This window comes from Mesorhizobium sp. M0030 (genome assembly GCF_040323695.1).
GTDB lineage: Bacteria > Pseudomonadota > Alphaproteobacteria > Rhizobiales > Rhizobiaceae > Mesorhizobium.
In genome coordinates, this window is the sequence record NZ_JAMYVE010000010.1 from 163,524 (window position 1) to 219,389 (window position 55,866).

The 55,866-nt window shown below is 62.2% G+C and carries 58 protein-coding genes and 1 tRNA gene (2 of these 59 running past the window's edge); 39 read left to right on the forward strand and 20 right to left on the reverse strand.

From position 1 onward, the window contains the following. Positions 1-476: the 3' portion of a twin-arginine translocation pathway signal gene (locus NKJ80_RS20650; protein WP_023670927.1), read on the forward strand. The gene continues 49 nt to the left of window position 1, outside the view; only the last 476 of its 525 coding nucleotides appear in the window; its start codon lies off the left edge, out of view; its stop codon occupies positions 474-476. 51 nt (positions 477-527) lie between these two features. After that, a complete protein-coding gene (locus NKJ80_RS20655; protein ID WP_352498222.1) occupies positions 528-2,099 on the forward strand; it encodes a GMC family oxidoreductase in 1,572 nt (523 codons plus the stop codon). 62 nt (positions 2,100-2,161) lie between these two features. Here NKJ80_RS20655 and NKJ80_RS20660 read toward each other — a convergent pair whose 3' ends face one another. After that, positions 2,162-4,075: a PhoX family protein gene (locus tag NKJ80_RS20660; RefSeq protein WP_352498223.1), complete on the reverse strand. Its 1,914-nt coding sequence runs from the start codon at positions 4,073-4,075 to the stop codon at positions 2,162-2,164. Positions 4,076-4,192: 117 nt separating this feature from the next. Continuing rightward, positions 4,193-4,588, reverse strand: a complete 396-nt coding sequence (locus NKJ80_RS20665; protein ID WP_352498224.1) for a hypothetical protein — start codon at positions 4,586-4,588, stop codon at positions 4,193-4,195. A 313-nt stretch (positions 4,589-4,901) separates the two neighbouring features. Here NKJ80_RS20665 and urtA point away from each other — a divergent pair, with 313 nt between their 5' ends. The 6 genes from urtA (at position 4,902) to NKJ80_RS20695 (ending at position 11,394) form a co-directional block, all read left to right on the forward strand. Then, complete coding sequence (gene urtA / locus NKJ80_RS20670) at positions 4,902-6,212, forward strand: urea ABC transporter substrate-binding protein (protein WP_352498225.1); 1,311 nt, start codon at positions 4,902-4,904, stop codon at positions 6,210-6,212. A 112-nt stretch (positions 6,213-6,324) separates the two neighbouring features. Next, positions 6,325-7,941, forward strand: a complete 1,617-nt coding sequence (gene urtB / locus NKJ80_RS20675) for an urea ABC transporter permease subunit UrtB (protein ID WP_352498226.1) — start codon at positions 6,325-6,327, stop codon at positions 7,939-7,941. Further along, positions 7,938-9,170: an urea ABC transporter permease subunit UrtC gene (gene urtC / locus NKJ80_RS20680; protein ID WP_352498227.1), complete on the forward strand. Its 1,233-nt coding sequence runs from the start codon at positions 7,938-7,940 to the stop codon at positions 9,168-9,170. Before urtB ends, urtC begins: the two co-directional genes overlap by 4 nt. A 4-nt stretch (positions 9,171-9,174) precedes the next feature. After that, positions 9,175-9,921 (forward strand): urea ABC transporter ATP-binding protein UrtD, encoded by a 747-nt coding sequence (gene urtD, locus NKJ80_RS20685; protein WP_352498228.1) that lies wholly within the window; start codon positions 9,175-9,177, stop codon positions 9,919-9,921. A gap of 69 nt (positions 9,922-9,990) precedes the next feature. After that, positions 9,991-10,686, forward strand: a complete 696-nt coding sequence (gene urtE / locus NKJ80_RS20690) for an urea ABC transporter ATP-binding subunit UrtE (RefSeq protein ID WP_023688639.1) — start codon at positions 9,991-9,993, stop codon at positions 10,684-10,686. A gap of 531 nt (positions 10,687-11,217) precedes the next feature. Then, a complete protein-coding gene (locus NKJ80_RS20695) occupies positions 11,218-11,394 on the forward strand; it encodes a hypothetical protein (RefSeq protein WP_023670936.1) in 177 nt (58 codons plus the stop codon). Between the two features lie 92 nt (positions 11,395-11,486). Here the strand turns inward: NKJ80_RS20695 and NKJ80_RS20700 are convergent, their stop codons facing one another. The 8 genes from NKJ80_RS20700 to NKJ80_RS20735 form a co-directional block, all read right to left on the reverse strand. Then, entirely contained in the window at positions 11,487-12,632 is a 1,146-nt protein-coding gene (locus NKJ80_RS20700) for a GGDEF domain-containing protein (RefSeq protein WP_023670937.1), read from the reverse strand. Positions 12,633-12,942: 310 nt separating this feature from the next. Further along, positions 12,943-13,746 (reverse strand): DUF72 domain-containing protein, encoded by an 804-nt coding sequence (locus tag NKJ80_RS20705; RefSeq protein WP_023693383.1) that lies wholly within the window; start codon positions 13,744-13,746, stop codon positions 12,943-12,945. A 28-nt stretch (positions 13,747-13,774) separates the two neighbouring features. Further along, the gene (locus tag NKJ80_RS20710; RefSeq protein ID WP_352498229.1) at positions 13,775-14,239 is read right to left on the reverse strand and encodes a GNAT family N-acetyltransferase; all 465 of its coding nucleotides are present in this window, start codon (positions 14,237-14,239) and stop codon (positions 13,775-13,777) included. A 34-nt stretch (positions 14,240-14,273) separates the two neighbouring features. Next, positions 14,274-17,195, reverse strand: coding sequence for an excinuclease ABC subunit UvrA (gene uvrA / locus NKJ80_RS20715; protein WP_352498230.1), 2,922 nt, complete (start codon positions 17,193-17,195; stop codon positions 14,274-14,276). Positions 17,196-17,978: 783 nt separating this feature from the next. After that, positions 17,979-18,200, reverse strand: a complete 222-nt coding sequence (locus tag NKJ80_RS20720; RefSeq protein ID WP_156932470.1) for a hypothetical protein — start codon at positions 18,198-18,200, stop codon at positions 17,979-17,981. Between the two features lie 146 nt (positions 18,201-18,346). Continuing rightward, positions 18,347-18,955, reverse strand: a complete 609-nt coding sequence (locus NKJ80_RS20725) for an ATP-dependent Clp protease proteolytic subunit (RefSeq protein ID WP_352498231.1) — start codon at positions 18,953-18,955, stop codon at positions 18,347-18,349. A gap of 29 nt (positions 18,956-18,984) precedes the next feature. After that, on the reverse strand, positions 18,985-19,452 hold the full coding sequence (locus tag NKJ80_RS20730) for an SRPBCC family protein (protein WP_023688634.1): 468 nt from the start codon (positions 19,450-19,452) through the stop codon (positions 18,985-18,987). After that, on the reverse strand, positions 19,449-19,763 hold the full coding sequence (locus tag NKJ80_RS20735) for an ArsR/SmtB family transcription factor (protein WP_023670944.1): 315 nt from the start codon (positions 19,761-19,763) through the stop codon (positions 19,449-19,451). Before NKJ80_RS20735 ends, NKJ80_RS20730 begins: the two co-directional genes overlap by 4 nt. A gap of 133 nt (positions 19,764-19,896) precedes the next feature. On the opposite strand from NKJ80_RS20735, the gene NKJ80_RS20740 reads away from it, so the two are divergent. The 4 genes from NKJ80_RS20740 to NKJ80_RS20755 all read left to right on the forward strand — a co-directional run bounded on the left by NKJ80_RS20740 (position 19,897) and on the right by NKJ80_RS20755 (position 21,927). After that, a complete protein-coding gene (locus NKJ80_RS20740) occupies positions 19,897-20,298 on the forward strand; it encodes a hypothetical protein (protein WP_023834137.1) in 402 nt (133 codons plus the stop codon). Between the two features lie 210 nt (positions 20,299-20,508). Continuing rightward, the gene (gene ssb / locus NKJ80_RS20745; RefSeq protein ID WP_023670946.1) at positions 20,509-21,042 is read left to right on the forward strand and encodes a single-stranded DNA-binding protein; all 534 of its coding nucleotides are present in this window, start codon (positions 20,509-20,511) and stop codon (positions 21,040-21,042) included. A 37-nt stretch (positions 21,043-21,079) separates the two neighbouring features. Beyond that, positions 21,080-21,478 (forward strand): DUF2306 domain-containing protein, encoded by a 399-nt coding sequence (locus NKJ80_RS20750; RefSeq protein ID WP_023834136.1) that lies wholly within the window; start codon positions 21,080-21,082, stop codon positions 21,476-21,478. Between the two features lie 23 nt (positions 21,479-21,501). Beyond that, positions 21,502-21,927, forward strand: coding sequence for an OsmC family protein (locus tag NKJ80_RS20755; protein ID WP_023684635.1), 426 nt, complete (start codon positions 21,502-21,504; stop codon positions 21,925-21,927). Between the two features lie 45 nt (positions 21,928-21,972). On the opposite strand, the gene NKJ80_RS20760 is transcribed toward NKJ80_RS20755, so the two are convergent. The 3 genes from NKJ80_RS20760 to NKJ80_RS20770 all read right to left on the reverse strand — a co-directional run bounded on the left by NKJ80_RS20760 (position 21,973) and on the right by NKJ80_RS20770 (position 23,656). Further along, positions 21,973-22,602: a MarC family protein gene (locus tag NKJ80_RS20760; protein WP_023670949.1), complete on the reverse strand. Its 630-nt coding sequence runs from the start codon at positions 22,600-22,602 to the stop codon at positions 21,973-21,975. 106 nt (positions 22,603-22,708) lie between these two features. After that, positions 22,709-23,086, reverse strand: a complete 378-nt coding sequence (locus tag NKJ80_RS20765; protein WP_023700788.1) for a VOC family protein — start codon at positions 23,084-23,086, stop codon at positions 22,709-22,711. A gap of 33 nt (positions 23,087-23,119) precedes the next feature. Continuing rightward, entirely contained in the window at positions 23,120-23,656 is a 537-nt protein-coding gene (locus NKJ80_RS20770) for a hypothetical protein (protein WP_352498232.1), read from the reverse strand. A gap of 87 nt (positions 23,657-23,743) precedes the next feature. On the opposite strand from NKJ80_RS20770, the gene NKJ80_RS20775 reads away from it, so the two are divergent. Then, positions 23,744-24,595 carry a helix-turn-helix transcriptional regulator gene (locus tag NKJ80_RS20775; RefSeq protein WP_023706194.1) on the forward strand — a complete coding sequence of 284 codons (852 nt, stop codon included), beginning with the start codon at positions 23,744-23,746 and terminating at the stop codon, positions 24,593-24,595. Positions 24,596-24,818: 223 nt separating this feature from the next. Beyond that, positions 24,819-27,608: a DNA gyrase subunit A gene (gyrA, locus tag NKJ80_RS20780; RefSeq protein WP_023696506.1), complete on the forward strand. Its 2,790-nt coding sequence runs from the start codon at positions 24,819-24,821 to the stop codon at positions 27,606-27,608. Between the two features lie 56 nt (positions 27,609-27,664). Here gyrA and NKJ80_RS20785 read toward each other — a convergent pair whose 3' ends face one another. Then, positions 27,665-27,811 (reverse strand): hypothetical protein, encoded by a 147-nt coding sequence (locus NKJ80_RS20785; protein ID WP_352498233.1) that lies wholly within the window; start codon positions 27,809-27,811, stop codon positions 27,665-27,667. Between the two features lie 194 nt (positions 27,812-28,005). Between NKJ80_RS20785 and coaD the strand changes: the two genes are divergently transcribed. The 7 genes from coaD (at position 28,006) to tgt (ending at position 32,657) form a co-directional block, all read left to right on the forward strand. Beyond that, on the forward strand, positions 28,006-28,506 hold the full coding sequence (coaD, locus tag NKJ80_RS20790; RefSeq protein ID WP_023670954.1) for a pantetheine-phosphate adenylyltransferase: 501 nt from the start codon (positions 28,006-28,008) through the stop codon (positions 28,504-28,506). A gap of 168 nt (positions 28,507-28,674) precedes the next feature. After that, on the forward strand, positions 28,675-29,169 hold the full coding sequence (locus tag NKJ80_RS20795) for a peptidylprolyl isomerase (RefSeq protein ID WP_245267149.1): 495 nt from the start codon (positions 28,675-28,677) through the stop codon (positions 29,167-29,169). Positions 29,170-29,212: 43 nt separating this feature from the next. Then, positions 29,213-29,725: a peptidylprolyl isomerase gene (locus NKJ80_RS20800; RefSeq protein WP_023693397.1), complete on the forward strand. Its 513-nt coding sequence runs from the start codon at positions 29,213-29,215 to the stop codon at positions 29,723-29,725. Between the two features lie 12 nt (positions 29,726-29,737). Continuing rightward, positions 29,738-30,187 carry a DMT family transporter gene (locus NKJ80_RS20805; protein WP_023706196.1) on the forward strand — a complete coding sequence of 150 codons (450 nt, stop codon included), beginning with the start codon at positions 29,738-29,740 and terminating at the stop codon, positions 30,185-30,187. Beyond that, on the forward strand, positions 30,187-31,275 hold the full coding sequence (gene queA / locus NKJ80_RS20810) for a tRNA preQ1(34) S-adenosylmethionine ribosyltransferase-isomerase QueA (RefSeq protein ID WP_352498234.1): 1,089 nt from the start codon (positions 30,187-30,189) through the stop codon (positions 31,273-31,275). The genes NKJ80_RS20805 and queA overlap by 1 nt, the downstream gene beginning before the upstream one ends. Continuing rightward, the gene (locus tag NKJ80_RS20815; protein WP_023684641.1) at positions 31,265-31,534 is read left to right on the forward strand and encodes a hypothetical protein; all 270 of its coding nucleotides are present in this window, start codon (positions 31,265-31,267) and stop codon (positions 31,532-31,534) included. The genes queA and NKJ80_RS20815 overlap by 11 nt, the downstream gene beginning before the upstream one ends. Then, a complete protein-coding gene (tgt, locus tag NKJ80_RS20820; RefSeq protein ID WP_023706199.1) occupies positions 31,527-32,657 on the forward strand; it encodes a tRNA guanosine(34) transglycosylase Tgt in 1,131 nt (376 codons plus the stop codon). Before NKJ80_RS20815 ends, tgt begins: the two co-directional genes overlap by 8 nt. A gap of 6 nt (positions 32,658-32,663) precedes the next feature. On the opposite strand, the gene NKJ80_RS20825 is transcribed toward tgt, so the two are convergent. After that, positions 32,664-33,086 carry a DUF4864 domain-containing protein gene (locus NKJ80_RS20825; protein WP_023684643.1) on the reverse strand — a complete coding sequence of 141 codons (423 nt, stop codon included), beginning with the start codon at positions 33,084-33,086 and terminating at the stop codon, positions 32,664-32,666. Between the two features lie 193 nt (positions 33,087-33,279). On the opposite strand from NKJ80_RS20825, the gene NKJ80_RS20830 reads away from it, so the two are divergent. The 17 genes from NKJ80_RS20830 (at position 33,280) to glpK (ending at position 50,870) form a co-directional block, all read left to right on the forward strand. Further along, positions 33,280-33,891 (forward strand): DsbA family protein, encoded by a 612-nt coding sequence (locus NKJ80_RS20830; protein WP_023700783.1) that lies wholly within the window; start codon positions 33,280-33,282, stop codon positions 33,889-33,891. A gap of 68 nt (positions 33,892-33,959) precedes the next feature. Further along, positions 33,960-34,196, forward strand: coding sequence for an Lrp/AsnC family transcriptional regulator (locus NKJ80_RS20835; protein WP_023670963.1), 237 nt, complete (start codon positions 33,960-33,962; stop codon positions 34,194-34,196). A gap of 273 nt (positions 34,197-34,469) precedes the next feature. After that, the gene (locus NKJ80_RS20840; protein ID WP_023688618.1) at positions 34,470-35,882 is read left to right on the forward strand and encodes a circularly permuted type 2 ATP-grasp protein; all 1,413 of its coding nucleotides are present in this window, start codon (positions 34,470-34,472) and stop codon (positions 35,880-35,882) included. Between the two features lie 168 nt (positions 35,883-36,050). Continuing rightward, positions 36,051-36,992, forward strand: coding sequence for an alpha-E domain-containing protein (locus tag NKJ80_RS20845; RefSeq protein WP_352498235.1), 942 nt, complete (start codon positions 36,051-36,053; stop codon positions 36,990-36,992). An 85-nt stretch (positions 36,993-37,077) separates the two neighbouring features. Next, positions 37,078-37,872 carry a transglutaminase family protein gene (locus NKJ80_RS20850; protein ID WP_023739978.1) on the forward strand — a complete coding sequence of 265 codons (795 nt, stop codon included), beginning with the start codon at positions 37,078-37,080 and terminating at the stop codon, positions 37,870-37,872. 32 nt (positions 37,873-37,904) lie between these two features. Then, positions 37,905-38,636, forward strand: a complete 732-nt coding sequence (locus NKJ80_RS20855; protein WP_023684646.1) for a proteasome-type protease — start codon at positions 37,905-37,907, stop codon at positions 38,634-38,636. 90 nt (positions 38,637-38,726) lie between these two features. Continuing rightward, complete coding sequence (locus NKJ80_RS20860) at positions 38,727-40,142, forward strand: pyridoxal phosphate-dependent decarboxylase family protein (protein WP_023688617.1); 1,416 nt, start codon at positions 38,727-38,729, stop codon at positions 40,140-40,142. A gap of 14 nt (positions 40,143-40,156) precedes the next feature. Then, a complete protein-coding gene (locus tag NKJ80_RS20865) occupies positions 40,157-40,603 on the forward strand; it encodes a hypothetical protein (protein ID WP_155923318.1) in 447 nt (148 codons plus the stop codon). Positions 40,604-40,718: 115 nt separating this feature from the next. Continuing rightward, the gene (locus NKJ80_RS20870) at positions 40,719-41,486 is read left to right on the forward strand and encodes a DeoR/GlpR family DNA-binding transcription regulator (RefSeq protein WP_023734329.1); all 768 of its coding nucleotides are present in this window, start codon (positions 40,719-40,721) and stop codon (positions 41,484-41,486) included. 117 nt (positions 41,487-41,603) lie between these two features. Next, on the forward strand, positions 41,604-43,124 hold the full coding sequence (glpD, locus tag NKJ80_RS20875) for a glycerol-3-phosphate dehydrogenase (protein WP_352498236.1): 1,521 nt from the start codon (positions 41,604-41,606) through the stop codon (positions 43,122-43,124). 38 nt (positions 43,125-43,162) lie between these two features. After that, positions 43,163-44,242, forward strand: a complete 1,080-nt coding sequence (locus NKJ80_RS20880) for an ABC transporter ATP-binding protein (RefSeq protein WP_023696518.1) — start codon at positions 43,163-43,165, stop codon at positions 44,240-44,242. Positions 44,243-44,252: 10 nt separating this feature from the next. Beyond that, positions 44,253-45,344 (forward strand): ABC transporter ATP-binding protein, encoded by a 1,092-nt coding sequence (locus NKJ80_RS20885; RefSeq protein WP_023730147.1) that lies wholly within the window; start codon positions 44,253-44,255, stop codon positions 45,342-45,344. After that, on the forward strand, positions 45,345-46,211 hold the full coding sequence (locus NKJ80_RS20890; protein WP_023712374.1) for a carbohydrate ABC transporter permease: 867 nt from the start codon (positions 45,345-45,347) through the stop codon (positions 46,209-46,211). A gap of 1 nt (position 46,212) precedes the next feature. After that, on the forward strand, positions 46,213-47,127 hold the full coding sequence (locus tag NKJ80_RS20895; protein ID WP_023670976.1) for a carbohydrate ABC transporter permease: 915 nt from the start codon (positions 46,213-46,215) through the stop codon (positions 47,125-47,127). A 67-nt stretch (positions 47,128-47,194) separates the two neighbouring features. Further along, positions 47,195-47,482 carry a DUF2160 domain-containing protein gene (locus NKJ80_RS20900; protein WP_023670977.1) on the forward strand — a complete coding sequence of 96 codons (288 nt, stop codon included), beginning with the start codon at positions 47,195-47,197 and terminating at the stop codon, positions 47,480-47,482. Between the two features lie 77 nt (positions 47,483-47,559). Then, a complete protein-coding gene (locus NKJ80_RS20905) occupies positions 47,560-49,287 on the forward strand; it encodes an ABC transporter substrate-binding protein (protein ID WP_023670978.1) in 1,728 nt (575 codons plus the stop codon). 89 nt (positions 49,288-49,376) lie between these two features. Then, positions 49,377-50,870 carry a glycerol kinase GlpK gene (gene glpK / locus NKJ80_RS20910; protein ID WP_352498237.1) on the forward strand — a complete coding sequence of 498 codons (1,494 nt, stop codon included), beginning with the start codon at positions 49,377-49,379 and terminating at the stop codon, positions 50,868-50,870. A 91-nt stretch (positions 50,871-50,961) separates the two neighbouring features. Here glpK and NKJ80_RS20915 read toward each other — a convergent pair whose 3' ends face one another. After that, entirely contained in the window at positions 50,962-51,462 is a 501-nt protein-coding gene (locus tag NKJ80_RS20915; protein WP_023724353.1) for a BA14K family protein, read from the reverse strand. Positions 51,463-51,784: 322 nt separating this feature from the next. Between NKJ80_RS20915 and NKJ80_RS20920 the strand changes: the two genes are divergently transcribed. Further along, positions 51,785-51,860, forward strand: a tRNA-Lys gene (locus NKJ80_RS20920). Between the two features lie 47 nt (positions 51,861-51,907). Here NKJ80_RS20920 and NKJ80_RS20925 read toward each other — a convergent pair. The 4 genes in view from NKJ80_RS20925 to NKJ80_RS20940 are tightly spaced (at most 39 nt apart) and all read right to left on the reverse strand, a layout consistent with a single transcriptional unit that may run on beyond the window. After that, positions 51,908-52,969: an ABC transporter ATP-binding protein gene (locus tag NKJ80_RS20925; protein WP_023819932.1), complete on the reverse strand. Its 1,062-nt coding sequence runs from the start codon at positions 52,967-52,969 to the stop codon at positions 51,908-51,910. A 39-nt stretch (positions 52,970-53,008) separates the two neighbouring features. Continuing rightward, positions 53,009-53,830, reverse strand: a complete 822-nt coding sequence (locus tag NKJ80_RS20930) for a carbohydrate ABC transporter permease (protein WP_023700756.1) — start codon at positions 53,828-53,830, stop codon at positions 53,009-53,011. Further along, on the reverse strand, positions 53,831-54,769 hold the full coding sequence (locus NKJ80_RS20935) for a carbohydrate ABC transporter permease (RefSeq protein WP_023670984.1): 939 nt from the start codon (positions 54,767-54,769) through the stop codon (positions 53,831-53,833). Then, positions 54,769-55,866 carry the 3' portion of an ABC transporter substrate-binding protein gene (locus NKJ80_RS20940; protein ID WP_352498238.1) on the reverse strand. Its footprint extends 240 nt past the window's final position, so 1,098 of the gene's 1,338 nt are visible here — the last part of the coding sequence; its start codon lies beyond the right edge, outside the window; it ends in the stop codon at positions 54,769-54,771. The genes NKJ80_RS20935 and NKJ80_RS20940 overlap by 1 nt, the downstream gene beginning before the upstream one ends.

Here is a 55,866-nt window from a genome sequence, read left to right on the forward strand (position 1 = left end):
GCGGCGGCATCGGCGCGTTGCTCGTCATTTCCGGCAGCGCCGTCATCAGCCCTGAAAATGCCTGGGGGCTCGAGACATCGGCGCTCAAGCCCGAAACCATGGCAACGCTGATCCAGATGGCGCGCGACATCTATCCGCACGATCAGGTGCCCGACAAATACTACGCCATCGCCGTAAAAGGGCATGACGAGCAGGCCGGCAAGGACGCTGCCTACAAGACGATGATCGAAGACGGCATCGCCGACCTCGACAAGAAGTCGGGCGAGGGCGGCTATCGCGGCCTCGGCTGGGAGGAGCAGCGCGTTGCCGTGCTACAGCAGATCGAGGCGACGCCGTTCTTCCAGTCCATCCGCGGCGGCCTCGTCGTCAGCCTCTACAACCAGCAGGAGGTGTGGCCGATCTTCGGCTACGAGGGCGAATCCTACTCCAAGGGCGGCTACATCGCGCGCGGTTTCGACGACATAGAGTGGCTCTGAGCCCTTCCGTCGTTCTGAAACCCCGCAAACAGGAATTCATGGGAGGAAACCATGGCAGCTTCATTTGATCTCAACAACGACGGCGTGGTCGTGATCATCGGCTCCGGCGCCGGCGGCGGCACGCTCGGCAACGAACTCGCCCAGAAAGGCGTCGATGTCGTCATCCTCGAGGCCGGCGCGCGTCACGAATACGAGGATTTCATCAATGACGAGTGGGGTTCCTTCAGCCAACTCGCCTGGACGGACAAGCGCACGACGTCCGGCGACTGGCGGGTGTCGAAGGATTTTCCGAATTTGCCGGCCTGGATAGTCAAATCGGTCGGCGGCTCGACCACGCACTGGGCCGGCGCCTCGCTGCGCTTCCAGGAGCATGAGTTCAAGACGCTCTCGACCTACGGCAAGCTGGAAGGCGCCAACCTGCTGGACTGGCCGGTCACATTGGCCGAGATGGAGCCTTACTACGCCAAGGCGGAAGCCAAGATGGGCGTCACCGGCACCAATGGCTGGCCGCGGCTGCCCGGCAACAACAATTTCAAGGTGCTCAAGGCCGGCGCCGACAAGCTCGGCTACAAGGAATGTCGTACCGGCAACATGGCAATCAATTCGGTCGAGCGTGATGACCGGAACTCCTGCCAACAGACCGGCTTCTGCTTCCAGGGCTGCAAATGGGGCGCCAAATGGTCGACGCTCTATACCGAGATCCCCAAGGGCGAGGCCTCCGGCCATCTCGAAGTCCGGCCGAATGCCATGGCGATCAAGATCAACCATGACGCTAGCGGAAAAGTGACCGGCGTCGTCTATGCCGACAAGGACGGCAAGCTGCAGGAGCAGAAGGCCCGCATCGTTGCCGTCGCCGGCAACTCGATTGAAAGCCCGCGCCTGCTGCTGAACTCCGAGTCAGCGAAGTTTCCGCAAGGGCTTGCCAATTCGTCGGGGCAGGTCGGCAAGAACTACATGCGCCACACCACCGGTTCGGTCTACGCCATTTTCGACCAACCGGTGCGAATGTATCGCGGCACCACCATGGCCGGCATTATCCGCGACGAGGCGCGGCACGATCCCTCACGCGGCTTTGTCGGCGGCTATGAATTCGAGACGCTGTCGCTCGGCTTGCCCTTCATGGCCGCCTTCCTCAATCCCGGCGGCTGGGGCCGTTCCTTCACCACCGCGCTCGACCACTATGATCACATGGCTGGCCTGTGGATCGTCGGCGAGGACATGCCGCGCGCGGAAAACCGCGTCACGCTGCACAAGGACGAGAAGGACGCGCACGGCATGCCGATCGCCGACGTGCATTTCGATGATCATCCCAACGACACGGCGATGCGCAATCATGCCTACAAGCAGGCCACAGCGCTTTACGATGCGGTCGGCGCGACGCGCTCCTTCCCGACGCCGCCCTATCCCTCAACCCACAATCTCGGCACCAACCGGATGAGCGAAAAGGCGGAAGACGGCGTCGTCAACAAGCACGGCCAGGCGCACGACATCAAAAACCTGTTCGTGTCGGACGGCAGCCAGTTCACCACCGGCGCGGCTGAAAATCCGACGCTGACGATCGTGTCGCTGGCTATCCGCCAGGCCGAATACATCGCTTCGCAAATGTCGGCCAAGACGATCTGAGCCGTCCTCCCGGATCGCTACGCGGAACGCGCATGGCGCGTTCCGCCCTTTTCCCTAGGACACTATGCGCCGACCGGCTGTCCGTCCTTGCGGCGGATGGCGACGACGGACGGCCGCGGCAATTGGCCATCCCTGAAGTCGGGCCACAGCGTCTGCGCCTTGTCGAGCGTCTCTGCATCTTCCGCAGGGTGCTGCACCGACAGGAACAAAGTCGAGCCGTCCGGCGTGAAGCACGGGCCGGTCGCTTCGGCGCCGTGCGGGCAGGTGAACAGCAGCTTCGGCAGGCCGCGCGCCGCACCTTCGGTGTCGACGCCATAGACGCCGTCCGGCAGGTCGAAATCATTGGCGCCGTCCGTCGCCACCCACAGCCGCCCGGCCGGATCGAAGGTGATGTTGTCGGGGCAGACGAACCAGCCATTGTCCGACGTATCCGGATGGAAGGTGGCGCCGACCTTGGCATCCCTGGGATTGCCGCAGAGCACGAACAGGTCCCAGGCATAGTTTTCGGCCGTGTGGTCGGCGTCCGCGCCGCGGCCGCCGGGCGGGATCAGTTCGACAATATGGCCCCAGAGATTTTCCGGCCGCGTGTTGGCCGGATTGACCTTTGACTGGTCGCGCTTCTTGTTCTTGGTCATCACCGCATAGACGCGGCCGGTCACCGGATTGGTCTCGATGTCCTCGGGCCGGTCCATCGGCGTGGCGCCGAGCGCATCTGCCGCAAACCGCGTCTTCAACAGCACCTCGGCCTGGTCGGCAAAACCGTTCTCGACGGTAAGCTTGCCCTGGCCGTGCACCAACGGCAGCCACGTCATCGAGCCATCGGCATCGAAGCGGGCGACCGACAGCACGCCATCGTCGAGCAGATCGGCGCCGGAGGCCGGGTTGGCCTTGTCATAGGCCTTGGCCGAGACGAAGCGGTACATATATTCGAAATAGTCGTCGTCACCCATATAGACGACAACGCGGCCGTCCTTGTTGAGGACCACGGTCGAGGCCTCATGCGACATGCGGCCAAGTGCCGTGCGCTTCACCGGCCTGGACTGAGGATCGTAAGGGTCGATCTCGACCACCCAGTCGAAGCGGTTGGCCTCGTTCGGTTCCTTGTCGAGGTTGAAGCGGTCATGGAAGCGGCCGCGGCCATAGATGTCGGAGCCGTCGAAGCCGTAACGGTCGAGCAGGTCGGCAGTCGGCGCCTTTTTCGGGTCGCCGCCGAAAATGTCGGACACGCCTTCCTCGCAGGTCAGCACCGTACCCCAGGGGGTGAAACCGCCGCTGCAATTATAGCTGGTGCCGAGCACTTTCGTGCCAGTCGGGTCGGCCGAAGTTTTCATCAGCGCATGGCCGGCAACCGGTCCGGAAACGGTCATTTCGGTGTTGGCGGTGATGCGGCGGTTGAGCGGGCTGTCCGCCACGCTTGCCCACTTGCCGTCCTTCAATTGCACCTCGACGATCGAATGGCCCATCGCGGCCATGCCGAGATCGACCTGTTCCCTGGTCATCGTCTTGCCGGCATCGCCCTCGGTCATCCCCGGAAACATCACATTGGGCGAGATGTATTCGTTGTTGACGCAGAGCAGGCCATGATCGGAATTCACCGTGCCCTTGGGCAGCGGCATGAAGGCGATGTAGTCGCAATTGTAGCCGAAGCGCTTTTCCTGTTCCTCCGCCGCGACCTTGTTGCCGTCGAATTCGGCGAGGCCGGCTGCAAGCGGGTCGCCCCAGCGCGCGACGATGGTCGTCTCATAGCCTTCGGCGGCGGCATGGGTCTTGCCGTAGACCCGTTTCAGCTCGGGAAAGCCGAGCGTCGACTGCGCTGTGGCGGCATGCGTTTCGCCGGCAAACAAGGAGCCGACAAAGCTGCCGCCGGCAATCAGCGCGCCGGAGGCGAGGCTGCCTTTCAAAAGAGACCGGCGCGAGACGCGCTCGGCAATGATTTCGCGGATGACGGGGGAGGATGAAGACGGTGTATTGGCCATGGTGTCTGCCTCTCAGGGTGGATGTTACGGCGCACCGTTGCCCTAGTCTGCTTAGGCAACATTCACATGACATAAGAGGAAGGTTTTGCCGCAACTGGGCGCGGCACTACGCATCGCTCAGCCCTTGGTGCAGGTCGAGGCGGTGAAGGCGCCGTCGGGCTGCTTCAGAATGATGTCGAATGACGGGGCGGTCTCGCCGTCCAGTGTTGCCTGTGTCGTGGAGACGGAGTTGCCACCGGTGGTATAGCCGCCCAGCGGCCCGAGCCAGGTGATCTCGCCATTGGCGTTCATCTGATAGTTGTAGCCTTGCAGCGCCGTTCCGAACGTCACCGGGCCGGTATAGACATTGCCCTTGATAGTGATGTCGCCGAGGTTGAGGAAGGCGCCGAGCAAATAGACCTCGCAATGATAGGTGCCGTCAGGAAGTTTGCCCTCGCTGAAATCGGCGCGCGCGGCGCCGCTCGTTGCCATCAGCAGCAGGATGCAGGAAATGCGTGAGATGCGAGATGTCATGACGTCTCTCTTTTGAAGGGCGAGCTTGCCCTATTTTTGCGCGGTGCCGCAACATTGTTCGCCCGGAACCCACGGCCGGAGATCAAAAACTAGGCATTTGTCTCAATTGGGCGAAAATTAGGCAAAAGTGGTGTGCGCTGCGCAAATTTGCCTCAATCAATTTTTACCGGCTGCCTTTTTGTTTCTCCAGGCTAATATACCAACCGGCTGATAACGCTCGGCTATTCCATCTTTGTGAGCGGCGCCTTCGCGTTTGGCACGGCAGTTGCTTTGCATTGTCGCGGTGCAATCAAACAGCTTGGGAGTCTTCGGTATGAGGGGTAATTTCTCCACAATAACAAAAATGTTTTCGGCGGGCGTGATCGCCGCCGGCCTGTCGATGTCGTCTCCGGCCAAGGCCGCCGAAGACACGATCAAGGTCGGCATTCTGCATTCGCTATCGGGGACCATGGCGATTTCGGAGACGACGCTGAAAGACGCCATGCTGATGCTCATCGAAGAGCAGAATGCCAAGGGCGGTCTGCTCGGCAAGAAGCTCGAGGCGGTCGTTGTCGATCCGGCCTCCAACTGGCCGCTCTTTGCCGAAAAGGCGCGCGAGCTGATCTCGAAGGACAAGGTCGCCGCCGTGTTCGGCTGCTGGACCTCGGTGTCGCGCAAATCGGTGTTGCCGGTGTTCTCGGAACTCGACAACATCCTGTTCTACCCCGTCCAGTATGAGGGCGAGGAAAGCGAGCGCAACGTGTTCTACACCGGCGCCGCCCCGAACCAGCAGGCGATTCCTGCCGTCGATTATCTCATGAGCGAGGACGGTGGCTCGGTGAAGCGCTGGGTGCTGGAAGGCACCGACTACGTCTATCCCCGAACCACCAACAAAATCCTCGAGGCCTATCTGAAGGCCAAGGGCGTCGCCGCCGAAGACATCATGGTCAACTACACGCCGTTCGGCTTCTCCGACTGGCAGACCGAAGTCTCCGAAATCAAGAAATTCGGCTCGGCCGGCAAGAAGACCGCCGTCGTCTCGACCGTCAATGGCGACGCCAACGTTCCGTTCTACAAGGAACTCGGCAACCAAGGCATCAAGGCCGAGGACATCCCGGTCATGGCCTTTTCGGTCGGTGAGGAAGAACTGGCCGGTCTCGATACCGCGCCGCTGGTCGGCCATCTCGCTGCCTGGAACTATTTCGAGAGCGTCGACACACCCGAAAACAAGAAGTTCATCGCCGACTGGCACAAGTTCATCAAGAATGACAAGCGCACCACCAACGACCCGATGGAAGCTCACTATATCGGCTTCAACATGTGGGTGAAGGCGGTCGAAAAGGCCGGCACCACCGATCCCGACAAGGTCATCGACGCCATGGTCGGCGTGTCCGTGCCGAACCTCACCGGCGGCTATTCGACCATGATGCCGAACCATCACATCACCAAGCCGGTGCTGATCGGCGAGATCCAGGCCGACGGCCAGTTCGAGACCGTGTCGCAGACGCCCGGCCTCGTGATGGGCGACGAATGGTCCGACTATCTGCCCGATTCCAAGGACCTGATTTCGGATTGGCGCGCGCCTCTGTCCTGCGGCAACTTCAACGTTGCCACCGGCAAATGCGGCGGCAAGGGCACGAACTGATCCCTCCCGGGACCGACCGATCGTGGACGCGTCCACGATCGGTACCGCCAAGCGTCCGGGCGCTTCAGCCCGCCCGGACGCGGAATTTCCCCACAGAAGAGTATCTGAACGGATGATCCTGTTGCGCACTCTCGGCCTCATGCTGGTGTTCCTGGTGGCAAGCCTATTGCCGTCGAACGCAGCCGAAGCCGATCTGCGCGCCATCGTCGCCAAATTCGCCACGGGCACGGGCTTTGCCGCCACTGAGGCCGTCGTGCGCGAACTTGCCGCCACCGGCGATCCGCTGGTCGAGCGCCCGCTTGCAGCGCTCGCCGAAGGCAACCTTTACATCCGTAAAGCCGATTCAGCCGTCTTCGTCGGCAGTGAGGCCGCCGACAGCGTCACGCTGCTCGACCCGCTGAGTGGCGAGAAAGCCGGCGACGCCCCCAAGGCCGACATCACGAAGATCAAGGTCAACAACACGCTGCGTCGTGTCATCCGAGATGCGCTGGGAACGCTGACGTTGCGCGCGAAAGATCCTTCTGTCCGCATCGCCGCCGCCGACACCATGTTCAAGACCCCCGATGCCGCCAATATCGAGCCGCTCGATGCAGCCATCGCCGCCGAGACCGACGCCAAGGTCAAGGCATTGTTCGAACAGGCGCGCGCGGCATCGGTGCTGGTCTCCGACAAGCCGGAGGCCGACAAGCTTGCCGCCATTGCCCTGATCGGCGCGCGCGGCGACCGCGACGCGGTCTCGCTGCTCACCGCGGTCGAGGCCAATGCGCAAGGCGCGGTCAAGGATGCCGCGACGGCGGCAATCGCCAGCATCAATTCGAGCCTGGCGCTGTGGGATGCCGGCCAGAACATATGGTACGGCATCTCGCTTGGCTCGGTGCTGCTGCTGGCCGCCATCGGCCTCGCCATCACCTTCGGCGTCATGGGCGTCATCAACATGGCGCATGGCGAGATGGTGATGCTCGGCGCCTACACCACCTTCGTCGTCCAGCAGGTGATCCGAACCTCATTCCCCGGCCTGTTCGACTGGTCGCTGGTGATCGCGCTGCCGCTCGCCTTCCTGGTTGCCGCTTCCGTCGGCCTGATCATCGAGCGCGGCGTCATCCGTTTCCTCTACGGCCGGCCGCTGGAAACGCTGCTCGCAACCTGGGGCGTCTCGCTTGTCCTGCAGCAGGCGGTGCGCTCGATCTTCGGACCGACCAACCAGGAGGTCGGCAACCCCTCCTGGATGTCGGGATCGTTCGATGTCGGCCAACTCGCCGTCACCTGGAACCGCCTCTGGATCCTGGTCTTCGCGCTCACCGTCTTCGGCGTGCTGCTCTTTGTTATGAAGCGCACGCCCTGGGGCCTTCAGATGCGCGCCGTCACCGCCAACCGCCGCATGGCCGCCTCGATGGGCATCAGGACGCCTTGGGTCGATGCGCTGACCTTTGCGCTCGGCTCCGGCATTGCCGGCATTGCCGGCGTCGCGCTCAGCCAGATCGACAATGTCTCGCCCAATCTCGGCCGCGGCTACATCATCGACAGCTTCATGGTCGTGGTCTTCGGCGGCGTCGGCAATCTCTGGGGCACGCTGGTCGGCGCCTTGTCGCTCGGCATCGTCAACAAGGTTCTCGAACCCTATGCTGGCGCGGTGCTCGGCAAGATCGTCGTGCTGGTGCTGATCATCCTGTTCATCCAGAAGCGCCCGCGCGGCCTGTTCGCGCTCAAGGGCAGGGCGGTGGAAACATGATCACGGGACGCTTCTTCGCCGCGGGTGCCGACCGTCGCATCGCCATCACTATTTTCATCCTGCTGACGGCCGCCATTATCGTGCCGCTGCTCAACCTCGCAGTGTCGCCGCAAAGCGCGTTCTATATTCCGTCCTACATCGTCGCGTTGACGGGCAAGTACCTCTGCTATGCATTGCTTGCCTTGGCGCTCGATCTCGTCTGGGGCTATTGCGGCATCCTCTCGCTCGGCCATGGCGCCTTCTTCGCCCTCGGCGGCTATGCGATGGGCATGTACCTCATGCGCCAGATCGGCTCGCGCGGCGTTTACGGCAATCCGATCCTGCCCGATTTCATGGTGTTCCTGAACTACAAGGAATTGCCCTGGTTCTGGACCGGTTTCGACCACTTCTGGTTCGCCGCCATCATGGTGCTGGCGGTGCCCGGCCTGCTCGCCTTCGTCTTCGGCTGGTTCGCCTTCCGCAGCCGCGTCACCGGCGTCTATCTCTCCATCATCACCCAGGCGATGACCTACGCGCTGCTGCTCGCCTTCTTCCGCAACGACATGGGTTTCGGCGGCAACAACGGCTTGACCGATTTCAAGGATATTCTGGGCTTCAACGTGCAGGCCGACGCCACCCGCTCCGCCCTGTTTGCCGCCAGCGCCATCATACTCGCGCTCGCCGTCTTCATCACCTGGGCGATCGTCGGCTCCAAATACGGCAAGCTGCTGATGGCGGTGCGCGACGCCGAGAGCCGCACCCGCTTCCTCGGCTGGCGGGCGGAGAACGTGAAGCTGTTTGCCTTTACCGTCTCGGCTGTCATGGCCGGCATCGCCGGCGCGCTCTATGTGCCCCAGGTAGGCATCATCAATCCCGGCGAATTCGAGCCGTCCAATTCCATCGAAGTCGTGATCTGGGCAGCCGTCGGTGGGCGCGGCACCATTGTCGGCCCGATCGTCGGTGCGCTGCTCGTCAATGCCGGCAAATCCTGGTTCACCGGCCTGCTGCCGGAATTCTGGCTGTTTGCGCTCGGCGGCCTGTTCGTTGCCGTAACCCTGTTCCTGCCCAAGGGCATCGTCGGCATGTGGGATTCCTGGCGCGGTAACGCTCGGGCGATGCGGGCTGCAGCGATTGCAGAGGAAGCGGGCACAGACCCTGATGTCCCGCCGCCACCGAAGATCGTGCGCAGCGCGGCAACAACGCCCGGTGCCTGGTCCGCGTCCGGGCCTGAACCGCAGCCGGCGGAATAGAACGATGTCGAAGTCCAACACCATCCTCTATCTCGACGGCGTCTCGGTCTCCTTCGACGGCTTTCGCGCCATCAACAATCTGTCGCTGGTGCTCGACAAGGGCGAGATGCGCGCCATCATCGGTCCCAACGGCGCCGGCAAGACGACGATGATGGACATCGTCACCGGCAAGACCCGGCCCGACGAGGGCGAAGTGTTCTTCGACGGCCAGGTCGACCTGACCCGGCACGACGAGGCGGAGATCGCCATGATGGGCATCGGCCGCAAATTCCAGAAGCCGACCGTCTTCGAAAGCCACAGCGTCGAAGACAATCTGATGCTGGCGCTGAAAGGCCCGCGCTCGATCTTTCCGGCGCTGTTCCATCGCCGCTCGGCCGCCGAAGCCAGACAGATCGACGACATCCTCGGCATCATCCGGCTGGGCGACAAGCGCCACGATCTGGCAGCCAATCTCAGCCATGGCCAGAAACAGTGGCTGGAGATCGGCATGCTGCTGGCGCAGGACCCGAAGCTGCTTTTGGTTGACGAGCCGGTCGCAGGGATGACCGATGCCGAGACCGAGGAAACCGCGGGGCTGCTCAAGGACATAGCGCGCGAGCATTCGGTCATCGTCGTCGAGCACGACATGCATTTCGTGCGCGAACTCGGCGTCAAGGTCACCTGCCTGCATGAGGGCTCGGTGCTGTCGGAAGGCTCGCTCGATTTCGTCTCGGCCGACGAGCGGGTCGTCGAAGTTTATCTCGGGAGATGAGCATGGTCTGGCGGGTGCAATTCCATCGCTTCGACTTTTCGTTCCTCCGCTTCTGGAGAAGGCGCTGACATGCTCGAAGTTTCCAACGCCACGCTCCATTACGGCGCTGCTCAGGCGCTGCGCGGTGTGTCGCTGACGGCGGGTGCCGGCAAGATCACCTGCGTGCTCGGCCGCAACGGCGTCGGCAAGACCAGTTTGATGAGATCGATCGTCGGCCACCACCGGCTGACGAGCGGAAGCGTTGCCTTCGAGGGGAAGGCGCTCGACCGGAGCGCGGCGTATGATCGCGCCCGGTCGGGCATCGCATTCGTACCGCAGGGCAGGGAGATCTTTCCGCTGCTGACGGTGCGCGAAAATCTGGAGTCCGGCTTTGCGCCCTTGAAGCGCGCCGACCGCAACGTGCCGGCGCATGTCTTCGAACTGTTTCCGGTGCTGAAGCAGATGCTGGGGCGCCGCGGCGGCGATCTCTCAGGCGGCCAGCAGCAGCAGCTCGCCATCGGCCGGGCGCTCGTCATGCGGCCGAAACTGCTGGTGCTCGACGAGCCGACCGAAGGCATCCAGCCCTCGATCATCAAGGACATCGGCCGCGCCATCCGCTATCTGCGCGACCAGGCCGGTATCGCCGTTCTGCTGGTCGAGCAATATCTGGATTTCTGCCGCGAGCTCGCCGACGAGGTCAACATCATGGACCGCGGCCAGATCGTCCACACCGGCCCGGCCGAAGATCTCGACCGGGCGGACGTCAGGAAGTTTCTGACGGTTTAACGCAGGTCGACGGCTGCACGGATCGTACACGTCGAAGATTGGCTGAAATGCCCACAATCACTTCGTCATTCTAGGGCGGAGCCAAGGAGCGGAGCGACGCGCGCAGACCCTAGAATCCATGCCGCGACATCAGCCAAAGAGTGCCGCGATGCAGAACAAGATCGCTTCTGCGGCACATTGGCATTCCACATTCTGCACCGTTAATGACGCTTCTTCGTCCCGGCATGGATCCCTGGGTCTTCGCTCCGCTTCGCGTCGCTACGCCCAAGGATGATGAAGTCGCGAAGGTCCGCACCCGTTGCGTCGGACTTTCGTCCGAGGCCGCCACACTCTGGCACGCCGAATACTGCATGCTAGTCTTTCCTAGGCCTCGGTGAGTTGGCCGCTTCCGTATCAGTCTGGTTCTGTAGCAGATCGAGGGAATATGCTGGCTCAGCCTGCAAGTTCCACGCAAGCAAGCCACCCTAGCTTCCCTCGCAGTTCTGATTGTCGGTCAATGCGTTCAGATAATCTTGCCAGGAGAATAGGGCTATGGAACGGTTCGTCGAGGACCACCAGAAACGACGGCTGACAGAGCGTGTCGACATCATCACCGCCATCAACATTCTGCGCTCGCAAGGCTACCAGCAGGATGAGCTGATCGGCGAAATCACCAAGGTTTTCTACGTCGACCTCGACACTTACAACGAGATCGTCATAGCGGCCTAAAAGCGCGTCGCGCCTGAACGGCCTCATGCGACGCGCTTTGGGGTGTTGTTTTACGTGTGGTGAGGTTCAGGCCGGCTGAATATCAGCCCAGCCTACCCGGCGCGCCGGAAGGCGAGCACACGGTTGCGGCCGCCGCGCTTGGCGCCGTAAAGCGCCTTGTCGGCGGCGCTGAGCACCTTGTCGAATTTGGTGCCGCCCTCGCTGCCGAAGGCGTAGCCGGCGCTGACGGTGCAGGACAGCAGGCGGGTCTCGGTATCGATCCGGCGCATGGCAAAACTGGCCCGGATCCGCTCGGCTATGAATTCCACCTTTTCAGGCAAGGTGCGATCGAGCACCAATGCAAATTCCTCTCCGCCCATGCGCGCGGCGACATCGCCCGGCTGGAGATTGGCGGTCAAATCCTTGGCGAACAGTTTCAGCACCTCGTCGCCGGTGGCATGGCCGAACTCGTCATTTATGGCCTTGAAGCCGTCGAGGTCGAACACGATCACGGCGGTGAAGGACCGGACCGGTGTTTTGCCGTGCAGGTCGAACAAAGCGCGCCGGTTGAGCAGTCCGGTCAGCGGATCGGTCAGCGCTTCGCGGCGATGATGCTGCGCCAGGCGTCCCTGGTTAAGCGCCAGCGAGAGCGCGCCGATGCCGGTCATGCAGGCGATGACGACGATGAGGCTGAAATCCTCGGCCCAGTTGCTCGGCGCATGGCCAAGCACCAGCCTGCCATCCCAGACAAGTGCACCGGAGCACAGCACGAAGGAAATTGCGGTGGCGGTGTAGAGCCCTGCAATGCCGAGGATCGGGGCCGGGAATTCCGTACGACCCTTCCAGTATTCATAGGCCGTCGCAAACAAAAGCAGCGCGGCGAAGGCATTCTCCAGCATGAAGCCCAGCCCGTCATAGCCAAGCGCCATCGGCGGCAAGGCGACTGCCAGCGAGACGCCGGCGCCGACAGCGATGCGCGGCAATGGCGAGCGGCCGGTCGTGAACTGATGGGCCGCGCCCAGCATGGTCGCGAAGCCGAGCAGCAGGAACGTGAAGCTGGCGAGGCCGAGCAGGCGTCCGGGCGCGTCGATATAGGCCTGGTAGGCGAAGACGTCGGCGACGATCAGAAGCACGCTGACCGCCCAGGTCAGCAGGAATTTTTCCGAGCGCGCGGTAAGCCAGATGCCGAACAGCGTCAGGCCGAGGCAAGCGGCGGAAAACCCAACAGCCAACAGAAGGGAACTGTAGTCGAGCGACATGCCCTCGTCCTTGCGCGCGGCGGCCGGCCTCTAGAAAGGACCCGCACCGGATTTATGCAGGATGGAGGTATCGATAAGGTTACGATGCGCATAAGCTATCACGCTTCGGTTGATCGTAGCAATTCTGGGTTGAAACCCTTTTCAAGGGAAAGCGCTACCCGGTTTTCCGGGAAAACCGGTCCGCACTTTTCCTGGAATTGCTCCTAATGCATGTCGCCCAGAAGTGTGCCGCGGTTCTGGGACAACGGCATGCATCAAAGACTTAAATCGCGTCGTATGAATCCGTTTCAGCGCGACGCGCTTTAACCGATCAGCTCACCCGCTTCATCAGCGCCATGGCGCCGAACGGCGCGCGCACCTTGCCCTCGGTGATGAAATAGACGAACACATCGCGCGGTTTCACCGGCGCGTCGAAAGTCGGATCGGCGCGCCGCAGATCGGCCGGCTGCTTGCCTTGCGCCCAGGTCTTCACCCGCGCTGCCCATTCGTCCAGGCCATTCGGCGTATAGCAATCCGGATTGTCGTCGCTGCCGGTCTGCAGCCGCGCATAGATAAAATCGCCGGTGATGTCGGCGATACCAGGATATTTGGCATGGTCGGCATAGACGATTGCCGCCTTGTATTTGCGCGCCAGGCCCACAAATTCCGGCACGCTGAAACTGTCGTTGCGCACTTCCAGCGCATGGCGCAGCGCCACGCCATCCTGCTTTTCCGGCAGCAGCTTCAGGAAGGCCTCGAAATCGTCGGCGTCGAACTTTTTCGTCGGCGCGAACTGCCACAGGATCGGGCCCAGCTTGTCGCCCAGCGCGGCAATGCCGGAGCCGAGGAAGCGCGTCATGGACTCGCCGGCTTCGCCAAGCACGCGGCGGTTGGTGACGAAGCGATTGCCCTTCAGCGAATAGACGAAACCGTCCGGCGCCTCGCCCGCCCATTTGACGAAGGTCGGCTCCTTGAAGCTGGAATAGTAGGTGCCGTTGACCTCGATGCTCGGTACCTGGCGGGTGGCGTAACTCAGCTGTTTGGCCTTGGAAAGCTTGTCCGGGTAGAAGGACGTATCCCAGGGTTCGAAAGTCCAGCCGCCCATCCCGGCGCGGATTGTTCCTTGGCTGATCATCGTCTTCCTCCCAGTTCTAAAAATGCGGTCAGGCTATTTTTCCAACCGGTTTGATCATGTCGACCACGGTCCATCCGGGACGGTGGGGATTGGCTCGGCGGCCCGTTTCGTCGAAGCCATAGGCCGTATAGATCTCGATGTTCCGCTCCATGCGCGAATTGGTGTAGAGCCGCACCTCCGGCACACCCCATAGCCGCGCCTGTTCCTGGGCGAAGTCGAGCAGCGCGGTGCCGAGTTTCCTGCCCTGGAAAGCGGGGGAGACCGCGACGCTGAAGATCATCGCATGATCGGGATGGCGCTCAATAACGATCAGCCCGGCGAGTTCCGCGCCGCTCTCCAAGAGCCAGACCTCGCCACGCTCGATGCGTGGCGCATAGTCCTCGGTGACTGGGAGCGGCGGCGCGCCTAACAGGGGCGTGTAGTGCTCATAGGCGGTCTGCGTCAGCGAGACGACTGCGTCGAGATCACCGGCAAGCGCCTGTCGGACTGTCATTCAAAGCTCTCCAGGCGCCCGACCGGTCTGTCAGTTACTCCGCCGCTTCGCGCTTGCCTCCGGGCCGCCGATCCAAAAGCTCCTTCAGGAACTGGCCGGTGTAGCTGCGCTTTTCGCGCACGATGGCTTCCGGTGTGCCCTGTGCCACCAGTTCGCCACCGCCATCGCCGCCCTCGGGGCCGAGGTCGAGCACCCAGTCGGCGGTCTTGATGACTTCGAGATTGTGCTCGATGACCACCACCGTGTTGCCCTGGTCGACCAGTTCGTGAAGCACTTCCAGCAACTTGGCGACGTCGTGGAAGTGCAGGCCGGTGGTCGGCTCGTCGAGGATGTAGAGCGTCTTGCCGGTCGCCTTGCGCGACAATTCCTTGGCGAGCTTGATGCGCTGCGCCTCGCCGCCCGACAGCGTCGTCGCCTGCTGGCCGATATGGATGTAGCCGAGGCCGACCTGCTTCAGCGTCTCCAGCTTGTCGCGCACCCCGGGCACGGCGGCAAAGAAATCGACGCCTTCCTCGACCGTCATGTCCAGGACGTCCGCGATCGACTTGCCCTTGAACACGACATCCAGCGTCTCGCGGTTGTAGCGCTTGCCGTGGCAGACGTCGCACGTGACGTAGACGTCGGGCAGGAAGTGCATCTCGATCTTGATGACGCCGTCGCCCTGGCAGGCCTCGCAGCGGCCGCCCTTCACGTTGAAGGAGAAGCGGCCCGGCTGATAGCCGCGGGCCTTGGCCTCGGGCAACCCGGCAAACCAGTCGCGGATCGGTGTGAAGGCGCCGGTGTAGGTGGCCGGGTTCGAACGCGGTGTGCGGCCGATCGGCGACTGGTCGATGTCGATGACCTTGTCGAGGAATTCGAGGCCCTCGATGCGGTCGTGATCGGCCGGATGCTCGCGCGAGCCCATGATGCGGCGCGACGCCGCCTTGAACAGCGTCTCGATCAGGAAGGTCGATTTGCCGCCGCCAGACACGCCGGTGACGGCGGTAAAAGTGCCGAGCGGGATTTCGGCAGTGACGTTCTTGAGATTGTTGCCGCGCGCGCCGACGATCTTCAGCCGGCGGTTTTTCTTGGCCTCGCGCCTGACACCGGGCGTGGCGACTTCGAGCGCGCCCGACAGATATTTACCGGTGATCGAGTTGGGATTGGCCATCACCTGCTGAGGCGTGCCCTGGGCGATGATCTCGCCGCCATGAATGCCGGCGGCCGGACCCATGTCTACGACATAATCGGCATGCAGGATGGCGTCCTCGTCATGCTCGACGACGATCACCGTGTTGCCGATGTCGCGCAGATGCTTGAGCGTGTCGAGCAGGCGGGCATTGTCGCGCTGGTGCAGGCCGATCGACGGCTCGTCCAGCACATAGAGCACGCCGGTGAGGCCGGAGCCGATTTGCGACGCCAGCCTTATGCGCTGGCTCTCGCCGCCCGACAGCGTGCCGGAATTGCGCGACAGCGTCAGATAGTCGAGGCCGACATCGTTGAGGAAGCGCAGGCGGTCACGGATTTCCTTGAGAACGCGCACCGCGATCTCGTTCTGCTGGTCGTTGAGATGTGGCGGCAGTTCGGTGAACCACTGGTCGGCCTTGCGGATCGACAGCTCTGTGACTTCGCCGATATGCTTGCCGGCGATCTTCACCGCCAGCGCTTCCGGCTTCAGCCGGTATCCCTTGCAGACCGGGCAGGGCGTCGCCGACATGAAGCGCTCGATCTCCTCGCGCATCCAGGCGGATTCGGTTTCCTTCCACCGCCGTTCGAGATTGGGAATGACGCCCTCGAACGTCTTGGTGGTCTTGTAGGAGCGCAGGCCGTCATCATATTGGAAGGTGACCTCGCGCTCGCCGGTGCCGCGCAGGACGGCTTCCTTGGCCTCTTCGGTCAGGTCTTTGAACTTGTCGCCGAGCTTGAAGCCGTATGCCTTGCCCAGCGCTTCCAGCGTCTGCGCATAATAGGGCGAGGTCGATTTCGCCCACGGGCTGACGGCGCCGTCGCGCAGCGAGACGTTTTCGTCCGGCACGATCAGGCTGGCGTCGATGGCGCGCTGGTTGCCGAGGCCGTCGCAGGTCGGGCAGGCGCCGAACGGGTTGTTGAACGAGAACAGCCTGGGCTCGATCTCCGGAATGGTGAAGCCGGAAACCGGGCAGGCGAATTTTTCCGAGAACAGGATGCGCTCATGCGTCTCGTTCTTCGATTTGTTGACCGAGTCCTCGCCGGTCTGGCTGGCGTCGAGCGGCCGGTCGGCGAACTCGGCCACCGCCAGCCCTTCCGCCAGCTTGAGCGCCGTTTCGATGGAATCGGCAAGCCGTGTCGCCAGGTCGCCGCGCACGACGATGCGGTCGACGACAACATCGATGTCGTGCTTGTACTTCTTGTCCAACGCCGGCACATCGGCGATCTCATAGAAGACGCCGTCGACCTTGACGCGCTGAAAGCCCTTCTTCTGCAGCTCCAGCAGTTCCTTGCGATACTCACCCTTGCGGCCGCGCACGATCGGCGCCAGCAGGAAAAGGCGCGTGCCTTCCTCGACCGCCAGCACCCGGTCGACCATCTGTGAAACCGTCTGGCTCTCGATCGGCAGGCCGGTCGCCGGCGAATAGGGGATGCCGACGCGCGCGAACAGCAAGCGCATGTAGTCGTAGATCTCGGTGACGGTGCCGACCGTCGAACGCGGGTTCTTCGACGTGGTCTTCTGCTCGATCGAGATGGCCGGCGACAGGCCGTCGATCTGGTCGACATCCGGCTTCTGCATCATTTCGAGGAACTGGCGCGCATAAGCCGACAGGCTCTCGACGTAACGGCGCTGGCCCTCGGCATAGATGGTGTCGAAAGCAAGCGACGATTTGCCGGAGCCCGACAGGCCGGTCATGACGATCAGGCTGTCACGCGGCAGGTCGAGATCGACATTCTTTAGGTTGTGTTCGCGTGCCCCGCGAATGGAAAGGTATTTATGGTCGGCCATCGCCGGTCGCCGCCTCAGGTCTGGTGTCAGTGGGATCGGCGGGTTTTCCCGGCCATTCCCTATGTAGGTATTTTTGCCGCCACGTCGAGAGACGCCACACTTCTCGACCAAAGCCGTTTAACCGTCTTTCGCGCGAACGGGCAAGCGGAAAGAACAAAGACCGAACACGCTCCTGACAAAGCTGTGCAGAAACTGACAAGGGTGTTTCAGAAACTGACCCTAACGTAAGCTCCCGACGATCACATTTTCCGTAACCGGCTATTCAAGGTTGACGCCGTCGAATCAGGGGCGCACTCTGCCGGAGTCAACGGAGCCGGCCGTCTTTGATGGCCTCGCCGCCCATAGCGGCCTGCGAGACGCCGCAGGTTTTTGCGATTTGTGCTTCGGATTGACACCTGTCGCAACGGACATAGGAGCGGAGCATGACGCCACCGGATAGTCCCTTGAGGCTCCACCTGCTAGTGGAGCCGCGGCGGGCATAAGTGCCAGGTAGTTTCGAGGCATTGAAGTGTATGTGTCCAAATGGACGCATCGCGACAATCCAACAAACCACCCGACAAACCGTGACCTGCCGAATCCCACAAAAATCAGAGACGGCTAGTCGGATCGTCGGCTGAACGCCGCGAAGCATCCGAAATCAAAGTCGGTATAACACTACCGGCAGTTTGGATTTGGAATCCAAAAAAAGCCCCGACCGTTAGCGGAAGCAACGGCGGGGCTGTTCTTTTGCGAGGAAGTCGTCGGCGCAGGCTTTCTCTCCCGTATAGTAGCTGGGAGAAGGGGCTACCGGCGCGGCGGCTTGATCCCACCCGTGCCGACATCGACAGTGATGCTGCCGGAAATCCTGACATCGGTGCCGCCGATCTTGAACGTGCCGTTCTCGCCGGCAGACAGCGCGTCGTCCGGCTCCGGCTGCGGCGCGGGCTTGGCGATGCGGTAGTCGCCGGTCACGCCGGGCAGGGCGCCTTTCCGCGACGTGCTGGTGCTGCCCCCGGCAAAGGCCATGCTCGATGTCGCCGCCGTGATGGCAATGGCTATGGTCAGTCTGTTCAGGTGGTAGCGCATGGCAAGACTATAGTGCCGCGCTCAAGGCGAGGCCAGACCAGCAGCGTTGCAATTGAGGGAACACCGGCCTGAATTCAATCCGCCGATCAGGCCGCTGCCTGCTTGCGGGTGTCGAAGACGTGGTCGACCAGGCCCCAGTCCTTGGCTTCCTTCGCGGTCATGAAGAAATCGCGGTCAAGCGTGCGTTCGACCTCTTCGTGGGTGCGGCCGCAATGGTGAGCGTAGAGGTCGGCCATGTGCCGCTTGGTGCGCAAAATGCCTTCGGCGTGACGCTGGATGTCGGAGGCCTGGCCCTGGAAGCCGCCCAAAGGCTGATGCAGCACGATGCTGGCATTGGGCAGCGCGATGCGCCGCCCCGGCGTTCCCGCCATCAGCAGGAACGAGGCCATCGACGCGGCAAAGCCCATGCACACGGTCGACACCGGGCAGCTGACATATTGCATCGTGTCGTAGATGGCGAAGCCGCTGGTAACCACGCCGCCCGGCGAGTTGATGTAAAGCGAGATCTCCTTGTCGGGGTTTTCGGATTCCAGCGACAGGAGCTGGGCGCAGACCAGCGCCGACATGCCGTCATTGATCTCGCCATTGACGAAGATGATGCGCTCGCGCAGCAGCCGCGAGAAAATGTCGAAGGCGCGTTCGCCGCGGCTCGATTGCTCGATCACCATCGGCACCAGATTGGCAAAGCCGCTCATCTCATTGTCTCCGTTTTGATTTTTCCGGTTCAGGCAGCGCGCAGCAACAGGCGCGGCGCGTTGGCGGCGACTGGCGGCTTGGGCTTATATGCGTGCAGCGAGAGCCGGCAGCCGGCGCCGGCCATCGCAACCGCAGGCGTCAGGACAAACCCGTCATGGACGATGCGGAGATGCGTGCCGCCGGAAACGGTGCGGGCGAGTGTGAAGGTGACGATGCTCTCCAGCTCCTCGCGGTCGGCGTCGCCGGAACGCTCGCGCCAGGAATAGCGCAGCAGGCGCCCCGGTTCGGCATCGAGCACTTCGCACTCGATCGGCTTCTCAGGCCCGGCAAAGGCAAAGCGGCTGCCGGTTTCCGGCTTGATGTCGTTCGGCATCATCCATTCCGCCAAGAGATCCGGCACGGTCAGTGCCCGCCACACTTTTTCCGGTGCGTCCGGCAGATCGCATTCGAAGGCGAGGGCATCCTTGGCGGTCTGCGTCTGCTTTTCGTCGGTCATTGGTCCATGTCCTTCAAAACGGCCTTCAGTCTTTCGATGCGCTCCGGCCAGAATGCGCGGTAGCGTTCGATCCAGCCGAGCAGCGGCTCGAGCCCTTGCGGATCGGCGCGGTAGTAGGCGTTGCGGCCGGCACGTCTTTCGCTGACCAGGCCTGCGCCGCGCAGCACGGCAAGGTGCTGCGACACCGCCGGCTGCGACACGCTCATGCCGGTGCGCAACTCCGAAACGCTCATCTCGCCGGAAGTCAGCCGCTCATAGACGGCGCGTCGCGTCGGGTCGGCCAGGGCGCGAAAAATCTCTGCTTCGATCATGGCAAAAGCATAAGTCGATACTTATCGATTTGGCAAGGGGTGTTTTGAATGCCCCGTATTGATTGGATCCTGCCGGGCCTCTAATCCATGGGGAACAAGATGGGCCGCTCATGGCGAGGCAGGAGTAGTATTTATGAATTCCAACGTCGATCTTTCGTCCGCCGAGAACCTCAACGAGGCTCTGAGGCTCTATCGCCGCCTCGTCCTCGGTATAGGCGCCATCGCCGTCATCGGTTTCGTGGCCGTGATCTTGTTGGCCAAGCTGGGTACGGCGCTATCGCCGCCATACGGGATTTACATCTTCGGCGAAGGATTGGGGACCTGGGGCCTGATCGCGGTGGTAGCGGCGCTCGTCGCTCAGGTGTGGTGGCACGGGCGCGCGATCGGGAAATTGCTGAATGACCCGGCTCTGAAATCTGAACCTGCAGTCGGGCTGATGTCGGCGCCAACCGTGATCGCACAGCGCGCCCATGCCATGGGCATGGAGTGGAGCGGCTTTTTCGGTCCGTTGCGACCAGCGAAAAATCGGCGCTGACGACACCGCTTCTCGCCGCTGCGTGTCAGCTAAATCCACGCGCCCGCGTCGGCGATTGCTGCCATTCCTTGACAATCCGTGGTTAACAGTATAGGAACGAAAAGGGAACAAAAACCTTGTGGGAAAAGCCAGCCGCGGCAAGCCAGGATTGTGCGCGGCCTGTAAGGTGAACGACTTGAAATTTGTTTCGGATGAGCACGGAGAAGTGTCATGGCGGGTAGCGTCAACAAGGTCATTCTGGTCGGCAACCTCGGCGCGGACCCTGAAATCCGCCGCCTGAATTCCGGTGATCCGGTCGTCAACATCCGCATCGCCACGTCGGAAAGCTGGCGCGACAAGAACTCCGGCGAGCGCAAGGAAAAGACCGAATGGCACAACGTGGTCATTTTCAATGACCAGATCGCCAAGGTCGCCGAGCAGTACCTGAAGAAGGGCATGAAGGTTTACGTCGAAGGCCAGCTACAGACACGCAAATGGCAAGACCAGACCGGCGCCGACAAGTACACGACCGAAGTCGTGCTGCAGAAATTCCGCGGCGAGCTGCAGATGCTCGATTCTCGCGGCGAGGGCGGCGGTCAGGTCGGCAACTATGCCGGCGGCGGCGGCGCGAGCCGTGGCTCGGATTTCGGCCAGTCTGGCCCCAATGAGAGCTTCAACCGCGGCGGCAACAGCGGTGGCGGCGGTTCCAAGGGCGGCGGTGGCGGCGGCTCGTCGCGCGAACTGGACGACGAAATCCCGTTCTGAGCTGACGATAGTCGGCGATATCTGAGGAGAGGGTGCGGTGTCGCTCGGACCGCTTCTATCGGCGCGCCCTCCCATTCCATGGCACGCCTTCGCGGCCCTTGCCGCGCTGGCCGTTGGCGCTACGCAACTGGCGCTGCCGAAAGGCACGACGCGTCATCGTGTCGTCGGCTATGCCTGGGCGGCGCTGATGCTGGTCGTCGCCGTCTCCAGTTTCTGGATCCAGCAGATACGCCTCGTCGGTCCGTTCAGCCCGATCCATCTCTTGTCGATTTTAGTGTTGATCGCCGTGCCGCTTGCGGTCTGGCACGCGCATATGCATCGGGTCGCCAAACATCGCAGGGTCATGATATCGCTGTATGTTTTCGCCCTGATCGGCGCCGGCGTGTTCACGCTGCTGCCGGGGCGGATCATGCACACGGTCGTCTTCGGCCAGTGACGCTTTCTGAAAGGAAGATTGCCGTGAAAGCCCGGATCAAATGGGTCGAGGAGCGCACCTTCGTCGGCGAGTCCGGCAGCGGCCACAAGGTTGTGCTGGGAACCGCCTCCGGGCCGGAAGGCAAGACGCCGGGTCCGAGCCCGATGGAACTGGTGCTGATCGGCACCGGCGGCTGCTCGGCCTATGATGTCGTTCACATCCTCGAAAAAGGCCGCGAGGCGATCGAGGACTGTGTTGTCGAACTCGACGCCGACCGGGCCGAAACCGACCCGAAAGTCTTCACCCGCATCCACATGCATTTCATCGTCACGGGCCACGCGCTGTCGCGCGACAAGGTCCAGCGCGCCATCAACCTGTCGATCGAGAAATACTGCTCGGCCTCGGCCATGCTGGCCAAGACGGCTGTCATCACCCACGATTTTAAGGTCGTCGATACGGCGGTGGAGTAGGGAGCAGGGAGCAGGGAGCAGGGAGCAGGGAGCAGGGGCTGCCGTTTACCCCGCCATCAGCGCCTTGATGCCATCCGCGACGAACTGAACCGCAAGCGCGGCCAGGATGACGCCGAGCAGGCGGGTCAGGATCGAGCGGCCGGTCTGGCCGAGGATGCGGTCGATGCGCTCCGACAGCACGAACACCAGATAGGTGATGGCAAGGCAGACGAAGATGATGCCGACCAGCGCCGCTTGTGCTGCAAAACCCTGAAACGAGCCCGACAGTAGCACGGTCGCCGAAATCGCACCGGGGCCGGCGATCAGCGGGATCGCCAGCGGGAAGGCCGCGATGTTGTGGATCATGTCCTTGGTGATGGCGACGTCGCCGATCTTCTCCTTGCGGTCCTGGCGGCGCTCGAACACCATTTCGAACGCGATGAAGAACAGCAAAAACCCGCCGGCGACGCGGAAAGCCGGCAGCGTGATGCCGAACACCGACAGGATGGACGCCCCGGCCACCGCAAACAGCGCCATCACCAGGAAGCCGATGATCGAGGCGCGCACTGAAACCTGCTGACGTTCCTCGCGGTTCATGCCGCGTGTCACCGCGAGGAAGAGCGGCGCGAGACCTGGCGGGTCGATGGTCACCAGAATGGTGACGAAGGCGTTGAACAGGCTGTCGAAACTCGGCATCGCTGACCCCTCCCGCCGGGCCGGACCCCTGCGCCACGATAGTGGTAGAGCAAAGCCTGCCCGGTGGGAACCGTCTGAGATGCCGATACCGGAGACGCCGGCTATGTTAGGCGGCAGCGTTGCAATAGGCCTCCAGGCGATAGCCGTCGGGATCGACGATGAAGGCAGCGTAATAGTCCTCGCCATAGTCGGCGCGCAGGCCCGGCGCGCCATTGTCGCTGCCGCCTGCACGCAAGGCGGCGGCATGGAAGGCGACGACACTCTGCCTCGTCGGCGCGCTAAAGCAGAAATGCAGACCGAACTTCTCGTCCGATGGCACTGGCCGCTCCGCGTCGTTCACCCACAGCGCGACGGCTTGCGCACCATAACCCAGTGAGCCTGGCGACTGGCCGAGGCAAGAATAACCGAGCGGCTTTAGCGCGGCATCGTAGAAGGGCTTCGAAACGTTGGTGTCGCGGACGCCGATCGAGACATGGTCAAGCATGTTTTTTCACCTTTTTTGCAATATGTTGCGTCATCAGTCCTGGGCGACGCGGCGCGCCAGGAACTCGACTTCGAGACGCCATGTCTTGCCATCGTCGTGCGAACGCTCGCCGAGCCAGCGGAAGCTGTCCTTGGTGATGCGCGAAAAGCTCCAGCGGACCGAGGAACCAGTGCCGTCGGCGCCGACCTGCACAATCGTGTCGCCTTCGGCGCGACCAAGCTGGCGGCTGTAGTATTGGTTGCGCGGGTCGCTCCAGAAGATGTGCCAGGCATCCGAGCCGGGATCATAGGCCCGCAGCGTTGTGCCATAGAAAGTCCATTTGCCGAGAGAAGGCGAGGGGCCGGCATCCCGCGCGGGCAGGATCCATACATCCTGGATCGCCCTGCCTTCCAGGACCCAGCCGAAATGCACCTCGCCGCCTCCGGTGAGAACCGTGCCGTCCTCGAGATGGCGCGTGGCATCGAATGTCCAGGCGCCGACGAAGCGGCCGTAGAGATCAAGCTTTTCAGCCAGGCCGGGGTTGGGACCGTCGCTGTGGAGCGCTTCGGCAAAGGAGGATGTACCGATCATACTTGCTGCCTTCGTTATGTCAGGAGGCTGCAAGCGATAGGCCCCGACCGGGTGTCGCGCTTGGGAAAAATTGCTATCTTTCAAGCCATGACGACGAGCGAACAAAACCTGGCATCGGGGCAGGGCTGGCATGTGTCCGACGTGCTGTGCACGGCCGGCGCCGGCGACCGCCCGTTCGAGGAGGCGCACGACACCTTCTGCGTTGCCGCTGTCACCAGCGGCACCTTCCGCTACCGCACCAGGCAAGGCGCCGCCATGCTGGCGCCGGGCGCGATCCTGCTCGGCAATGTCGGCGCCTGCTATGAATGCGGGCATGAGCATGGCGCCGGCGACCGTTGCCTGTCCTTCCACTTCGCTCCGGCCTATCTCGACCGCATCGCCAGCGACGTGCCCGGCGCGAGCAAGCTCGCCTTCGGCGTGCCGCATATGCCGCCTTTGCCGGCGCTCGCATCGCTGCTGGCCGAGGCGGAAGCGGCGCGCGAGATGGTCGACATCGACGCCTTTGAGGAGCTTGGCCTGCGAATTGCCGGCGCAGCACTGGCAGTTGCCGGCGCAGCACTGCCCGTCGCCAGCGATGCGGTGCCTGGCGTTCGACCGCCGAGCCGCCGCGACCAGAAACGGGTTGCCGAGGCGGTGCGGCAGATCGAGCTCAATGCCGACAGGCCGGTCTCGCTTTCCGAGCTTGCCTGCGCGACGGCGACCAGCCCGTATCATTTCCTGCGCACCTTCCGGCAGGTCGCAGGCATGACGCCCTATCAGTTTCTGCTGAGAACCCGGCTGCACCGCGCGGCGGTGCGGCTGCGCATGTCAGGCGATGCCATCTCGGCAATCGCCTTCGAGGCCGGTTTCAACGATTTGTCGACGTTCAACCGCCGTTTCCGGCGCGTCATGGGTGAGACGCCTGGCCACTATCGCTCCCGGCGGGTGGCTACCCGCTGACGCGTCTGTCTGCCTCCAGATACGCTCTTGACTTGGAAAACTGTCCTTCGCAGGCTTTTGCCCCTGGCGGCGGCGAATGCGTTATGGCCAAATCGTCGCAATCAGAGGTATCCATTTGAATTTACCACTGAAATTGTCGTTGGAAAAGCAACACGAATATTGGAGTTTCGGCCGTGCTTCCTATATAAGCGGTCAATGATTCCTGATTAGATTGTGATCCGATTTGACCGACCAAAAACCCCCGCGCGGCGCCGACGGCGGCCCCACCGGCATCGAGCCCATCTCCATCATCGAGGAGATGCAGAGCTCCTACCTCTCTTATGCCATGAGCGTGATCGTCAGCCGTGCGCTGCCCGATGTGCGCGACGGCCTGAAGCCGGTGCACCGCCGCATTCTCTATGCGGCGCATGAGAGCGGTTACCACTGGAACCGCAAATATGTGAAGTCGGCCCGCCCGGTCGCCGACGTGATGGGTAAATACCATCCGCATGGCGACGCCTCGATCTACGACGCCTTGGTGCGCATGGCGCAGGACTGGTCGCTGCGCGTTCCGCTGATCGACGGGCAGGGTAATTTCGGCTCCATCGACGGCGATCCGCCGGCGGCGATGCGCTACACCGAATCGCGGCTGACCAAGGTCGCACATGAACTCTTGGAGGACATCGACAAGGAAACCGTCGATTTCCAGGAGACTTATGACGCATCCGACACCGAACCGAAGGTGCTGCCGGCCCGCTTCCCCAATCTTCTGGTCAACGGTTCCGGCGGCATCGCCGTCGGCATGGCCACCAACATCCCGCCGCACAATCTGGCCGAGATCTGCAACGGCGCCATCGCCATCATCGACAATCCGGCGATCGATTTGCCGGCGCTGATGGAGATCATTCCGGGTCCCGATTTCCCGACCGGCGGCATCGTGCTCGGCCGTTCCGGCATCTACAGCGCCTATGCGACGGGCCGTGGCTCCATCGTCATGCGCGGCAAGGTCAATGTCGAACAGCGCGGCAACGACCGTGAATCGATCATCATCACGGAAGTCCCGTACCAGGTGAACAAGGCCTCGATGATCGAGAAAATGGCCGAGCTGGTGCGCGACAAGCGCATCGAAGGCATTTCCGACATTCGCGACGAAAGCGACCGCCAGGGCTACCGCGTCGTCATCGAGCTGAAGCGCGACGCTGTCGCCGACGTCATTCTCAACCAGCTTTACCGCTTCACGCCGCTGCAGACCTCCTTCGGCGCCAATATGGTGGCGCTGAACGGCGGCAAGCCGGAAGTGATGAACCTGACCGACATGCTGAAGGCGTTTGTCAGCTTCCGCGAAGAGGTGATTAGCCGGCGCACGAAATTCCTGCTGCGCAAGGCGCGCGACCGCGCCCACGTGCTGGTCGGCCTCGCCATAGCCGTCGCCAACATCGACGAAGTGATCAAGCTGATCCGCACCGCGCCCGATCCGCAGACGGCGCGCGAGCAGTTGATGGAGCGGCGCTGGCCCTCCGGGGACGTGGAGTCATTGATTCTGCTTATCGACGATCCGCGCCATCGCATCAATGAGGATGGCACCTACAACCTCTCCGAGGAACAGGCGCGCGCAATCCTCGAACTGCGCCTGCAGCGCCTGACCGCGCTCGGCCGTGACGAAATCGCCGACGAGCTGAACACCATCGGCGACGAGATCAAGGATTACCTCGACATTCTGTCGTCCCGCGCCCGCATCCAACAGATCGTCAAGGACGAGCTTGCCGCCGTGCGCGACGAGTTCGGCACGCCGCGCCGCACCGAGCTCACCGACGGCGGCGCCGACATGGAAGACGAGGACCTGATCCAGCGCGAGGACATGGTCGTCACCGTCAGCCATTCCGGCTACATCAAGCGCGTGCCGCTGTCGCTCTACCGGGCGCAACGCCGCGGCGGCAAGGGCCGCTCCGGCATGTCGACCAAGGAAGAGGATTTCGTCACCCGGCTGTTTGTGGCCAACACGCATACGCCGGTGCTGTTCTTCTCCTCGCGCGGCATCGTCTACAAGGAAAAGGTCTGGCGGCTGCCAATCGGCAATCCGCAGTCGCGCGGCAAGGCGCTGATCAACATGCTGCCGCTGGAGCAGGGCGAGCGCATCACCACCATCATGCCGCTGCCCGAGGACGAGACCAGCTGGGGCGAACTCGACGTCATGTTCGCCACCACGCGCGGCACCGTGCGCCGCAACAAGCTGTCCGAATTCGTCCAGGTCAACCGCAACGGCAAGATCGCCATGAAGCTGGAGGAGGAGGGCGACGAGATCCTCGGCGTCGAGACCTGCACAGACAATGACGATGTGCTTTTGACCGCCAGCTCCGGCCAGTGCATCCGCTTCCGCGTTGGCGATGTGCGCGTCTTCCAGAGCCGCAATTCGGTCGGCGTGCGCGGCATAAGCATGGCCGAGACCGACCGCATCATCTCCATGTCGGTGATCGAGCATGTCGATGCTTCACCGGCGGAACGCTCCGCCTACCTCAAGCGGGCAGCACTGGAGCGGCGGCTTGCCGCCGAGGTGACCGGCGAGGAAGAAGAGATTGCACTCACCAATGAGGAGATTGGCGAGGAGACCGAGCTTTCCGACAGCCGTTACGAAGAGCTCAAGGCGCATGAGCAGTATGTGCTGACGGTGACCGAATATGGCTACGGCAAGCGCTCGTCATCCTACGATTTCCGCCTGACCGGACGCGGCGGCAAAGGCATCCGCGCCACCGACGTGTCGAAGGTGGCCGAGATCGGCCAGCTGGTGGCGACTTTCCCGGTCGGCAATGACGACCAGATCATGCTGGTTTCGGATGGCGGCACGGTCATCCGGGTGCCGGTCAACGGTATCCGTTTCGCCAGCCGCGCCACCAAGGGCGTGACCATCTTCAACACCGCCGAAGGCGAGAAGGTGGTTTCGGTCGAACGGATTTCGGAGCCGCAGGCCGACGAGGATGTCGAAGAGGGTGTCATTGAGGCCGGCGCCGGAGATGCCGTACCGGACAGCACCGAATAGGTTTGAGCAACAACGCCGGCCCGATGGGCCGGCGCAAACAAGAAACTAGCAATAAATCAGGGGCGACGGTGGGGCCAGCGAGCGCCGAAATCTTCGAACCGCTTTGTGCGGACACGGACGCGCTCTGCCTCGCTATGCAATCCGAATGCGGTGGCGATCAGCATGGCGACGGTCATTGCGGTGGCGAGCATGTAGATCAGCATGTGCGTGTTCTCCTGCGCCTATCCAACGGTTAGATCGGGTTTTGGTTTCATCTTCCGAAGTGCAAACTAGCGAACGCGGCGTGAAGTCTTCGTGATCAAGGCATTCATCTGTCGTTCATGTCTGCGAAAAGGTTCACGCAGATGTTCCCAATCGCATTTGCCTTCCGCCCAATGCCCCGCTAGAAGCACCTCCCATGACCGATCGCATCGCCCTTTATGCCGGCTCCTTCGACCCGCTGACCAACGGCCATCTCGATGTGCTGAAGGCATCGCTGGCTGTCGCCGACACGGTTTATGCGGCGATCGGCACCCACCCCGGCAAGACGCCGCTGTTTTCCTTCGACGAACGGGTGAAGCTGATCGAGGCCGCGACCAAGGCCGAATTTGGCCGCGACGGCGACCGTATCAAGGTCGTCGCCTTTGACGGGCTGGTCATCGACGCGGCCCGCAAGCATGGCGCCTCGATCATGATCCGCGGCCTGCGCGACGGCACCGATCTCGATTACGAGATGCAGATGGCCGGCATGAACGAGACCATGGCGCCGGAACTGCAGACGGTTTTTCTGCCCGCCAGTCCATCGGTACGCACCATTACCGCCACACTTGTGCGCCAGATAGCCTCGATGGGCGGAGACATCCGTCCCTTCGTACCGGCCGCCGTTGCCGGCGCGCTCACCGCCAAATTCGCGAAATAGTGCATGTCGCCCAAAAGTGGATGCCGGTTTTGGGGCAACGACATGCACCCTAACAAAGACCTTCGGAGATCCCTTATGCAGCTGAAAAAGCTCGCCTCGTTCCTCGTCGTGCTTGCCGGTCTCGTGACCGCATCCGTTTCGGCCTTCGCCGCCGAACCGGAAAACACCATGGTCATCACCTTGAAGAACGGCGACGTCACCGTCGCGCTACGCCCCGACCTGGCACCCAAGCATGTCGCCCAGATCAAGAAGCTGGTGCGCGAAGGCGCTTATAACGATGTCGCATTCCACCGCGTCATCAACGGCTTTATGGCGCAGACCGGCGACGTCAAGTTCGGCAACATGAAGAAGGGGTTCAGCCCCGAGGCCGTCGGCACCGGCGGTTCAGACCTGCCCGACCTGCCGGCCGAATTCTCGCAGAGCGAACATTTCAAGCGCGGCACGCTCGGCATGGCCCGCTCGCAGGACCCGAACTCCGCCAATTCGCAGTTCTTCATCATGTTCGCGCCGGCGCCGAACCTCGATGGCCAGTACACCATCGTTGGCAGTGTCGTCAGCGGCATGGAGCTGGTGGACAAGATCAAGAAGGGCGACGAGGCCGACAACGGCACGGTCAGCGAGCCCGACCGCATGATCAAGGTACGCATCGCCGCCGACAAGTAAACCAATCAAATCAATCTGTTTTCTGAGATAAAGGATATACGACATGGCTGAGATCAAGGACCGCGAGAACGCGCTCATCCTGGAAACGACCAAGGGCAAGGTCGTCATCGAACTGTTCCCCGATTTGGCTCCCGGCCACGTCGCCCGCATCAAGGAACTGGCCCGCGAAGGCGCCTATGACGGCGTGGTCTTCCACCGCGTCATCGAAGGCTTCATGGCGCAGACCGGCGACGTGAAGTTCGGCAATTCGTCGAAGCCGACCTTCGCGCCTTCGCGTGCGGGCATGGGCGGCTCGGAAAAGCCGGACCTGAAGGCTGAGTTCTCCAACGCCAACCATGGCCGCGGCACCTGCTCGATGGCCCGTTCGCAGAACCCGAACTCGGCCAATTCGCAGTTCTTCATCTGCTTCGACGATGCCGCTTTCCTCAACCGCCAGTACACGGTCTGGGGCCAGGTCATCGAAGGCATGGACAATGTCGACAAGATCAAGCGCGGCGAGCCGGTGGTCGATCCCGACAAGATCGTGTCGCTGAAGGTCGCGGCCGACGTCAGGTAAGGACAAACGAAGATGATGGGCGTGGTCTGGTCGCTGCTCGGCATCCTGTCAGGCGCCTTCATCGCCGTCCAGGCGCCGATCAACTCGCAGCTGGCGCGCGGCCTGGGGCTCCCGGTCGCGGCTGCTGCGTTTTCGTTCCTGTCGGGCGCGATCGTGCTTGGTATCATCTCCATTGCCGTTGTGCGGCTGCAGGACATCTCGCTCGACTGGAAGGCGCCGGCGCCTTGGCTGTTCATCGCCGGCGGCATGCTCGGCGGTTTCTATGTCACCCTGTCAACCATTCTTACGCCGCGCATTGGTGCAGCCGCGTTGATGGCGTTCCTGGTTGCCGGCCAGTTGCTGGCCGGCATGCTGATCGATCGCGTCGGCTTCCTCGGCGTGGCGGTGCGCGAGATTTCGCTCGGCCGCATCGCTGGCGCGTTGCTGCTCTTGGCCGGAGCGCTGCTCGTCCGGCTCTACTGATGCGCGTCGACCTCTTCGACTTCGACCTGCCTGAGGAGCGCATCGCGCTTCGCCCGGCCGAGCCGCGCGACAGCGCCAGAATGCTGGTGGTCAGGCCGGGCGAGGGTCTTTCGGATCGCACGGTTGGCGACCTTCCGTCCTTGCTCAGGGCTGGCGATGTTCTGGTCTTCAACGACACCAAGGTCATTCCTGCCCAGTTAAGAGGCATCAGGCGGCGCGGCGAAGCGCAGGCGCAGGTCGACGCCACGCTGCATATGCGCATGGCGCCTGACCGCTGGCTGGCCTTCATGCGGCCGGGCAAGCGCGTCGCCGCCGGCGACCGCATCCATTTCGGCCATGACGGCAATTCCTGTTTTCTCGGCCAACTCGACGCCAAGGTGATCGAGAAGGGCGACGCCGGCGAGGCGTTGCTTGGCTTCGACCTCTCCGGCCCATTTCTCGACGAAGCGCTGCGCGCCGTCGGCCACATCCCGCTGCCCCCCTATATCGCCTCCAAGCGCGACGACGACGCACGCGACCTGACGGATTACCAGACAATCTATGCCAAGGAGGAGGGCGCAGTCGCTGCCCCCACCGCAGGCCTGCATTTTACGCCGGAGCTGTTTGCCGCGCTGGATGCAAAAGGCATCGAACGCCGCTTCGTCACCTTGCATGTCGGCGCCGGCACCTTCCTGCCGGTCAAGGCGGACGACACCGCTGACCACAAGATGCATGCCGAGACCGGCTCGGTCAGCGAAGCAACAGCCGACGCTCTGAATGGCGCCAAGGCGCGGGGCGGGCGCATCATCGCTGTCGGCACGACCTCGCTGCGCCTGCTGGAGAGCGCGGCACGGCCTGATGGCTCGCTGACCGCCTGGTCCGGCCCGACCGACATCTTCATCACGCCGGGCTATCGCTTCCGCACCGCCGATCTGCTGATGACCAATTTCCATCTGCCGCGTTCGACGCTGTTCATGCTGGTTTCGGCCTTCAGCGGCCTAGATACGATGCGTGCGGCCTATGCTCATGCCATCGGGAACAATTACAGGTTCTATTCCTACGGAGATGCAAGCCTGCTTTATCGAGCGGAGATGAGCGATGGACGATGATCTGCAAGCCTTTGATCGCGAGAGCCTGATCGCCGAAGTGAAGAAACTCCGTGCCGGCATACGCCAGCATCGAGATTCTACCGGCCATGATTTATGCTGGCATCATCCCAACCTGTGGGACCTGCTGCCGGAAAAGACCGATCCATCGATTGCCGTGCCGCCATGGCCGAAATTCATGCGCGGCTGCATCCAATACCGCCAGTCGCTCGACAGGCAGGCGCCAGGCGCGCCTGTCCATGACAAGGAATTCAATGGCTGAGACATTCACCTTCAAGATCCTCGCCACCGACGGCAAGGCGCGGCGCGGTTCCATCACCATGCCGCGCGGCGAAATCCGCACGCCGGCCTTCATGCCGGTCGGCACCGGCGGCACGGTCAAGGCCATGTATATGGACCAGGTGCGCGGCGTCGGCGCCGACATCATCCTGGGCAATACCTATCATCTGATGCTGCGCCCCGGCGCCGAGCGCGTGGCGCGGCTTGGTGGGTTGCATGAATTCGCCCGCTGGCCGCAGCCGATCCTGACCGACAGTGGCGGTTTTCAGGTCATGTCGCTGTCGAAGCTCAGAAAATTGACCGAGAAGGGCGTCACCTTTCGCTCGCACATTGACGGCGCTGCCTACGAGATGTCGCCGGAGCGCTCGATCGAGATCCAGGGCCTACTCGATTCCGACATCCAGATGCAGCTCGACGAATGCACAGCGCTGCCGGCCGACCTCAAGCAGATCGAGCGCGCGATGGAGCTGTCGCTGCGCTGGGCCGAGCGCTGCAAGACAGCGTTCGGCGATCAGCCCGGCAAGGCGATGTTCGGCATCGTCCAGGGTGGCGACAACGCAGCTCTCAGGGTGCGTTCGGCGCAGGCGCTGAGCGCGATGGAGCTGAAGGGCTATGCGGTCGGCGGCCTGGCCGTCGGCGAACCGCAAGCGGTGATGCTGGATATGCTGGAGATCACCTGTCCGGAATTGCCTGACAACAAGCCTCGATATCTCATGGGCGTCGGCACGCCGGACGACATCGTGAAATCGGTGGCGCGCGGCATCGACATGTTCGACTGCGTGATGCCGACCCGCGCCGGCCGCCATGGCCTGGCCTATACCAGGCGCGGCAAGGTCAATCTCAGGAATGCCCGCCATGCGGACGATCCGCGGCCGCTGGACGAGGAGAGTGACTGCCCGGCGGCACGCGACTATTCACGCGCCTATCTGCATCATCTCGTGCGCTCGCAGGAGGCGCTGGGCGCGATGCTTCTGACGTGGAACAACCTGTCTTACTATCAGAAGCTGATGCAGGACGTTCGCGCCGCGATCGAGGCAAAGGCCTTCGAGGCGCGCACATCAGACATTTCAGAGGGATGGGCGAGGGGCGATATTCCGGTGCTATAAGCACATCTAGGTGCTGAGCGAATTCGCTGCGCGCAAGCTGCAGCCGGTGATTTGAAAGCTGCCGTCGGGCTGCTGTTCCAGCGTGTAGACCGCCTCATAGTCCTTGCCGTCGGGCCCAACGATCAGCACTTGCTGGATTAGCGAAGTTGGCCCCATCTGCTCGACCTTGCCGAAGGAATAGCTCTGCGGCTGGCGCACCGGCGGATAGCCGTTGGTCACCATGTTCATGAAGGTGTCGACGGTCGGAAAGATGCGCTTCACATTTGGAGCGGCGAAACTGTACGCCTTGGCGCCATCATTGGCGATGAGCGCCTTCAACTGACCATCGATGACGGCCTGGCCGGCCTTGACTTCGGCGTCGCCGGCAAGGGCTGCCGACACGAACAACGCGAACAGCAATGAAACAACTGCGAATGCGGTGCGGCGCATGGCCTGTCTCCATTGTCCCCCAACAAAACCTGTCCCGGGACGCATCATACCATACGCTTTGCGGAGCCTCACGGTTTCAGCAACCGCAATATTCGCCACGCAAGTGCCACATGATCATGCTTAAGCCTCCTTTAACGCGGGGCGCGCATCGTAGGGACGGGTGGGGACCCGTTCGCGCAACCAGGGGACGACCATGTTCAAGCAGCCGATCGACCGGCGCCTTTTGCTGAAGGGCGCGGCAAGCCTCGCAGTTTTGGCCCCCTTGCCCGCCTGGGCAAGCACTGGGCCGACCGTCACGGAAGTCGCCTTTGATCCCGCCATTCCAGCGCTCGGCAACCCCGATGGCGACGTCACCATCGCCGAATTCGTCGACTATCAGTGCCCGATCTGCAAGCTCGTCTTCGTCGAACTGAAGAAGTTGATGGAAGAGGACAGCGGCGTTCGGCTTGTGATGAAGGACTGGCCGATCTTCGGCGACGTGTCGCGCGACGCGGCGCGGGTGACGCTGCTGAGCGGCGAACACTATGGCGCGGCGGTCGATGCGCTGATGACCAACCAGCGCGGCCTTTCGGAACGCCGCACCAACGACATCCTTTCTTCCGTCGGTGTCGATGTGGCGATGGTGCGTGCCGACCTCGCCATCCGTGAACCCGATATCGACGCTGCCCTTGTCCGCACCGAAGTCCAGGCGACGGCGTTCAAGCTGCGCGGCACGCCAGCCCTGGTCATCGGCGGCAACTTGTATCGGCGCGGCATGCCGGTGTCCGAACTGAGACAAGCCGTCGCCAAGGCGCGCTCGGCCTGATGCTTGAAAGCCGGGCGGCAGTCTGCCACAAGGGCCGCTTGTGTGCTGAAGCTTGATCGGGACCGGCAATGAAGACGTTTTTCATGCAGATAAAGTGCGATCTGGGCAAGTCCTACGAGGTCGCCAGCGCGCTCGCCGATGCCGAAATCGCCTCGGAAATCTACTCGACCGCCGGCAATTACGACCTGCTTGCCAAATTCTACGTCGACGACGAGGAAGATGTTGGTCACTTCGTCAACGAGAAGGTACAGATTATTCCCGGAATCAAGGACACCTTCACGGTCGTCACTTTCCGCGCTTTCTAAAGCAATTCCAGGAAAAGTGTGAAGCGGTTTTCCGTCCGGAATTGCGTCGAAGCAAAAAGCCATGGCAGGTCGCCGTTGCCATGAAACGGTGAACTGCTATGGCCGCATCAGGCACTTGCCCGGCGACAAGGCAGAGCCTGATTAAGGTCCCGTTCCGACTGCCCGAATTTTGGGCAGTCGAAACATACTGATCGCCGATATCCTCCAAATCACCGATTGCGCTTGATTTTCTCCCGCGACGCCAGTGAAATGGCGTCACAGGGGAGTATGCGATTGGCAGCGTTCGATGAAATGCTTCCGGAAGTTTCCGGGCTGAGACAACCGTATACGGCTTACGACCGCTGGCTGAAGGAGCAGGATCCGGCCAGGCTTACCGAAAAGATGCAGGACGCCGAGCGCGTCTTCCGCAAGACCGGCATTACCTTCGCCGTCTATGGCGAGCAGGAAGCCTCCGAGCGGCTGATCCCCTTCGACATCGTGCCGCGCATCATCTCCGGCAATGAATGGCGAAGGCTGACGCAAGGCATCGAGCAGCGCGTGCAGGCGCTGAACGCTTTCCTCGACGACATTTACCACCGCCAGGAAATCTTGCGCGCCGGCCGCGTGCCGAGGGAGCTGATCGCCAGGAACGAGGCGTTCCTGCCGGAAATGATCGGAGTGCGGCCACCGGCCGGCGTCTACACCCACATTATCGGCGTCGATATCGTCCGGATCTCGGAGAACGAGTTCTACGTGCTGGAGGACAATGCGCGCACGCCGTCGGGGGTCTCCTACATGCTGGAGAACCGCGAGACGATGATGCAGCTCTTTCCCGAGCTGTTCCAGCAGATCAAGGTGCGGCCGGTGGAGAATTATCCGCAATTGCTGCGCCAGTCGCTGGCGGCAGTGCGGCCGCAAAGCACCAAGGGGGCACCGACCATTGCCGTGCTGACGCCGGGCAGCTTCAACTCCGCCTATTTCGAACATGCCTTCCTCGCCGACCAGATGGGCGTGCAACTGGTCGAAGGCCAGGATCTGCGCGTTGTAGACGGCCACGTCGCCATGCGCACGACCGAAGGCTACAAGCAGATCGACGTGCTTTACCGGCGCGTCGACGATTCCTTCCTCGATCCGCTGACCTTCCGGCCGGAATCGGCCCTTGGCGTGCCCGGCATCATGGACGTCTACCGCGCCGGCAACATCACCATCGCCAACGCGCCGGGAACCGGCATCGCCGACGACAAGGCGATTTATTCCTACATGCCCGACATCGTCGAGTTCTACACCGGCCGCAAAGCCATCCTCGGCAACATCCCGACCTGGCGCTGCTCGGAGCCCGACAGCCTGAAATACGTGCTCGAACACATCCATGAGCTGGTCATCAAGGAAGTGCACGGCTCCGGCGGCTACGGCATGCTGGTGGGGCCGGCTGCGACCAAGAAGGAATGCCAGGATTTCGCCAAGAAGCTGCAGGCGAAGCCTTCCAACTACATCGCCCAGCCGACGCTGGCGCTGTCGACCTGCCCGATCCTGACAGAAAAAGGCCTGTCGCCGCGCCATGTCGACTTGCGACCCTATGTTCTGGTCTCCGACCGAATCCAGATCGTTCCCGGCGGCTTGACGCGGGTGGCGCTGAAGGAGGGTTCTTTGGTCGTGAATTCCTCGCAAGGCGGCGGCACGAAGGATACGTGGGTGTTGGACGATTAGGTAGGGAATAGGGCAGTAGGCAGTAGGCAGTAGGCAGTAGGCAGTAGGCAGTAGGCAGTAGGCAGTAGGCAGTAGAGGGACAAGAAATGCCATATTCCACAGAGATTCAAATGCTTACTAATCCCTACTCACTATTCCCTACTCACTAGCCCCGAAGGGCCACTTCACATGCTTCTCGGCCGCACCGCCAACGGGCTCTACTGGATGAACCGCTATATCGAGCGGGCGGAAAACATGGCGCGTCTGGTCGATGCCGGCCTTCGCATGGCGCTGACCCGCACCCAGAGCGCGTCGGAAGAGTGGAATTCGGTGCTGCTCAGCGCCGGCTCCGACGTCACCTTCACGCAGAAATACAATGACTATACCGCCGCCAACGTCGCCGACTTCCTGCTGCGCGACACCTCGAACCCGTCGAGCACGATGTCGGCGATCGAGACCGCTCGCAACAATGCCCGCATGGTGCGCACCGCGCTGACGCGCGAGACGTGGGAGAGCATCAACGAAGCCTGGATGGCCCTGAAGCGCATGCTGGCAAAGCCGATCGACGAGCGCGACCTGCCGAGTGTGCTCGACGCCATCAAGCGCGAGACGGCGCTGATCCGCGGCTCGTTCTACGGCACGATGCTGCGCAACGAGATCTTCGACTTCTCGCAGCTCGGCACCTATGTCGAGCGGGCCGACAACACGGCACGCATCCTCGACGTGAAATACTACGTGCTGCTGCCGTCGATCTCCTGGGTCGGCTCGAGCCTCGACAACTACCAGTGGGAATCGATCCTGCGCTCGGTGTCGGCGCACCGTTCCTATCGCTGGGTCTATGAGGCCGACTACAAACCGACCAACATTGCCGACTATCTGATCCTCAATGTGCGCATGCCGCGCTCGCTGACCTTCTGTTATCGTTTTCTCGCCGAGCATCTGAAGTTCCTCGGCGACGATTATGGCGACCGTCATGCCTGCCACGCCACCGTCGACAGGACACAGGCGATGCTGCAGGCAGGGTCGATCAAGGACATATTCGACGCCGGCCTGCACGAATTCCTGGCCAGGTTCATTCAAGACAACACCAAGCTTGGCGAAGAGATCGCACAAGATTACCGGTTCAATTGAGCATGATCGCGAACCGGAGGGCCGCGCTAGCGACAAGTGGGACCCGGTTTTCGGATAAGATCATGCTTACAAACGGAAAATAGGCATGCGGCTCAAGATCACCCACCGTACCGAATACCGCTACGACGCGCCGGTGCACTATCTGTTGCAGCGGCTGCGCCTGTTACCGGTCAGCGGACCGACGCAGACCGTCTTGTCCTGGGCGCTGAAGATCGAGGGCGCGCGCGAGGAAGTCCGCTTTAACGACCATTTCGGCAACGATAACAGGCTGTTGAGCGTCGATGGCGAGCGCGACTTCATCACCGTCGAGGCCTCCGGCGAGGTTGTCACGCGCGACACAGCAGGCGTCTCGGGTCCGCATCACGGCTTTGCGCCACTGTGGCTGTTCAGCCAGGAGACAGCTTTGACCATCCCCGGCGAGGGCATAAGCGAGCTTGCCGCGGCGGTCGGCAAAGGTACCGACATCGAAAGGCTGCATCGGCTGATGGCCCTAATCGTCGAGCGCGTCGCCTACACGCCGGGCACCACCAGCGTGACGACCCCGGCGGAAGAGGCATTGGCGCTGAAGACCGGCGTTTGCCAGGATCACAGCCACATCTTTGTCACCGCAGCCCGCGTCATGGGTTTTCCGGCCCGCTATGTCAGTGGCTATCTGATGATGGATGCGGCCATCGAGCAGGCGGCAAGCCATGCCTGGGCCGAAGCCCATGTTCAGGGTCTCGGCTGGGTCGCCTTCGACGCCGCCAACGGCATTTCCCCCGATGAACGCTATGTCAGGGTAGCCACCGGCCGTGATTATCGCGACGCCTCGCCGGTGTCGGGAATTCGACTGGGACAGGCGGAGGAACAGCTTGCAGTCACCGTCACGGTAGAGCAGTAGTCTCCGGCAAGATTGCTGCCTGAAGAGATTCCATGACTTATTGCGTCGGCCTCAAGATCGATCGTGGGCTCGTGTTCATGTCGGACACGCGCACCAATGCAGGGATGGATTCGATCTCCACTTTCAAGAAGATGCATGTCTGGGAAGAGCCAGGCGAGCGCGTCATCGTACTGATGTCGGCCGGCAATCTGGCTACGACGCAGGCCGTGGTCAGCCTGCTCGACGAGCGCACCAAGGCGGTGGCGGAACGCCACGCGACGCTGCTCGAGACCCCATCCATGTACCAGACGGTGCGGCTGGTCGGCGACACCGTGAAGGAAGTCATCGCCAGCTCGTCGCCTGCCGGCGAAAAGGCGGATTCCTATTTCAACGCCTCCTTCATCCTCGGCGGCCAGATCAAGGGCAGCCCGCCACGGCTGTTCATGATCTATCCCGAGGGCAATTTCATTGAATCGACCGACGACACGCCGTTCTTCCAGATCGGCGAGACCAAATACGGCAAGCCGATCATCATCCGTGCCTATGAAAGGACGATGAGCCTGGCTGAAACCGTCAAGCTCTTGCTGGTATCGTTCGATTCGACGCTGAAATCGAACCTGTCCGTCGGCCTGCCTCTCGACCTGCTGTTCCTGGAGGAGGACACGTTCACGGTGGGTTTGAAAAAGCGCATCGGCCAGGACGATCGATATTATCGTGCTATTTCCGAAGGCTGGTCGAACGCGTTGAAGACGGCCTTTGCCAGCCTGCCGGATTTTCCGGGGTAGCGCGGGAACCTTCGTCGCGGTTGCCTGTCTCTAGTTTAACATGTTAATCAAAATTCAAACGGCTGGCTGATCGGCGCGTCGGGAGGATCCATGGACAACGAGCAATTCCGCGACTGGTCGAGGCGCGCCGCCGACTGGGGCGCTGATTACCGCGCCGGCCTTCGCGATCGGCCCGTGCGACCTGCCATAGCGCCGGGCGAGATCTTCAGGAGCATCGAAGCTTCTCCGCCGGAGGCCGCGGAATCGATGGAGACGATCTTCGCCGATTTCGAAGCCAAGATCGTGCCCGGCATGACGCATTGGCAGCATCCGCGTTTCTTTGCTTATTTCCCGGCCAATGCAGCACCCGTCTCGGTGGTGGCCGAATATCTGGTCTCTGCGATGGCCGCGCAGTGCATGCTGTGGCAGACCTCGCCGGCGGCGACAGAGCTTGAGACGCGCATCGTCGACTGGATGCGCCAGGCGCTCGGCCTGCCCGAAGGCTTTTCCGGCGTAATCCAGGACTCCGCATCATCGGCGACGCTGGCCGCCGTGTTGACCATGCGCGAGCGCACGCTCGACTGGCAGGGCAACAAGAAGGGTCTTTCCGGGCAGGGCAGGCTGCGCGTCTATTCCTCCGACCAGGTGCACACCTCGATCGACCGCGCCATCTGGGTCGCCGGCATTGGCGAGGAAAACCTCGTCCGCATTCCCGTCGCTGGCACCTACCGCGCCATGGATACCGCGGCTTTGGAAGCGGCGATTGTTGCCGACCGCGCCGCCGGCCTATTGCCGGCCGGCATCATCGCGTGCGTCGGCGGCACCAGCACCGGCGGCACCGACGACATCGCTGAAGTGGCCGCGGTGGCCAAACGCCAGGGGCTCTATCTGCATATCGACGCCGCCTGGGCCGGATCGGCGATGATCTGTCCGGAATACCGGCATTTCTGGACCGGTGTCGAGGGCGCGGACTCGATCGTCTTCAACCCGCACAAATGGCTGGGCGCGCAATTCGACTGCTCGATCCAGTTCGTCCGCCAGCCGGAGGATCTCGTGCGCACGCTGGCGATCAAGCCGGACTATCTGAAAACTCGCGGCCATGACGGCATCATCAACTACTCCGAATGGTCGGTGCCTCTCGGCCGTCGCTTCCGGGCGCTGAAGCTGTGGTTCCTGCTGCGCGCCCATGGCCTCGAGGCGCTGCGCACCATGATCCGCAATCACGTCGCCTGGAGCGAAGGCATAGCAGCGCGCCTGGCCGAGGAGGAGGATTTCGAGCTCGCCAGCCAGCCGATGCTGTCGCTGTTCTCGTTCCGGCATCGCGCCGCATCCGGCGCTGACTGCGACGAGCACAATCTGCGTCTGGTCGACGCCATCAACAATGACGGCCGTATCTACCTGACGCAGACGCGTGTCGATGGGCGGGTCGCCATCCGCTTCCAGGCAGGCCAGTTCGAGACAACCGCGGCCGATGTCGATACCGCCTTCACTGTCATCTGCGAGTGTGCAAGATCCCCGAAGGACTGACAGGGATTGCCCGGGTGGTTGCCGCCGCCGGGGCAAGCCAGCAAGGATTTGCGAGCAAGCATATGGCCGGAAGGGCTGAAGGGGTCAGCCAGAATCTGACGGGCGTCTGGAGCGGGCGCTATTTCTATCCGCGCGAACTGCCGCCGGTTTCCTTCGTTGCAACGCTGATCGAGACGGCAACCAGCTTGACGGGGATGACCCACGAACCGGCGGCGACCAGCACGGCAAGATACGCAAGCCTGCAGGGGCAGCGAGAGGGCAACGCCGTCTCCTTTACCAAGACATACGACAAGGCCCAATTGAAGGCGCACCCGATTCACTACAGCGGCATCATCAACGGTGATGCAACCGAGATCAAAGGCACTTGGCGAATCCCGGGATACTGGTCCGGCAATTTCCTGATGATCCGCTCGCCAGGTAAAGTCGCGGCTGTCACCCGCAAGGTGGCGGAGCGGGTCTGAGCCGTATCTGCCCGGTTCGCCTTTGCAATCATCGATATTTCATTAGCCGGCGTCTCCCTTTTCATTGCTTTCGTTTTCAGCTACAAACAAGAAAAACGAAAACGGGAGGTTCTCAGTGTATTTGTCGCCGCGCCATGCCGAAATCATCCAGATGGCGAAGGACCATGGCCGTGTGCTGGTCGATGGCCTCGCCACGCACTTCAACGTGACGCCGCAGACCATCCGCAAGGACCTCAACGATCTCTGCGATCAGCGGCTGCTGACGCGCATTCATGGCGGGGCCTTGTTCCCGTCCGGCATCGAGAACATGGAGTATGAGGCGCGCCGCAAGATTGCCGCCGACGAGAAGGAGGCGATCGGCCGCGCGGCGGCCAGGCTGATACCCGACAACGCATCTTTGTTCATCAATATCGGCACCACGACCGAGTCGGTCAGCAAGGCGCTGCTTGACCATACCGGGCTCATGGTCATCACCAATAATATCAATGTTGCCAACAGGATGCGCATCTATCCTTCGATCGAGGTGGTAATCGCCGGCGGCGTCGTGCGCGGCTCCGACGGCGGCGTTGTCGGCGAGGCCGCGGTCGATTTTATCAGGCAGTTCAAGGTCGACTATGCGGTGATCGGCGCCTCGGCCATCGACCATGACGGCGCGCTGCTCGATTTCGACTTTCGCGAAGTGAAAGTCGCGCAAGCCATTATCGCCAATGCCAGGCATGTCATCCTGGTCTCCGACCAGACCAAGTTCGAACGAACCGCGCCGGTTCGCATCGGCCATCTCTCGCAGGTAAACACCTTCATCACCGACCGTTGCGACATCCCGTCGGTGCGTAAGATCTGCGAGGAAGCGGAGGTTCAATTGATCGAAACTTCGCTCGGCTAGGCTATCGATCACGGTCCCGTTACATTTCGTTTGACATTCGTTCTTATTTCGAAATAATCCCGATACGGTTTCGTAACAACTCAAAAATGCTGCAATGCGAAATCGCGGGAGGGATTTGTGGACGCAGTCCGTGACATCTTCGTCATCGGTGGCGGCATCAATGGCTGCGGCATCGCCCGCGACGCCGTTGGGCGGGGCTTTTCGGTATTTCTCGCCGAGATGAACGACCTCGCCAGCGGAACCTCCTCCGGTTCGACCAAGCTGATCCATGGTGGCCTGCGCTACCTCGAATTCTACGAGTTCCGGCTTGTGCGCGAGGCGCTGATGGAGCGCGAGGTTCTGTGGAAGAACGCGCCGCACATCATCTGGCCGATGCGCTTCGTGCTGCCCTATGCCAAGGGCCTGCGCCCGGCCTGGCTGATCCGGCTCGGCCTGTTCCTCTACGATCATATTGGTGGCCGCAAATTGCTGCCGGCTACCCGGACACTGGACATGTCCAAGGATCCGGCCGGCAAGCCTCTGAAGCCGCTATTTCACAAGGCCTTCGAGTACTCGGACGGCTGGGTCAACGATGCCCGGCTGGTGATGTTGAACGCGCGTGACGCCGCCGACCGCGGCGCCACCATCCGCACCCGCACGAAAGTCGTCGGGGCGCGGCGCGAAGGCGATCTGTGGGCGATCCGCGTGGAAGACGTGCAGACGGGAGAGGCCGAGGAGGTCAAGGCCCGGCTGCTGGTCAATGCCGCCGGTCCATGGGTCGACCACGTCCTGTCGACCACCGTGGGCCAGAACGACGTGCACAATGTGCGCCTGGTGCAGGGCAGTCATATCGTCATCAAAAAGAAGTTCGATGATCCGCGCGCCTACTTCTTCCAGAACAAGGACGGGCGCATCATTTTCGCCATCCCTTACGAGGAAGAATTTACGCTGATCGGCACCACCGATCGCGACTATCCCGGCGATCCGCATGACGTGAAGATCAGCGACACCGAGATCGACTATCTCTGCGCGGCGGCGAGCGAATATTTTGCTGAAGCCGTGACGCGTCCCGACATCGTCTGGACCTATTCGGCCGTGCGCCCGCTCTATGACGACGGCGCTTCGAAGGCGCAGGAAGCGACCCGCGACTATGTGCTGAAAGCCGATGGCGGCGGGGGCAAGGCGCCGATCGTCAACGCTTTCGGCGGCAAGATCACCACCTACCGCCGGTTGTCGGAATCGATGCTGGAAAAGGTCGAAGGTTTTCTCGGCAAGCGCGGCAAGCCGTGGACGGCGAACGCGCCCTTGCCGGGCGGCGATTTCCCGGCCACCGGTTTCGACGTCCAGGTGGCGAAGCTGAAGAGCGCCTATCCTTTCCTCGACCAGCGCCTGGCGCGTCGGTTGACCAGGCTTTACGGCACGCGCGCGCAAGTGCTGCTCGGCCTTGCCAAGTCGAACGCCGATCTCGGCCGCAATTTCGGCGCTGATCTCTATGAGGCCGAGGTACGCTACCTCAGCGAAAATGAATGGGCGCTGACCGCCGAAGATGTATTGTGGCGTCGCACCAAGCGGGGTCTGCATCTCAGCCGCGAACAGGCCTCGGCGCTTGACGAATTCATGCGCGGCATCAGCCGGCGCCATGTCGCGGCAGCGGAATAGGGAAGGCGATTGATGCACAAAGCCTGGGAGGAGGCATCATGCTGGAACTGAGAAACGTGACGAAGATGGTCGGCGCGGTGGAGCATATCCGCGACGTGTCGCTGACGCTTCAGCACGGCTCGCTCAACGTTTTGCTCGGGCCGACACTGTCGGGCAAGACCAGTCTGATGCGGCTGATGGCCGGACTCGACGTGCCGACCACCGGTTCAGTCTGGTTCGACGGCCAGAATGTCACCGGCATGCCGGTGCAGCAGCGCAAGATCGCCATGGTCTATCAGCAGTTCATCAACTACCCCGCGATGACCGTCTACGAGAACATCGCCTCGCCGTTGCGCGTCGCCGGCACCGACCAGGCCAAGATCGACAAAGAAGTCCGCAACGCGGCAGGGCTTTTGAAGCTCACACCCTATCTCGACCGCACGCCGCTCAGCCTGTCCGGCGGCCAGCAGCAGCGTACGGCGCTGGCCCGCGCCATCGTCAAGAATGCCAGTCTGGTGCTGCTCGACGAGCCGCTCGCCAATCTGGATTACAAGCTGCGCGAGGAGTTGCGCGCCGAGCTGCCCAAGATATTTGCCGCCGCCGGCACCATTTTCGTCTACGCCACGACCGAGCCGCATGAAGCCTTGCTGCTCGGCGGCAATACGGCGACGCTGTCCGAGGGGCGGATCACCCAATTCGGGCCGACCATCGACGTCTTCCGCAAGCCGATCGACCTGGTGACGGCGAAAACCTTTGCCGATCCGCCGCTCAACACCATCGTGCTGGCCAAGAAAGGTCCCGATTTCCTTCTCGAGGGCGGCGTCAAGCTGCCGGTACCGGCCGAACTCGCCGGCATTTCCGACGCCAACTACACGATCGGCTTCCAGCCGCATCATCTGTCGCTCGAGCGGCCCAACGCTGCCGCGGTGCCTGTGCGCGCCAAGGTGACGATCACCGAGATCACCGGCTCGGAAAGCTTCATCCATCTCGATTTTGCCGATGCGCGCTGGGTCATGCTGACCCACGGCATCCGCGATTTCGAGCCCGACGCCGAGATCGAGGTGTTTATCGATCCGCGTCACATCATGGTCTTCGACAGCAACGGCAGCGCCGTCGCCGCGCCGAAGCTTGCGGCCTGAGGGGGGAGAGATGGCGCGCATCGACGTCAACCATGTCAGGCACTCCTACCTGCCCAATCCGCAGAAGGATGCCGATTTTGCGCTGCGGGAAGTGCACCACACATTCGAGGATGGCGGCGCCTACGCGCTGCTTGGGCCTTCGGGTTGCGGCAAGACCACGCTGCTCAACATCATTTCGGGACTTTTGCACCCCTCGCACGGTGAGTTGCTGTTCAACGGCAAGGACGTCACCAATCTGTCGACGCAGGAGCGCAACATCGCGCAGGTGTTCCAGTTCCCGGTCATCTACGACACCATGACCGTTTACGACAATCTTGCCTTCCCGCTGCGCAACCGCGGCGTGCCGGAGGCCGATGTCGACCGCAAGGTGCGCGAGACGCTGGAGATGATCGACCTGGCGTCGTGGGCGAAGAAGAAGGCGAGGGGCCTGACCGCCGACCAGAAGCAGAAGATCTCGCTCGGCCGCGGCCTGGTGCGCTCGGATGTCAATGCTATCCTGTTCGACGAACCGCTGACGGTTATCGATCCGCACATGAAGTGGGTGCTGCGCTCGCAGTTGAAGCAACTGCACCGCCGCTTCGGCTACACCATGGTCTATGTCACCCATGACCAGACCGAGGCGCTGACCTTCGCCGACCAGGTCGTCGTCATGTATGATGGCGGCATCGTCCAGATCGGCACGCCGGCCGAATTGTTCGAGCGCCCGCGCCACACATTCGTCGGTTACTTCATCGGCTCGCCCGGCATGAACGTCATGCCGGTGGCGATCGACGGCAAGACCGCGACGATCGGCAGCCAGCGCATCGAGCTGCCCGGCGCGCCAAAGACCGCCGCTGGGAGCTCCGGCGCCATCGAACTCGGCATCCGCCCCGAATATGTCAGGCTCGGCCGTGACGGCATGGCGGTTAAAATCAGCAAGGTCGAGGATCTCGGCCGCCACAAGGTGGTGCGCGCCAGCCTCGAAGGCCGCGAGATCGCTGCCGTCATCGGCGAGGACGAGAGCGTGCCGGCCGACCCAAAGGTTCGCTTCGATCCGGCCGGCATCAACATCTATGCCGATTCCTGGCTGGTTGAGATGGGGCGTGTCGAGATGGGGGCATAGATGGAAAAGACCTGGAACAACAAGGCCTGGTTCCTGGTGCTGCCGGTGCTGGTGCTGGTGGCGTTCTCGGCCGTCATTCCGCTGATGACGGTCGTCAACTATTCGGTGCAGGACACCTTCGGCAACAACGTCTTCTTCTGGGCAGGCACCCAGTGGTTCGAGGAACTGCTGTCGTCCAGCCGCTTCTGGGAAGCGATGGTGCGCAACCTGATCTTCTCCTTCATCATCCTGGCCATCGAAGTGCCGCTCGGCATATTCATCGCGCTCAACATGCCGAAGAAGGGGTGGGGCGTGCCGGTCTGCCTGGTGCTTATGTCGTTGCCGCTGCTCATTCCGTGGAACGTCGTCGGCACCATCTGGCAGGTCTTCGGCCGCAACGACATCGGCCTGCTCGGCTACTACGTCAACGCGCTCGGCATCGACTACAATTACGTGCAGGATTCGTTCGACGCCTGGGTCACCATCATCATCATGGACGTCTGGCACTGGACCAGCCTTGTCGTGCTGCTCTGCTATGCCGGCCTGGTTTCGATCCCGGATGCCTTCTACCAGGCGGCCAAGATCGACGGCGCCTCGCGCTGGGCGGTGTTCCGTTATATCCAACTGCCGAAGATGCAGCGTGTGCTTTTGATCGCCGTGCTGTTGCGCTTCATGGATAGCTTCATGATCTACACCGAGCCCTTCGTCGTCACCGGCGGCGGCCCCGGCAACTCGACCACCTTCCTGTCGATCGACCTCGTCAAGACCGCGCTCGGCCAGTTCGACCTCGGTCCGGCGGCCGCCATGTCGCTGGTCTACTTCCTGATCATCCTGTTGTTGTCGTGGGTGTTCTACACCGTGATGACCAACTACGACGCGGAGCGCTGAGATGAGCGGCGCCAACGAAAGAGCCGACAGAGTGAGCGAAACCACCGCTTCGGGAAAATTGGCGAGCACGCTTTCGCAGGATCAGGTCGCCCGGCTGATGCGCAAGCGCGGCGAGGAATCGCGCTGGTGGTGGATCGTGCCGACGATCTACATCATCGTGCTTCTGCTGCCGATCTACTGGCTCATCAACATGAGCTTCAAGACCAATGCCGAGATCGTCTCCTCGCTGACGCTCTATCCGCATCAGCCTACGATCGCCAACTACGTCACTATCTTCACCGATGCGTCCTGGTATTCGGGCTACATCAACTCGATCACCTATGTTGTTATGAACATGGTGATTTCCGTGGCTGCGGCGCTGCCGGCGGCCTACGCCTTTTCGCGCTACCGCTTCCTCGGTGACAAGCATCTGTTCTTCTGGCTGCTGACCAACCGCATGGCGCCGCCGGCGGTGTTCGCGCTGCCGTTCTTCCAGCTCTATTCGGCCTTCGGCCTGATCGACACCCACATCGCGGTGGCGCTGGCGCACTGCCTGTTCAACGTGCCGCTGGCGGTGTGGATCCTCGAAGGCTTCATGTCGGGCGTGCCCAAAGAGATCGACGAAACAGCCTATATCGACGGCTACTCCTTCCCGCGCTTCTTCGTCAGGATCTTCATGCCACTGATCGCCAGCGGCATCGGTGTCGCCTGCTTCTTCTGCTTCATGTTCTCATGGGTCGAACTTTTGATCGCTCGCACGCTGACGACCACCGATGCCAAGCCCATCGCCGCCACCATGACCCGCACCGTTTCGGCCGCCGGCATGGATTGGGGCCTGCTCGCCGCAGCCGGTGTGCTGACGCTGATCCCCGGCGCGCTCGTCATCTGGTTTGTCCGCAACTACATCGCCAAGGGCTTCGCCCTGGGGAGGGTGTGATGAAACAAACGCACGGGTTCATCCTCACCACCACCGCCAAGGGCTTTGCCCCGGGGAGGGTGTCACCATGAATCTCGACCTCACCTGGATGGCGTGGACGTGGCCGACGGCGGCGTTCTTCGGCACCATTCTTCTGCTGCTGTGCGGCATGGCGTTTTGGGAATTTGCCTCGCCGGGCGGCAATCCGCGCGTCGGCATCCTGCGCTTCGAGACGACGCGCGGCGACCGTCTTTTTCTGTCGCTGCTTGGCAGCGCCTTTATCCATCTCGCTTGGCTGGGTCTTGTCGGATCCAACCTGTGGTGGGCTCTCGCTCTCTCCGTGGTCTACGCCGTCGGCGTGTTCCGCTACGTATAGAGGGGGAAACTGTTGGATCGACCGCGTGCCGGCGGCCGTTCCAGATCGCACTTGAAACCTAAATGTGGAGGAAACCTATGCGACGGCAATTTTTAACATCAACAACTGCCCTTGTCCTGTTGCTCGGGGTAGGCAACGCCTACGCCGGAATGGATGAGGCCAAGGCGTTTCTGGACAAGGAAATCGGCCCGCTGTCGACGCTCGACCGCGCCGGCCAGGAAGCAGAAATGCAGTGGTTCATCGATGCCGCGAAGCCTTTCGCCGGCATGGACATCAAGGTCGTGTCCGAAACCATCGCCACCCACCAGTATGAATCGCAGGTGCTGGCGCCCGCCTTTACCGCCATCACCGGCATCAAGATCACGCATGACGTCATCCAGGAAGGCGACGTCGTCGAGAAGATCCAGACCCAGATGCAGACCGGCCAGAACCTCTATGACGGCTGGGTCAACGATTCCGACCTGATCGGCACCCACTGGCGCTACCAGCAGGTCCGCAACCTGACCGACTGGATGGCGGGCGAGGGCAAGGACGTTACCAATCCGAACCTCGACCTGAAGGATTTTATCGGCACCTCCTTCACCACCGCGCCGGACAAGAAGCTCTATCAGCTGCCCGACCAGCAGTTCGCCAACCTCTACTGGTTCCGTTACGACTGGTTCAACGACGAGAAGAACAAGGCCGACTTCAAGGCGAAATACGGCTACGACCTCGGCGTTCCCGTCAACTGGTCGGCCTATGAGGACATCGCCGAGTTCTTCACCGGCCGCGAGATCGACGGCAAGAAGGTCTATGGCCACATGGACTACGGCAAGAAGGACCCGTCGCTCGGCTGGCGGTTCACTGATGCCTGGCTGTCGATGGCCGGCAACGGCGACAAGGGCCTGCCGAACGGCCTGCCGGTCGACGAATGGGGCATCAAGGTCAACGAGAAATCACAGCCGGTCGGCTCCTGCACGGCGCGCGGCGGCGACACCAACGGCCCGGCTGCCGTCTACTCGATCCAGAAATACCTCGACTGGCTGAAGGCCTACGCTCCGGCCGAAGCCCAGGGCATGACCTTCTCCGAATCCGGCCCGGTGCCGGCACAGGGTGCGGTCGCGCAGCAGATATTCTGGTACACCGCCTTCACCGCTTCGATGGTAGACGCCGGCGCCAAGGCGGTGCTGAACGACGACGGTACGCCGAAGTGGCGCATGGCCCCGTCGCCGCATGGCGTCTACTGGAAGGACGGCATGAAGCTCGGCTATCAGGACGTGGGTTCCTGGACGCTGATGAAGTCGACGCCGACCGACCGCGCCAAGGCCGCCTGGCTCTACGCGCAGTTCGTGACCTCGAAGACGGTCGACGTGAAGAAGAGCCATGTCGGCTTGACCTTCATCCGCGAAAGCACGATCCACGACAAGAGCTTCACCGAACGTGCGCCGAAGCTCGGTGGTCTGATCGAGTTCTACCGCTCGCCGGCCCGCGTTCAGTGGTCGCCGACCGGCACCAACGTGCCCGATTATCCGAAGCTGGCACAGCTCTGGTGGCAGGCGATCGGCGATGCCTCGTCCGGCGCCAAGACGGCGCAGGAAGCCATGGACTCGCTCTGCGCCGAGCAGGAAAAAGTCATGACCCGCATCGAGAAGTCGGGCGTCCAGGGCGATATCGGCCCGAAGATGGCCGAAGAGCATGACCTCGCCTACTGGAACGCCGACGCGGTCAAGAACGGCAATCTCGCGCCTCAGCTGAAGATCGAAAACGAGAAGGAAAAGCCGATCACCATCAACTACGACGAACTGGTGAAGAGCTGGCAGAAGTAATCTTGGCGTACGCGCCAGGATCATAGTGAACGGGGAGGCGGCATCTTGCCGTCTCCCCTGTTTGTATAGGCGAGCTACCGGGAGGACTAATGACCGGATACATCCTTGCAATCGACCAGGGTACGACATCGACCAGGGCGATCCTGTTCGACGGCGCGATGAAGGTCGCCGGCAGCAAGCAGCAGGAATTCACGCAGCATTATCCTGCCTCCGGCTGGGTCGAGCATGATCCGGAAGAGATCTGGGCAAGCGTCGTCGCCACCGTCAAAGGCGCGCTGAAGGCCGCCGGCCGCGAGGCTTCGGATGTGGCGGCGATCGGCATCACCAACCAGCGCGAAACCGTCGTCATCTGGGACAAGGCGACCGGCAAGCCGATCCACAATGCCATCGTCTGGCAGGACCGCCGCACCGCGCCGCTCTGCCAGAAGCTGAAGAAACACGGCCTGGAGAAAAAGTTCACCAAAAAGACCGGCCTGCTGCTCGATCCCTATTTCTCCGGCACCAAGATCGCCTGGATGCTGGACAAGGTGAACGGTGCGAGAAAGCGCGCCGAAAAGGGCGAACTGCTCGCCGGCACCATCGACAGTTTTTTGATCTGGCGGCTGACCGGCGGCAAGGTGCATGCGACAGATGCCACCAACGCCTCGCGCACGCTGGTCTACAACATCGAGAAAAATGTCTGGGACGACGAGCTGCTCTCCATCCTGCGCATCCCGGTGGCGATGCTGCCTGAGGTCAAGGATTGCGCCGACGACTACGGCGTGACGGAAAAAAGCCTGTTTGGCGCCGAAATCAAAATCCTTGGCGTGGCCGGCGATCAGCACGCAGCGACCATCGGCCAGGCCTGTTTCGAGCCAGGCATGATGAAATCGACCTATGGCACCGGCTGCTTTGCGCTGCTCAACACCGGCGCCGATCTGGTGCGCTCGAAGAACCGGCTGTTGACCACCATCGCCTATCGGCTGAACGGCAAGACTACCTATGCCTTGGAAGGCTCGATCTTCATCGCGGGTGCCGCCGTGCAATGGCTGCGCGACGGCATCAAGGTGATCGGCAAGGCCGAGCATAGCGGCGTATTGGCGGCAACCGCCGACCCCACGCAGAACGTCTATCTGGTGCCGGCTTTCGTCGGTCTCGGCGCGCCGCATTGGGACGCCGAAGCGCGTGGCGCGATCTTCGGGCTGACGCGCAACTCAGGCCCGGCGGAGTTCGCCGGCGCGGCGCTTGAATCCGTCGCCTACCAGACGCGCGATCTCCTCGACGCCATGCGTAAGGACTGGAAGGGGGCATCGGCCAAAACCGTGCTTCGCGTCGACGGCGGCATGGTGGCCTCCGACTGGACCATGCAGCGGCTGGCCGATATCCTCGATGCCCCGGTCGATCGCCCGACCATTCTGGAGACGACGGCGCTGGGCGCAGCGTGGCTTGCCGGCTCGAAGGCGGGTGTGTTGCCGAAGGCGAAGGATTTTGCCAGGAGTTGGGCGCTCGAGCGCCGCTTCAAGCCGGAGATGGATGCCGACACCCGCTCGGCAAAACTGGCGGGTTGGCGCGACGCGGTGCGCCGGACATTGAGCGCGTCCTGATTTCGCACTTAAGACCAAGTCCGCGAAAAGACGAAGCCCGCGCCCGTTGCCGGCGCAGGCTCCGTCCTACCCTAACTTCGCCCTAAACACATCAATAGGGCGAATTACACTGCCGCCGAGGGCCGTAGTTGGGCTGGAATGTGTTGTCCGAGGCGCGGTAGGAGCGATAGCGGTCGTAGCACCACTGCACATGCGCATCGCCGCCGTAGACGCGGTTGTTCTCGCTGTTGACGATCGCACCGGTGATCAAGGCGCCGGTGGCGAAGGCAGCCAGCGGGAACCAGTAGTCGCCGTGACGGCGATAGCCGCGGTGATATTCGCGATAGCCGCGATGGCCATTCCAATAGCTGCCGCCATCATTGTTGCGCGAGAACTGGCGGCCTACGCGGAAATCGCGATTGCCGGAATTGCGGTTGCCGTGGCGCATCCACCGCCAGTTGTCATGACGAGAATCGCCCACATTCACGATGTCGGACGAAGTTGCTGATGACTGGGGCACGAACATCTGGGCGGCATTGGCCGGCATAGCGGCGGCCGCGGCAAACGAAATTGACAGGGTGGTCGCCAGTAGACCCGTTGCGATCTTGTTCATGATCTTCTCCTTGAAGGGTGGTTGACGTCCCTTGTGAGACGAAAACGGCCCGCTCGTGCGATGGTTCCCACCAAAACAGTAAGTTGCTGATTTGTAATGTTTCTCGAATTCGGCGCGTGAGAAAAGGCGCGTCTCGCGCGCCAACAGATCGAAGCGGCGACCACGTTGCGGGAGCGGCTCACCGGGCTGGTGACGACGCAATTTGCGGCGCGTCTGGCGATGGCTGAAACCCCGGTCGAAGGGCCATCTTTTTCCGGTTGACCGGTCGCGGCACTCTCCCTATGTTCCGCGCAATTTCGAGGGCGGCCTTTAGAGCCCGCGGGAGCGCGTAGCTCAGCCGGTAGAGCAACTGACTTTTAATCAGTAGGTCTCGGGTTCGAACCCCGACGCGCTCACCAGAAATATTTCGTGCGGAAGTTGCCCTGTCAGCAGCCCCCATCGCCCCCTACAATCGCCGCCCGGTCTTGACGTCGAACAGATGAGCGCAGGCGCGGTCGATCTCGATGCGCATCTGCTCGCCCTGTTTCAGTGCCAGCCGCTCGCGGAAAAGGCAGGAGATTTCTTCTCCGGCGCAGTCGACCCTGGCAAAGATTTCCGAACCCGTTGCTTCCAGAAGCACGATCGTGCCGGGGATTCCTTTGGCGGTCGTCGCTCGGATGTGTTCGGGGCGGATGCCGTAGATGAGGTCGCCGCCGGGTATGTTTGCCAGGTCGATGCCTTCCGGCAGCGGCAAGATCAGTCCACCGGCGCTGCGGAAAACACCTTCCTCGACATGGCCGCGAATGAAATTCATCGCCGGCGAGCCGATGAAGCCGGCAACGAAGAGGTTGGCCGGGCGATCGTAGAGATCGAGCGGCGCGCCGATCTGCTCGACAAGGCCGTCATGCAGCACGACGATCTTGTCGGCCATGGTCATGGCCTCGATCTGGTCGTGGGTGACGTAGATGGTGGTGGTTCCCAGCCGCTGGTGCAGCGCCTTGATCTCGCCGCGCATCTGCACGCGCAATTTGGCGTCGAGATTGGACAGCGGCTCGTCGAACAGGAACACCTGCGGGTCGCGCACGATGGCGCGGCCCATGGCGACGCGCTGGCGCTGGCCGCCGGAAAGCTGACGCGGATAGCGGTCGAGCAGCTTGTCCAGGCCGAGAATGCTGGCGGCCCTCCCGACGCGGCCGGCGGTGTCGGCCGGATCGGCTTTCTTGATCTTCAGGGCAAAGCCCATATTGTCGGCCACCGTCATATGCGGATAGAGCGCGTAGTTCTGGAACACCATGGCGATGTTTCGGTCGCGCGCCCTGAGATTGTTGACGACGCGATCGCCAATGGCGATCCTGCCGCCCGTGATCGTTTCCAGTCCGGCAATCATGCGCAGCAGCGTAGACTTTCCGCAGCCCGACGGCCCGACCAGGATGACGAATTCGCCATCGGCGATGTCGACGCTGACATCGTGGATGATCTTGGCGGCTCCGAAAGCCTTCTGAACGTTGTTGATTGTTACCGATGCCATTGGATTTCTCCCGGAAATGAGTCATGTCGGGGCCGTGCCTCAGCCGCCCTTGACGGCGCCTGCGGTCAGCCCGGCGACGATCTGCCTTTGCGCGAACAGGGTCAGCACCAGCACCGGCAGCGTGACCACAAGTGCTGCGGCGGCGAGCGGACCCCAGCTCACCTGCTCGTAGGAAAGCATGTTGTAGACGGCGACCGGCAGCGTGCGGGTCTCGCGGCTGGCGAGCACAATGCCGAAGACGAAATTGTTCCATGAGAAGATGATCGACAGGATGAAGGCGACGACAATGCCCGGCTTGGCGATGGGCAAGGCGACCAGCCGGAACACCTGCCAGGAACTGGCGCCATCGATGTTGGCCGCTTCTTCCAGCTCCATCGGCGTGGTCTCGAAATAGCCGATCATCACCCAGACCACGATCGGCACCGTCACCACCAGATGGATGATGATCTGCGGCCACAGCGTGCCGAGAATGCCGACCCACTGGAACAGCAGGAACAGCGGAATGAGATAGGAAAGCCCCGGCGTCATGCGGGCGATCATGATGACCACCGCCGAGCGTTCGGCCTTGAGCCGCGCGATGCCATAGCCCGCCGGCACGCCGATCAGCAGCGCCAGCAACGTTGCCGTGCCCGTCACCAGAACCGAATTCCAGAAATAGAGCAGGAAATTGTTCTCCTCGAATACCTTCACATAGTTCGACCAGGCGAGATGTTCCGGGATCAGGATCGGCGGGTAGGCACCGTTGTCGATCTCGAACTTCAGCGACAGCGAGATCATCCAGAGGAAGAACAGGATCGCCGGCGAGACGAAGACCAGAGCCGCGAAAAACAGCCCGATCCGGTTGAGCAGCCGTGAACTCATCTATTTGCCCTCCACCCCGATCCATTGGGAGCGCTGGCGCAGCATCAGCAGGATGAAGGACAGCGCGACGATGACGATGAAGAACACCACGGCCATGGCCGAGCCATAGCCGATGTCGTAGTAGGAGAAGGCGGTGTTGTAGAGATAGATGTTGATGGTTTCCGAGGCCGTGCCCGGTCCGCCCTGGGTCATCGCGTAGATGATGTCAAAACTCTTCAGCGCATCGATGGTGCGGATGATCATGGCGATCATCAGGAACGGCGCGATCATCGGCAAGGTGAGATAGCGGAACTGCTGCCAGGCGTTGGCGCCGTCGATCTCGGCGCTCTCGAAGGGCTCGCGCGGCACGGAGGCCAAGCCGCCCAGCACGATCAGCATCACCAGCGGCGTCCACTGCCAGGTCTCGACCGCAACCAGGGACGGGATGACCGTCCTGGCGTTAAAGATCCATTCCTGCGCCGGAATGCCGACCAGCGACAACAGATAGTTGAGCACGCCAAGCTGGGGATGGAACATCATCGTCCAGACCAGCGCCACGGCGACTGGCGTTGCCATCATCGGCATGACGAAGACGCCGCGCAACAGGCCGCGCAGCGGAAATTTGGCGTCGAAGATCAGCGCCGCGACAGTGCCAAGGAACATCGGCGCCGCGACCGAAAGCGCCGTGTAGGTCAGCGTATGGAAAAGCGATTCCCAGAAGCGTTGGTCGACTGCCAGCCGCAGGTAATTTTCCATCCCGGCAAAGCTTCGCGCCTGTCCGAGGGTCCAGCGGTTGACGCTCATCCACAGCGTGAAGGCCCAGGGAAAGACGATCACGGCGCCGACGACGACGAGCGCCGGGACGACGAAAGGCCAGTAGTTGGGAGCCAGACGGATGGTCTGGCCCCCTTCGATGGCTTGCGTCGTCACCCCGGTGCGTTCTGGGGTGATGGCGGACATCAGCCTTGCTCGCTCCGGTCGAGCACCGGCTGGAACTGCTCGGTGGCCTTCTTCAGTTCCTCTGCCGGATCGGCGCCGGCGATCAGATTGGTCAGCGCCACGCCATAGATGTCGCGGAACTCGGTGACCGGAATGATGACCGGCAGCGACAGCCGGCTGACATCGCCCGAGCCGACCACGGCATCGAGCCAACTCGCCGGCATGGTGACGCCTTCGCGCACCTTGGGGTCTTCCAGCACCGACTTGCGGAACGGCACGCCGGCGCCAGCCTGCAGCAGGCGCGCACCCATCGCAGGCGAAATCGCCCACTGGCAGAACAGATAGGCAGCTTCCTTCTTCTCGCTGGTGGCCGTCACGCCGAGGCCGTCACCAAAGGTGCCCGCGGCATGCGCCTTGGGGCCCTTGGGCATGACGCCGTAGCCGACCTTGCCGACCACACGCGACTTTTCCGGATTTTCCATCGGCGGGGCAAAGCCGACGCCATCGAACCACATGCCGATCTTGCCTTGCAGGAAGGCGGACTGGGCTTCGGCCCAGTTGAATCCGGTGACGCCTGGAGGCGCCGACTTGGTCATCAGCCGCTGGTAGAGGCTGGCGGCCTCGATCGCCTCGGGCGAGGTCGTGCGCAGCTTGCCCTTGTCATCGAGCGGCGTCATGTCGTAGCCGAGCATCAGCGACGTCCATACCGGCGTGTTGGCGTTTTTCAGGCCGCGGGCGACAAAGCCGTAGGTGTTGGTCGACGGGTCGGTCAGCGCTTCGGCGGCCGCCACCAGTTGCTCGAAGGTTTCAGGGTATTTGAGGCCCTTGGCCTCGAACAATTCCTTGTTCCAGTAGACGATCCAGTAATCCACCGAGAACGGCAGCGAGCGCAGCACGCCCTGGCCGTCCTTGGCAAACAGCATGCCGGCATCGGCGAAATCGGTTTCCACCAGCGCAGGATCGGTCAGGGTCGGGTCAGCGAGATAGCCTGATATGTCGGCCAGCCAGTCGCCCTTTTCGAACTGGCGCTTCTGCACGTGGTAGCTCAGATGCACGACGTCGAAGCTCGGTTTGCCGGAGCTCAGTTCGATCACCGTCTTCTGGCGCTGCTGCTGTTC

Excerpts from the sequence above, each read along its gene's own strand:
- NKJ80_RS20720 (WP_156932470.1), bottom strand. The coding sequence starts at position 18,200 with ATGGCCTTTGCCGGGGGCAGCACCAGCACGTCGCGGAAAGGCGCCCTG.
- NKJ80_RS20845 (WP_352498235.1), top strand. The coding sequence starts at position 36,051 with ATGCTTCTCGGCCGCACCGCCAACGGGCTCTACTGGATGAACCGCTAT.
- NKJ80_RS20710 (WP_352498229.1), bottom strand. The coding sequence starts at position 14,239 with ATGACAGTCCGACAGGCGCTTGCCGGTGATCTCGACGCAGTCGTCTCG.
- NKJ80_RS20825 (WP_023684643.1), bottom strand. The coding sequence starts at position 33,086 with ATGCGCCGCACCGCATTCGCAGTTGTTTCATTGCTGTTCGCGTTGTTC.
- NKJ80_RS20805 (WP_023706196.1), top strand. The coding sequence starts at position 29,738 with ATGATGGGCGTGGTCTGGTCGCTGCTCGGCATCCTGTCAGGCGCCTTC.
- NKJ80_RS20895 (WP_023670976.1), top strand. The coding sequence starts at position 46,213 with ATGAGCGGCGCCAACGAAAGAGCCGACAGAGTGAGCGAAACCACCGCT.
- NKJ80_RS20660 (WP_352498223.1), bottom strand. The coding sequence starts at position 4,075 with ATGGCCAATACACCGTCTTCATCCTCCCCCGTCATCCGCGAAATCATT.
- uvrA (WP_352498230.1), bottom strand. The coding sequence starts at position 17,195 with ATGGCCGACCATAAATACCTTTCCATTCGCGGGGCACGCGAACACAAC.
- NKJ80_RS20765 (WP_023700788.1), bottom strand. The coding sequence starts at position 23,086 with ATGCTTGACCATGTCTCGATCGGCGTCCGCGACACCAACGTTTCGAAG.
- NKJ80_RS20915 (WP_023724353.1), bottom strand. The coding sequence starts at position 51,462 with ATGAACAAGATCGCAACGGGTCTACTGGCGACCACCCTGTCAATTTCG.
- NKJ80_RS20800 (WP_023693397.1), top strand. The coding sequence starts at position 29,213 with ATGGCTGAGATCAAGGACCGCGAGAACGCGCTCATCCTGGAAACGACC.
- NKJ80_RS20735 (WP_023670944.1), bottom strand. The coding sequence starts at position 19,763 with ATGATCGAAGCAGAGATTTTTCGCGCCCTGGCCGACCCGACGCGACGC.
- NKJ80_RS20880 (WP_023696518.1), top strand. The coding sequence starts at position 43,163 with ATGCTGGAACTGAGAAACGTGACGAAGATGGTCGGCGCGGTGGAGCAT.
- NKJ80_RS20760 (WP_023670949.1), bottom strand. The coding sequence starts at position 22,602 with ATGCCGAGTTTCGACAGCCTGTTCAACGCCTTCGTCACCATTCTGGTG.
- NKJ80_RS20850 (WP_023739978.1), top strand. The coding sequence starts at position 37,078 with ATGCGGCTCAAGATCACCCACCGTACCGAATACCGCTACGACGCGCCG.
- NKJ80_RS20890 (WP_023712374.1), top strand. The coding sequence starts at position 45,345 with ATGGAAAAGACCTGGAACAACAAGGCCTGGTTCCTGGTGCTGCCGGTG.
- NKJ80_RS20695 (WP_023670936.1), top strand. The coding sequence starts at position 11,218 with ATGGAACGGTTCGTCGAGGACCACCAGAAACGACGGCTGACAGAGCGT.
- NKJ80_RS20725 (WP_352498231.1), bottom strand. The coding sequence starts at position 18,955 with ATGAGCGGCTTTGCCAATCTGGTGCCGATGGTGATCGAGCAATCGAGC.
- glpK (WP_352498237.1), top strand. The coding sequence starts at position 49,377 with ATGACCGGATACATCCTTGCAATCGACCAGGGTACGACATCGACCAGG.
- NKJ80_RS20740 (WP_023834137.1), top strand. The coding sequence starts at position 19,897 with ATGAATTCCAACGTCGATCTTTCGTCCGCCGAGAACCTCAACGAGGCT.
- NKJ80_RS20815 (WP_023684641.1), top strand. The coding sequence starts at position 31,265 with ATGGACGATGATCTGCAAGCCTTTGATCGCGAGAGCCTGATCGCCGAA.
- urtC (WP_352498227.1), top strand. The coding sequence starts at position 7,938 with ATGATCACGGGACGCTTCTTCGCCGCGGGTGCCGACCGTCGCATCGCC.
- NKJ80_RS20905 (WP_023670978.1), top strand. The coding sequence starts at position 47,560 with ATGCGACGGCAATTTTTAACATCAACAACTGCCCTTGTCCTGTTGCTC.
- NKJ80_RS20785 (WP_352498233.1), bottom strand. The coding sequence starts at position 27,811 with ATGCTGATCTACATGCTCGCCACCGCAATGACCGTCGCCATGCTGATC.
- NKJ80_RS20705 (WP_023693383.1), bottom strand. The coding sequence starts at position 13,746 with ATGATCAGCCAAGGAACAATCCGCGCCGGGATGGGCGGCTGGACTTTC.
- NKJ80_RS20770 (WP_352498232.1), bottom strand. The coding sequence starts at position 23,656 with ATGATCGGTACATCCTCCTTTGCCGAAGCGCTCCACAGCGACGGTCCC.
- NKJ80_RS20855 (WP_023684646.1), top strand. The coding sequence starts at position 37,905 with ATGACTTATTGCGTCGGCCTCAAGATCGATCGTGGGCTCGTGTTCATG.
- NKJ80_RS20860 (WP_023688617.1), top strand. The coding sequence starts at position 38,727 with ATGGACAACGAGCAATTCCGCGACTGGTCGAGGCGCGCCGCCGACTGG.
- NKJ80_RS20835 (WP_023670963.1), top strand. The coding sequence starts at position 33,960 with ATGAAGACGTTTTTCATGCAGATAAAGTGCGATCTGGGCAAGTCCTAC.
- NKJ80_RS20700 (WP_023670937.1), bottom strand. The coding sequence starts at position 12,632 with ATGTCGCTCGACTACAGTTCCCTTCTGTTGGCTGTTGGGTTTTCCGCC.
- urtE (WP_023688639.1), top strand. The coding sequence starts at position 9,991 with ATGCTCGAAGTTTCCAACGCCACGCTCCATTACGGCGCTGCTCAGGCG.
- tgt (WP_023706199.1), top strand. The coding sequence starts at position 31,527 with ATGGCTGAGACATTCACCTTCAAGATCCTCGCCACCGACGGCAAGGCG.
- ssb (WP_023670946.1), top strand. The coding sequence starts at position 20,509 with ATGGCGGGTAGCGTCAACAAGGTCATTCTGGTCGGCAACCTCGGCGCG.
- coaD (WP_023670954.1), top strand. The coding sequence starts at position 28,006 with ATGACCGATCGCATCGCCCTTTATGCCGGCTCCTTCGACCCGCTGACC.
- NKJ80_RS20775 (WP_023706194.1), top strand. The coding sequence starts at position 23,744 with ATGACGACGAGCGAACAAAACCTGGCATCGGGGCAGGGCTGGCATGTG.
- NKJ80_RS20665 (WP_352498224.1), bottom strand. The coding sequence starts at position 4,588 with ATGACATCTCGCATCTCACGCATTTCCTGCATCCTGCTGCTGATGGCA.
- urtB (WP_352498226.1), top strand. The coding sequence starts at position 6,325 with ATGATCCTGTTGCGCACTCTCGGCCTCATGCTGGTGTTCCTGGTGGCA.
- NKJ80_RS20830 (WP_023700783.1), top strand. The coding sequence starts at position 33,280 with ATGTTCAAGCAGCCGATCGACCGGCGCCTTTTGCTGAAGGGCGCGGCA.
- queA (WP_352498234.1), top strand. The coding sequence starts at position 30,187 with ATGCGCGTCGACCTCTTCGACTTCGACCTGCCTGAGGAGCGCATCGCG.
- NKJ80_RS20885 (WP_023730147.1), top strand. The coding sequence starts at position 44,253 with ATGGCGCGCATCGACGTCAACCATGTCAGGCACTCCTACCTGCCCAAT.
- NKJ80_RS20795 (WP_245267149.1), top strand. The coding sequence starts at position 28,675 with ATGGTCATCACCTTGAAGAACGGCGACGTCACCGTCGCGCTACGCCCC.
- NKJ80_RS20730 (WP_023688634.1), bottom strand. The coding sequence starts at position 19,452 with ATGACCGACGAAAAGCAGACGCAGACCGCCAAGGATGCCCTCGCCTTC.
- NKJ80_RS20930 (WP_023700756.1), bottom strand. The coding sequence starts at position 53,830 with ATGAGTTCACGGCTGCTCAACCGGATCGGGCTGTTTTTCGCGGCTCTG.
- NKJ80_RS20655 (WP_352498222.1), top strand. The coding sequence starts at position 528 with ATGGCAGCTTCATTTGATCTCAACAACGACGGCGTGGTCGTGATCATC.
- urtA (WP_352498225.1), top strand. The coding sequence starts at position 4,902 with ATGAGGGGTAATTTCTCCACAATAACAAAAATGTTTTCGGCGGGCGTG.
- NKJ80_RS20935 (WP_023670984.1), bottom strand. The coding sequence starts at position 54,769 with ATGTCCGCCATCACCCCAGAACGCACCGGGGTGACGACGCAAGCCATC.
- NKJ80_RS20925 (WP_023819932.1), bottom strand. The coding sequence starts at position 52,969 with ATGGCATCGGTAACAATCAACAACGTTCAGAAGGCTTTCGGAGCCGCC.
- NKJ80_RS20900 (WP_023670977.1), top strand. The coding sequence starts at position 47,195 with ATGAATCTCGACCTCACCTGGATGGCGTGGACGTGGCCGACGGCGGCG.
- urtD (WP_352498228.1), top strand. The coding sequence starts at position 9,175 with ATGTCGAAGTCCAACACCATCCTCTATCTCGACGGCGTCTCGGTCTCC.